This is a genomic window from Roseomonas sp. F4 (assembly GCF_053891155.1).
On the sequence record NZ_JBSSHK010000004.1, the window covers coordinates 611892 to 668963 of the forward strand.

The 57072-nt window shown below is 69.6% G+C and carries 47 protein-coding genes and 1 tRNA gene (2 of these 48 running past the window's edge); 23 read left to right on the forward strand and 25 right to left on the reverse strand.

Annotated elements, in window-relative coordinates; all coding sequences use genetic code 11:
- From ACVFYP_RS19355 to ACVFYP_RS19385, 7 genes are all read right to left on the reverse strand, one after another.
- A protein-coding gene (locus ACVFYP_RS19355) for an ABC transporter substrate-binding protein (RefSeq protein WP_499201838.1) crosses the window boundary here: on the reverse strand, nucleotides 1-1371 show its 5' portion. Its footprint begins 162 nt before the window's first position; 1371 of the gene's 1533 nt are visible here — the first part of the coding sequence; the start codon lies at nucleotides 1369-1371; the stop codon falls past the left edge of the window.
- A gap of 83 nt (nucleotides 1372-1454) precedes the next feature.
- Nucleotides 1455-2510 (reverse strand): ABC transporter ATP-binding protein, encoded by a 1056-nt coding sequence (locus tag ACVFYP_RS19360; RefSeq protein ID WP_499201839.1) that lies wholly within the window; start codon nucleotides 2508-2510, stop codon nucleotides 1455-1457.
- Nucleotides 2507-3307, reverse strand: coding sequence for an ABC transporter permease (locus ACVFYP_RS19365; RefSeq protein ID WP_499201840.1), 801 nt, complete (start codon nucleotides 3305-3307; stop codon nucleotides 2507-2509). The genes ACVFYP_RS19360 and ACVFYP_RS19365 overlap by 4 nt, the downstream gene beginning before the upstream one ends.
- On the reverse strand, nucleotides 3307-4482 hold the full coding sequence (locus ACVFYP_RS19370; RefSeq protein ID WP_499201841.1) for an ABC transporter permease: 1176 nt from the start codon (nucleotides 4480-4482) through the stop codon (nucleotides 3307-3309). Before ACVFYP_RS19370 ends, ACVFYP_RS19365 begins: the two co-directional genes overlap by 1 nt.
- A complete protein-coding gene (locus ACVFYP_RS19375) occupies nucleotides 4479-5498 on the reverse strand; it encodes an extracellular solute-binding protein (protein ID WP_499201842.1) in 1020 nt (339 codons plus the stop codon). Before ACVFYP_RS19375 ends, ACVFYP_RS19370 begins: the two co-directional genes overlap by 4 nt.
- Before the next feature lie 17 nt (nucleotides 5499-5515).
- Nucleotides 5516-6466, reverse strand: a complete 951-nt coding sequence (locus ACVFYP_RS19380; protein ID WP_499201843.1) for an aminotransferase class IV — start codon at nucleotides 6464-6466, stop codon at nucleotides 5516-5518.
- A 47-nt stretch (nucleotides 6467-6513) separates the two neighbouring features.
- Nucleotides 6514-7221 (reverse strand): hypothetical protein, encoded by a 708-nt coding sequence (locus ACVFYP_RS19385; protein WP_499201844.1) that lies wholly within the window; start codon nucleotides 7219-7221, stop codon nucleotides 6514-6516.
- A gap of 109 nt (nucleotides 7222-7330) precedes the next feature.
- On the opposite strand from ACVFYP_RS19385, the gene ACVFYP_RS19390 reads away from it, so the two are divergent.
- Nucleotides 7331-8308, forward strand: coding sequence for a Bug family tripartite tricarboxylate transporter substrate binding protein (locus tag ACVFYP_RS19390; protein WP_499201845.1), 978 nt, complete (start codon nucleotides 7331-7333; stop codon nucleotides 8306-8308).
- Between the two features lie 57 nt (nucleotides 8309-8365).
- Here the strand turns inward: ACVFYP_RS19390 and ACVFYP_RS19395 are convergent, their stop codons facing one another.
- The 3 genes from ACVFYP_RS19395 to ACVFYP_RS19405 all read right to left on the reverse strand — a co-directional run bounded on the left by ACVFYP_RS19395 (nucleotide 8366) and on the right by ACVFYP_RS19405 (nucleotide 12317).
- Complete coding sequence (locus tag ACVFYP_RS19395; RefSeq protein WP_499201846.1) at nucleotides 8366-10132, reverse strand: DEAD/DEAH box helicase; 1767 nt, start codon at nucleotides 10130-10132, stop codon at nucleotides 8366-8368.
- A gap of 92 nt (nucleotides 10133-10224) precedes the next feature.
- Nucleotides 10225-11061: an HpcH/HpaI aldolase/citrate lyase family protein gene (locus ACVFYP_RS19400; protein ID WP_499201847.1), complete on the reverse strand. Its 837-nt coding sequence runs from the start codon at nucleotides 11059-11061 to the stop codon at nucleotides 10225-10227.
- A gap of 5 nt (nucleotides 11062-11066) precedes the next feature.
- A complete protein-coding gene (locus tag ACVFYP_RS19405) occupies nucleotides 11067-12317 on the reverse strand; it encodes a CaiB/BaiF CoA transferase family protein (RefSeq protein ID WP_499201848.1) in 1251 nt (416 codons plus the stop codon).
- Nucleotides 12318-12490: 173 nt separating this feature from the next.
- Between ACVFYP_RS19405 and ACVFYP_RS19410 the strand changes: the two genes are divergently transcribed.
- Complete coding sequence (locus ACVFYP_RS19410; protein WP_499201849.1) at nucleotides 12491-13429, forward strand: LysR substrate-binding domain-containing protein; 939 nt, start codon at nucleotides 12491-12493, stop codon at nucleotides 13427-13429.
- A gap of 132 nt (nucleotides 13430-13561) precedes the next feature.
- Here the strand turns inward: ACVFYP_RS19410 and ACVFYP_RS19415 are convergent, their stop codons facing one another.
- Nucleotides 13562-14542, reverse strand: a complete 981-nt coding sequence (locus ACVFYP_RS19415) for a Bug family tripartite tricarboxylate transporter substrate binding protein (RefSeq protein ID WP_499201850.1) — start codon at nucleotides 14540-14542, stop codon at nucleotides 13562-13564.
- 148 nt (nucleotides 14543-14690) lie between these two features.
- On the opposite strand from ACVFYP_RS19415, the gene ACVFYP_RS19420 reads away from it, so the two are divergent.
- Nucleotides 14691-15791, forward strand: a complete 1101-nt coding sequence (locus ACVFYP_RS19420; RefSeq protein WP_499201851.1) for a 4-oxalomesaconate tautomerase — start codon at nucleotides 14691-14693, stop codon at nucleotides 15789-15791.
- Between the two features lie 34 nt (nucleotides 15792-15825).
- On the opposite strand, the gene ACVFYP_RS19425 is transcribed toward ACVFYP_RS19420, so the two are convergent.
- The gene (locus tag ACVFYP_RS19425; protein WP_499201852.1) at nucleotides 15826-16671 is read right to left on the reverse strand and encodes a sulfurtransferase; all 846 of its coding nucleotides are present in this window, start codon (nucleotides 16669-16671) and stop codon (nucleotides 15826-15828) included.
- A gap of 52 nt (nucleotides 16672-16723) precedes the next feature.
- On the opposite strand from ACVFYP_RS19425, the gene ACVFYP_RS19430 reads away from it, so the two are divergent.
- Nucleotides 16724-18028 (forward strand): MFS transporter, encoded by a 1305-nt coding sequence (locus ACVFYP_RS19430; protein ID WP_499201853.1) that lies wholly within the window; start codon nucleotides 16724-16726, stop codon nucleotides 18026-18028.
- Nucleotides 18029-18127: 99 nt separating this feature from the next.
- A complete protein-coding gene (locus tag ACVFYP_RS19435) occupies nucleotides 18128-22198 on the forward strand; it encodes a PAS domain S-box protein (RefSeq protein WP_499201854.1) in 4071 nt (1356 codons plus the stop codon).
- Here ACVFYP_RS19435 and ACVFYP_RS19440 read toward each other — a convergent pair.
- Nucleotides 22125-24281: an ATP-binding protein gene (locus ACVFYP_RS19440; protein ID WP_499201855.1), complete on the reverse strand. Its 2157-nt coding sequence runs from the start codon at nucleotides 24279-24281 to the stop codon at nucleotides 22125-22127. The genes ACVFYP_RS19435 and ACVFYP_RS19440 overlap by 74 nt on opposite strands.
- A 300-nt stretch (nucleotides 24282-24581) precedes the next feature.
- Between ACVFYP_RS19440 and ACVFYP_RS19445 the strand changes: the two genes are divergently transcribed.
- Nucleotides 24582-25412, forward strand: a complete 831-nt coding sequence (locus ACVFYP_RS19445; RefSeq protein ID WP_499201856.1) for a response regulator transcription factor — start codon at nucleotides 24582-24584, stop codon at nucleotides 25410-25412.
- 16 nt (nucleotides 25413-25428) lie between these two features.
- Nucleotides 25429-26673, forward strand: a complete 1245-nt coding sequence (locus ACVFYP_RS19450) for a sensor histidine kinase (RefSeq protein WP_499201857.1) — start codon at nucleotides 25429-25431, stop codon at nucleotides 26671-26673.
- Between the two features lie 72 nt (nucleotides 26674-26745).
- Here ACVFYP_RS19450 and ACVFYP_RS19455 read toward each other — a convergent pair whose 3' ends face one another.
- Nucleotides 26746-28263, reverse strand: a complete 1518-nt coding sequence (locus ACVFYP_RS19455) for a tripartite tricarboxylate transporter permease (protein WP_499201858.1) — start codon at nucleotides 28261-28263, stop codon at nucleotides 26746-26748.
- Nucleotides 28263-28727: a tripartite tricarboxylate transporter TctB family protein gene (locus ACVFYP_RS19460; RefSeq protein WP_499201859.1), complete on the reverse strand. Its 465-nt coding sequence runs from the start codon at nucleotides 28725-28727 to the stop codon at nucleotides 28263-28265. The genes ACVFYP_RS19455 and ACVFYP_RS19460 overlap by 1 nt, the downstream gene beginning before the upstream one ends.
- 359 nt (nucleotides 28728-29086) lie before the next feature.
- On the opposite strand from ACVFYP_RS19460, the gene ACVFYP_RS19465 reads away from it, so the two are divergent.
- The 5 genes from ACVFYP_RS19465 (at nucleotide 29087) to ACVFYP_RS19485 (ending at nucleotide 34913) form a co-directional block, all read left to right on the forward strand.
- Entirely contained in the window at nucleotides 29087-29767 is a 681-nt protein-coding gene (locus tag ACVFYP_RS19465) for a response regulator (RefSeq protein WP_499201860.1), read from the forward strand.
- Entirely contained in the window at nucleotides 29764-31140 is a 1377-nt protein-coding gene (locus ACVFYP_RS19470) for a sensor histidine kinase (protein WP_499201861.1), read from the forward strand. The genes ACVFYP_RS19465 and ACVFYP_RS19470 overlap by 4 nt, the downstream gene beginning before the upstream one ends.
- 80 nt (nucleotides 31141-31220) lie before the next feature.
- Nucleotides 31221-33584: a xanthine dehydrogenase family protein molybdopterin-binding subunit gene (locus tag ACVFYP_RS19475; RefSeq protein WP_499201862.1), complete on the forward strand. Its 2364-nt coding sequence runs from the start codon at nucleotides 31221-31223 to the stop codon at nucleotides 33582-33584.
- Complete coding sequence (locus ACVFYP_RS19480; RefSeq protein WP_499201863.1) at nucleotides 33581-34423, forward strand: FAD binding domain-containing protein; 843 nt, start codon at nucleotides 33581-33583, stop codon at nucleotides 34421-34423. The genes ACVFYP_RS19475 and ACVFYP_RS19480 overlap by 4 nt, the downstream gene beginning before the upstream one ends.
- A complete protein-coding gene (locus ACVFYP_RS19485) occupies nucleotides 34410-34913 on the forward strand; it encodes a (2Fe-2S)-binding protein (protein WP_499201864.1) in 504 nt (167 codons plus the stop codon). The genes ACVFYP_RS19480 and ACVFYP_RS19485 overlap by 14 nt, the downstream gene beginning before the upstream one ends.
- On the opposite strand, the gene ACVFYP_RS19490 is transcribed toward ACVFYP_RS19485, so the two are convergent.
- From ACVFYP_RS19490 to cnbZ, 5 genes are all read right to left on the reverse strand, one after another.
- Nucleotides 34875-36305 (reverse strand): amidohydrolase family protein, encoded by a 1431-nt coding sequence (locus ACVFYP_RS19490; protein ID WP_499201865.1) that lies wholly within the window; start codon nucleotides 36303-36305, stop codon nucleotides 34875-34877. The genes ACVFYP_RS19485 and ACVFYP_RS19490 overlap by 39 nt on opposite strands.
- Nucleotides 36295-37569, reverse strand: a complete 1275-nt coding sequence (locus ACVFYP_RS19495; protein ID WP_499201866.1) for a TRAP transporter large permease — start codon at nucleotides 37567-37569, stop codon at nucleotides 36295-36297. Before ACVFYP_RS19495 ends, ACVFYP_RS19490 begins: the two co-directional genes overlap by 11 nt.
- On the reverse strand, nucleotides 37566-38036 hold the full coding sequence (locus tag ACVFYP_RS19500) for a TRAP transporter small permease (RefSeq protein WP_499201867.1): 471 nt from the start codon (nucleotides 38034-38036) through the stop codon (nucleotides 37566-37568). Before ACVFYP_RS19500 ends, ACVFYP_RS19495 begins: the two co-directional genes overlap by 4 nt.
- Nucleotides 38033-39010 carry a TRAP transporter substrate-binding protein gene (locus tag ACVFYP_RS19505; protein ID WP_499201868.1) on the reverse strand — a complete coding sequence of 326 codons (978 nt, stop codon included), beginning with the start codon at nucleotides 39008-39010 and terminating at the stop codon, nucleotides 38033-38035. Before ACVFYP_RS19505 ends, ACVFYP_RS19500 begins: the two co-directional genes overlap by 4 nt.
- A 145-nt stretch (nucleotides 39011-39155) precedes the next feature.
- Entirely contained in the window at nucleotides 39156-39911 is a 756-nt protein-coding gene (gene cnbZ / locus ACVFYP_RS19510) for a 2-amino-5-chloromuconate deaminase CnbZ (protein WP_499201869.1), read from the reverse strand.
- Nucleotides 39912-40081: 170 nt separating this feature from the next.
- On the opposite strand from cnbZ, the gene ACVFYP_RS19515 reads away from it, so the two are divergent.
- Genes ACVFYP_RS19515 through ACVFYP_RS19525 form a run of 3 tightly spaced genes read left to right on the forward strand, consistent with a single transcriptional unit; the run spans nucleotide 40082 to nucleotide 43955 of the window.
- On the forward strand, nucleotides 40082-41062 hold the full coding sequence (locus ACVFYP_RS19515) for a substrate-binding domain-containing protein (RefSeq protein WP_499201870.1): 981 nt from the start codon (nucleotides 40082-40084) through the stop codon (nucleotides 41060-41062).
- 11 nt (nucleotides 41063-41073) lie between these two features.
- Nucleotides 41074-42063: a TAXI family TRAP transporter solute-binding subunit gene (locus ACVFYP_RS19520; protein WP_499201871.1), complete on the forward strand. Its 990-nt coding sequence runs from the start codon at nucleotides 41074-41076 to the stop codon at nucleotides 42061-42063.
- Entirely contained in the window at nucleotides 42060-43955 is a 1896-nt protein-coding gene (locus ACVFYP_RS19525) for a TRAP transporter permease (protein ID WP_499201872.1), read from the forward strand. The genes ACVFYP_RS19520 and ACVFYP_RS19525 overlap by 4 nt, the downstream gene beginning before the upstream one ends.
- Here the strand turns inward: ACVFYP_RS19525 and ACVFYP_RS19530 are convergent.
- A complete protein-coding gene (locus ACVFYP_RS19530; protein ID WP_499201873.1) occupies nucleotides 43943-44800 on the reverse strand; it encodes an amidohydrolase family protein in 858 nt (285 codons plus the stop codon). The two genes, ACVFYP_RS19525 and ACVFYP_RS19530, sit on opposite strands and share 13 nt — an antisense overlap.
- Before the next feature lie 110 nt (nucleotides 44801-44910).
- On the opposite strand from ACVFYP_RS19530, the gene ACVFYP_RS19535 reads away from it, so the two are divergent.
- The 3 genes from ACVFYP_RS19535 (at nucleotide 44911) to ACVFYP_RS19545 (ending at nucleotide 47766) form a co-directional block, all read left to right on the forward strand.
- Entirely contained in the window at nucleotides 44911-45816 is a 906-nt protein-coding gene (locus tag ACVFYP_RS19535) for a LysR family transcriptional regulator (RefSeq protein ID WP_499201874.1), read from the forward strand.
- Nucleotides 45817-45908: 92 nt separating this feature from the next.
- On the forward strand, nucleotides 45909-46712 hold the full coding sequence (locus ACVFYP_RS19540; protein WP_499201875.1) for a class II aldolase/adducin family protein: 804 nt from the start codon (nucleotides 45909-45911) through the stop codon (nucleotides 46710-46712).
- Nucleotides 46713-46776: 64 nt separating this feature from the next.
- Complete coding sequence (locus tag ACVFYP_RS19545) at nucleotides 46777-47766, forward strand: Bug family tripartite tricarboxylate transporter substrate binding protein (protein WP_499201876.1); 990 nt, start codon at nucleotides 46777-46779, stop codon at nucleotides 47764-47766.
- 167 nt (nucleotides 47767-47933) lie between these two features.
- Here ACVFYP_RS19545 and ACVFYP_RS19550 read toward each other — a convergent pair whose 3' ends face one another.
- Entirely contained in the window at nucleotides 47934-48272 is a 339-nt protein-coding gene (locus ACVFYP_RS19550; RefSeq protein ID WP_499201877.1) for a TfoX/Sxy family protein, read from the reverse strand.
- 3 nt (nucleotides 48273-48275) lie between these two features.
- Nucleotides 48276-48716, reverse strand: a complete 441-nt coding sequence (locus ACVFYP_RS19555; protein WP_499201878.1) for a GFA family protein — start codon at nucleotides 48714-48716, stop codon at nucleotides 48276-48278.
- Nucleotides 48717-48787: 71 nt separating this feature from the next.
- Here ACVFYP_RS19555 and ACVFYP_RS19560 point away from each other — a divergent pair, with 71 nt between their 5' ends.
- Entirely contained in the window at nucleotides 48788-49135 is a 348-nt protein-coding gene (locus tag ACVFYP_RS19560; RefSeq protein ID WP_499201879.1) for a winged helix-turn-helix transcriptional regulator, read from the forward strand.
- A gap of 71 nt (nucleotides 49136-49206) precedes the next feature.
- Here ACVFYP_RS19560 and ACVFYP_RS19565 read toward each other — a convergent pair.
- A tRNA-Glu gene (locus tag ACVFYP_RS19565) sits at nucleotides 49207-49282 on the reverse strand.
- A 500-nt stretch (nucleotides 49283-49782) separates the two neighbouring features.
- Here ACVFYP_RS19565 and rpoD point away from each other — a divergent pair.
- The 3 genes from rpoD (at nucleotide 49783) to ACVFYP_RS19580 (ending at nucleotide 54470) form a co-directional block, all read left to right on the forward strand.
- Nucleotides 49783-51615 carry an RNA polymerase sigma factor RpoD gene (gene rpoD / locus ACVFYP_RS19570; RefSeq protein WP_499201880.1) on the forward strand — a complete coding sequence of 611 codons (1833 nt, stop codon included), beginning with the start codon at nucleotides 49783-49785 and terminating at the stop codon, nucleotides 51613-51615.
- A gap of 101 nt (nucleotides 51616-51716) precedes the next feature.
- Complete coding sequence (locus ACVFYP_RS19575; protein WP_499201881.1) at nucleotides 51717-53144, forward strand: protein adenylyltransferase SelO; 1428 nt, start codon at nucleotides 51717-51719, stop codon at nucleotides 53142-53144.
- Between the two features lie 39 nt (nucleotides 53145-53183).
- Entirely contained in the window at nucleotides 53184-54470 is a 1287-nt protein-coding gene (locus tag ACVFYP_RS19580) for a DUF2254 domain-containing protein (protein ID WP_499201882.1), read from the forward strand.
- A 6-nt stretch (nucleotides 54471-54476) separates the two neighbouring features.
- On the opposite strand, the gene ACVFYP_RS19585 is transcribed toward ACVFYP_RS19580, so the two are convergent.
- The gene (locus ACVFYP_RS19585; RefSeq protein WP_499201883.1) at nucleotides 54477-55211 is read right to left on the reverse strand and encodes a cytochrome c oxidase assembly protein; all 735 of its coding nucleotides are present in this window, start codon (nucleotides 55209-55211) and stop codon (nucleotides 54477-54479) included.
- A 468-nt stretch (nucleotides 55212-55679) separates the two neighbouring features.
- Here ACVFYP_RS19585 and ACVFYP_RS19590 point away from each other — a divergent pair, with 468 nt between their 5' ends.
- A protein-coding gene (locus tag ACVFYP_RS19590) for a hybrid sensor histidine kinase/response regulator (RefSeq protein ID WP_499201884.1) crosses the window boundary here: on the forward strand, nucleotides 55680-57072 show its 5' portion. The gene runs 275 nt beyond the window's last position; the window shows 1393 of its 1668 coding nt (coding positions 1-1393); the start codon lies at nucleotides 55680-55682; its stop codon lies off the right edge, out of view.

Genomic DNA, 57072 nt, shown 5'->3' on the forward strand with positions numbered 1-57072 from the left:
GTAGATCTCGATGCGCTTCGCCGTGTCGAACTCCGCGCGCCCCTTGCCGAGCAGCTCCACCGTGCGCGGCGTGGACAGGCGGAAGGACCGGCCATGCGCGTCAGATAGCGAGGTGTCGAGCACCACGGTCAGCCCATCCGGATCGTTGAAATCGGCGGAGACGCCATGGACGGCGATATCATACTGCCCGCGAATGCCGGCGGAGACGCGGGTGGACCAGTCGGTCAACCGCAGCTCCGCCTGGATGCCGATGGCCGCCAGGTATTGCTGCGTGATCTCCGCGCTGTCCTTGTGCATGCCGAACTGCGACGTCGCCAGCAGCGTGGTAGAGAAGCCATTCGGGAAGCCGGCCTGCGTCAGCAGCGCCTTGGCGCGTTCCGGATTATAGGCGTGGCCCTTGGCGAGTTCCGCGTCGTACCAGGGCGTTCCCTCGACGATCGGCATGCCCTCGATCGGCTTGCCGCGGCCAGAGAAGGCCACACGCACGATATCCTCGCGCTTCACCGCATGGGCCACGGCGCGACGGACCAGCGGGTTGTTGAAGGGCGGGCGCGTGCCGTTGAACAGGATGTCCATGAAGGGGCCCATCTGGGCATCCAGCTTCAGCCGCGCATCATTCTCCACCGCCGCCATGCCGGCCCAGGGCACATACTCGATCATATCCACATCGCCCGACTGCAGCGCGGCGAGGCGCAGGTTCTCATCGGCATAGATGGTCATGCGGATGGTGTTGGTGCGCGGCAGGCCGGGCACCCAGTAGTTGTTCGCCTTCTCCAGCTGGATCCAGGACCCGCGTTCCTGCGAGGCGACGCGATAGGGGCCGCAGCCGATGGCGGCATTCATGTCGCGGGTGGCGCGGGAGATGATCGGCATGTTGTAATTGGCGAACCACAGCGGCACCGTCGCCGTCGGTTCCTTCATCACCAGCCGCACCGTCTGCGCATCCGGCGTCTCGACCCGCGCGATCTGCTGCATCTGGGCGCGATAATAGGCGGTGGAGCGTTCACCGGCGATCTGCTCGATGCACCACTTCACATCCTCGGCGGTGACCTTCTCGCCATTGTGGAACACGGCTTCAGGCCGCAGCTTGAAGATCCAGGCGCCCTCGGCATCCAGCGCGAATTCCCGCGCAAGCTCGCCCTGCAAATCCCCCTTCGCGTCGAAGCGCGTCAGACGCCGGTGGATCAGCATCTTCACCGTGCCGGCGGAGGCGCCGGTGGAGGGCCAGGGTTGCAGGTTCGGCGGCCAGGCCGACAGACCCATGCGGATGACGCCGGGTCGCTGCTGCGCACGGGCTGGGTTGGCGACCAGCGGCGCGGCGCCGAGGCTCGCGGCGGCACCCAGCAGATGACGACGGGTCAGGTTGAGCATGGTCTTCCCTCCAAAGGGCGTGCCACAGCAAATTTCACCCCGATGCCACGCGGGACAGCGCCTCCTGTCAAGCGCAAACCGTGTCAGTCGGTGGGAAAGACCGTGACGGCGTCGGCGGGGATACCGATGGTGATCCGCGTGCCAGGCGCGGGCACCGCCATCGCATCCTGGCGGGGCAGTTTGGCGATGAAATCCGCACGGCCTGCATGCGCCAGGCGCAGACGGCAATGGTCGCCGAGATAGACCACCTCCTCCACCACGGCGTTGCCTGGACCCTGTATGCTGATAGCGACACGCTCCGGCCGAATCGAAACCAGCGCACCGGCGCCGGGCGGCAGGGCATGCGGCAAGGTGTCGAGGATCGTGCCGTCCGCCAGCCGCAGTCGCGTCGCATCCACCACCTGAGCCGTCAGGCGGTTGCTCTCTCCGATGAAGCCGGCGACGAAGGGATTGGCGGGGCGCTCATACACCGCCTCGGGCGTGTCGATCTGCTGGATGCGGCCTTCGTGGAAGATGGCGATGCGATCCGACAGCGTCAGCGCCTCCGCCTGGTCATGCGTGACATAGACCATGGTGACGCCGAGGCGCGCATGGATGTGGCGGATCTCGGCCTGCAACTCCTCGCGCAACTGCTTGTCGAGCGCGCCGAGCGGTTCGTCCAGCAGCACCAGCTTCGGTTCGAAGATCAAGGCACGGGCCAACGCCACGCGCTGCTGCTGGCCACCGGAAAGCTGAGCGGGCTTGCGGTCGCCAAAGGCCGGCAGACGTACCATGTCCAGCGCGCGGGCGATGCGGGTGGCGATCTCGGCCTTGGGCATGCGGCGGATGGAGAGCGGGAAGGCCAGGTTCTGCGCGACCGTCATATGCGGGAACAGCGCGTAGTTCTGGAACACCACGCCGATGCCGCGCTGATGCGGCGGCACCGTGTCGATGCGCGTGCCGTCCAGCGCGATGCGGCCAGAAGATGGGTCCTCGAACCCCGCCAGCATCATCAACGTGGTGGTCTTGCCGGAGCCGGAGGGGCCGAGCAGCGTCAGGAACTCGCCGCGACGCACATCAAGATTCAGCGCGGCGACAACCGGCACGCGGCCGTCATAGCTTTTCGTCACGTCACGGAAGTTGACGAGAATATCGCTCATGCCCGCACCTTCCGCGCGGCGCGCAATCGCAAGACCTCGCTGACCAGAAGGAACAGCAGGGAACAGAGGAACAGCAGCGTGGCGGCGGCGAGGATGGTCGGCGTCAGCGATTCACGCACCGATGCATACATCTGGCGCGGCAGGGTGAACTGGCCGGGGCCGGCCATGAACAGGGTGATGACGAATTCATCCAGCGAGGTGGCGAAGGCGAAGACCGCGCCGGCGGCGATGCCCGGCCAGATATTCGGCACCATCACCCGCAGCAGAGCCAGCATCGGCGGCGCACCCAACGACGCGGCGGCGCGCAGCAAGGTGGCGTCAAACGTCTGCAAGGTGGCCAGCACCGCCACCACCACAAAGGGCACCGCCACCACCGTATGCGCCAGCACCAACCCCAGCAGCGATCCCGTCAGCCCGATGATGGCATAGGCGAAGAACATCGCGGCGGCGGTCACGATATAGGGCGTGACCATCGGCAGCGTCAGCAGCGTGACCAGCACCGCCTTACCGCGAAAGCGCCCGAGCTGAAGGCCAATGGCCGCCATGGTGCCCAGCAGCGTCGCCAGCAGCGTGGTCGCGATGGCGACGACAAAGCTGTTGCGCGTGGCCAGCACCCAGCGCCCGGCCGTGAGAAAATCCTCGTACCAGCGCAGTGAAAAGCCGCGCGGCGGCAGCACCATCAGCTCGGTCGGCGAGAAGGACAGCACCACCACCGCCACCATCGGCGCCAGAAGAAACAGCAGCACCAGCGCCGTGGCGCCGCGCAGCAGGATGCGGGCGAGCGGGTGTTCGCGCATCAGCCCCGCGCCCCCACCAGCCCACCGGTCACGATGCGCGCCAGGGCGACGATGGCGCCCGTCATCGCCAGCAGATAGGCGGAGAGTGCGGCCGCCATGCCCCAGTTCACGTCGCGATTGAGGAAATTGGCAATGAACCAGGCCACCATCTGATCCCGATCCCCGCCCACCAGCGCCGGGGCCGTGTACATGCCGACCGCCAGCAGGAAGACCATGGCGCCGCCCGCCAGCACGCCGGGCAGGCTCAGCGGCAGCCAGACGCGCAGAAAGCGCTGCATCCCGTTGGCGCCCAGCGAGGCCGCGGCGCGCAGATAGGTGGCGTCCAGCCGTGTCATCACGCTGTGCATCGGCAGGATGGCGAAGGGCAGCAGCACATGCACCAGCGCCAGCACCACGGCGATGCGCGTGCCGATGATCTGCGCCGGCGCGTCCAGCAGCCCCATCCCCAGCAGCGCCGCATTCACCGGCCCCTCCCGTTGCAGCAGCACGAACCAGGCGGTGGTGCGCACCAGCACGGAGGACCAGAAGGGAATCAGCACCAGCGTCAGCGCGATGGAGGACCAGGGCGCGCGCAGCCGGGCAATGGTATAGGCCACCGGATAGGCCAGCAGCACACAGAGCGCCGTGACCAGCAGGCTGATGCCGAAGGTCCGCAGGAACAGCGTGCGGTACAGTCGTTCATCCGCCGGCACCTGCACCACGCCGCCATCCGGCATCTGCGTAAAATCCATCGCCCGCAGCAGGTACAGCGAGGTCAGGGGACCGCCGGCACTGCGCAGCAGCAGCCAGGTCTCCGCCTGCCCCCAACGCGCATCCAGCGCCACCAGGGAGGCCGCATAGGGCGCGCGCAGCCGGTCCGCCGCGCGGGCGGTGCGCAGCAGGGTGCTGCGCATACCGGTCTCGGCGAAGTTCATGCGCTGCGCCACATCGCCGATGCGCCGCGCCTCCAGCGCCGCGCCCAGCTCCCGCGCCACCGCGGCGAAGGCGGCCTCCGGTGGCAGCCCCTGCCCGTCCCAGCTCGCCAGAATTGCGCTGGTCTCCGGCAGCGCCTGCGCCACCTCCCGGTCCTGCACCGCCCGACACAGCGTCAGGCCGACGGGCACAAGAAAGCTGCCAAGGATCAACAGCAGCAGCGGCGCGATCAGCAGCGCCGCCAGCCAGTTGGTACGCCTCAACGATTCAGCCAGGCGGCGAAGCGCTGTTCCAGGTCCGGGCCATGCTCCAGCCAGAACTCGGTGTCGATCTCCAGCCCGCCGGCCTGGTGGTTGGTCATCATCAGCGGGTTCCGCGCGCGCACATCAGGGTCATCCGCCACCGCCTGGTTCACCGGGTTGATCGGCCAGAGCCGCGTCAGCGCCAGCAGCGGCTCGGCATTGGTGATGTGCTCGATCAGCCGCATGCCCGCCGCCGCATTGGCCGAGCCGCGCACCACCGCCCAGCTGTCATAGGCGTAGAGCAGGGTCGGCCAGCGCAGGGCGTAGCGCTGCCCGGCGCGGATGCCATTGGCGACACGGCCGACGAAGGCGACGGCATAGGCGACCTCCCCGCTGTTCACCAGCTCGATCGGCTGTTGCCCGCCGGTCCAGAAGGTCAGGTTCGGGCGCAGCCGGTCGAGCGCCGCGAAGGCGCGCTGCTGGCCGGCGGGCGTCGCCAGCACCTTGTAGACCTCGGCCGCCGGCACGCCGTCCCCCATCAGCGCGATCTCCAGCGTCATCCGCGCGCCACGGCGCAGGCTGCGGCGGCCGGGGAAGCGCTGGGTGTCCCAGAACTCGACAAAGTTGGCGGGGCCGGTCGGGTGCCGGGCCTCGTCGTAGAAGACCGAAACGCCCCAGCCGATGGCGCCCGCGCCGCAGGTGGTGGCGCCGCCCGGCATGAACTTGTCGCGGTTCACCACGGACCAGTCGATGCGCTCGAAGATGCCGTCCTCGCAGCCGCGCACCAGGTCCGGCGCTTCCACCATCACCACATCCCAGGTGACGTTGCGCGCCTGCACCATCGCCCGGATCGGGCCGACATTGTAGTCATAGGCCGTGTCCACCACCGGCCCGTTGGCGAAGGTGGAGAACAGCGTGGCGCGCATATGGTCCTGCAACGCGCCGCCACCGGCGACGATGGTCAGGTCCCGCGCCACCGCGGGCAGCGCGGCCAGACCCAGGGCAAGGGCCACAAGGGAAGCGAGCAGGCGCCGCATCGGCAGTCTCCTGGGTGTCAGGGTGGCGGAATGGCATCCACCGGCGTGATGAGCCAGCCGGCATTCTTCCGGGCGTAGTAGGTGTTGAGCAAGCGCGTCGTGATCGGCCCCGGCACACCGGCCCCGATCGGTGCGCCATCCAGCCGCGTCAGCGGGAACAGGCCGCAGGAGGTGGCGGTCAGGAAGGCCTCCTGCGCCGCCGCCAGGGCCTCCGGCATCAGGCGGCCGTAGCGGGCGGGAATGCCGAGATCGGCCGCGATCTCGAACATGCTGCGGCAGGAAATGCCTTCCAGCACCCCGGCCTCCGGCGCCAGCAGCCCGCCATCGATCACGGCCACCACATTGAAGCCCGGCGCCTCCGCCACGGCGCCATCCGTGGCGCAGAGGATCGGCACATCGCAGCCGGCATCCTTGGCCAGGAAGGCGGCGCGGATGAAGTCGCCCCAATGGGTGTTCTTCCACAGCGGGTTCACCGCCGCCGCCGGAATGCGCGCCACGTCGCGCACCAGCATGGCGTTCTGGCCACGCTGCATCTCCTCCGGCTGGCCACGCAGGACCAGTGGCGTGACGGTGGCGAAGAAGCGGTTGGTGGACAGGGTCGGGTCGCGCGATCCCGGCACCGCCATGCCGCGGGTGCAGGCGAAATAGACCAGCGCATCCGGCAGGCCGCTGCGGCGCACCAGATCGGCCAGCACGCGTCGCATCGCGTCCCGGTCCATCCCCGCATCCAGCCGTAGCCCAGTGAGGGAGGCGAAGAAGCGGTCGAGGTGATCCTCCAGCCGAAAGAAGCCGCCCTGCCAGACATGCACGACATCATAGGTCATGTCGGCATACATCAGGCCGAGGTCACGAACCGGGATCTTCGCTTCAGCCAGCGGCACCACCGCGCCGTCGATGAAGCCCAGCGCACGGCTGAAATCCGCATTCGCCACGGTCAGATGCGTGGGAACCTGCAACGCCTCGACCATCGGGGACTCCTCAGCCGCGGCAGGATAGGAAGGCGGCGCGGCGGCCGTCAAACGGGTGGCGGCACGAAGGCCCCCTGCCCCGCCACCTCCGCCCAGGCGCGAAAGGCCGGAGAAGGCGTGACGCGCCCGGATTGCAGCAGTTCCAGCCACACCGCCGTCGCCTTGACGAAGCGGTTCACGCCGCGCGGCCAGATGGCAAGGCTCATCGCCTCCGCCATGCGCGCCTCATCGAGGCCCAGCGCATAAGCCGAGTCCAGCACCACGCGCAGGCCCCACAACTCCTCCTCCGCCGTATGCACGCCGATCAAGGCAAGCCGCGCCAAGCCGGGCGACAGTGGCGTGCCGGCGATCAGCGCATCAAGGCCCTGCTGATATTCGCGCGCCGCCGGCAGTGCGGGAAATTGCGCCTGCCAATGCGCGCCGAGGCAGGCGTAACGCCGTGCGCCGGCGGCGAAGCTCACAAGCCGGAACACCGCGGCGGCCAGGGCATCGCTGCCGCCGGCCTGCTTGAATTTGTGGACATGATGCGTGCCCACCGGCTCCTCGCAGGCGGCGAGGATCGCCAGCCACGTTACCTCCTTCTCCAATGGCTCCAGATGGCGCTGTTCCAGCGTCAACGCGCGATACATCGCCTCATAGGTTGCGTGCAGTTCCGGCAGAGCGGCGGCCATGGCGCCGTGATGGGGCAGCACGAAGCCGCGCGCGGCGCGGATGGCTTCGAGGGCGGCGCGGACGTCATCGGGATGGCGGGTCATGCGGCGATCCTCGGCAGCCCGCGCCATCGGGTCAACCGGCCTGGGGTGGCGCAATCGGTGCGGTTCGGGTCAGTATTGTCCTGTCAAACAGGAAAACAGGATCCTCCCCATGCTTCCTCGCCGCCATGCATTGTCCCTGCTCGCCGCGCCCTTCCTGCTGCCGCGTGGCGCCCGGGCCCAGGCCGCCTGGGCGCCGACGCGCCCGATCAGCCTGGTGGTGCCCTTCCCGCCCGGCGGCCCGACGGACCTCGCCGCGCGCGTCATCCAGCAGGGCATGTCCTCGGCGCTCGGCCAGCCGGTGGTGGTGGAAAACCGTCCGGGCGCCACCGGGGCCATCGGGTCCCGCTACGTCGCGCAGCAGCCGGCGGATGGCCACACGCTGCTGGTCGCGGCCAGCGGCACGCTGACCATCAACCCCGTGGTGATGCGCAGCCCGGGCTATGATGTGGAGAAGGACTTCACGCCGGTCACGCTGGTGATGACGGCGCCGAACATGCTGGTGGTGAATCCCGCCATCCCCGCGACCAACGTGGCGGAGCTGGTGGCCTGGATGAAGACGATCCGGGGCGGGCCGGCCTATGCCTCCTCCGGCGTCGGCTCCTCCGAACAGCTTGGCATGGAGCTGTTCAAGCTGCTGACCAATACCGAAGCCCTGGCCGTGCCCTTCGCCGGCGGCCCGGCGGCGGCCACCGCCGTCATCCAGAACACCGCCCCCTTCGCGGTGCTGAACGCCGCGACGGTTGGCGTGCATGTGCGGGAAGGCCGGCTGCGCGGCATCGCCATCTGCGGCCCGACCCGCTTCCCGATGCTGCCCGATGTGCCGACCATGGCCGAGCAGGGCCTGCCGGACCATGTCTCCGGCTCCTGGACCGCCATCGTCGCCCCGGCGGCGACCCCGGCGCCGGTGCTGGAACGGCTGAACGAGGTGATCGTCGCCGCGCTGAAGACGCCGGATGTGACGGAGCGCCTGGCCCGGGTCGGCTTCGCCGTCGACGCCACATCGCGCGAGGCCCTGGGCAAGCTGATTGCCGAGGACCTGGCCCGCTGGCGCCGGGTGGTGCGCGAAGCGCGGATCGAGGTGAACTGAAGGGGGGTCGCGAAGCCCCCACCCAACCCTCCCCCCCCAAGCGGGGGAGGGCTTAAGTCACGGCTGCGGGCGGCGCTTCGGGCCAGCATAAGGCGCGCGGGGCTTGTCGCCGCGCGGCGGCCCGGCATTGGCCCCACGCGGAGCCCCGCGATACTCGCGCGGCGGGCCTGCCGGCCGCTCCGGCCGCGGCGGCGCCGGGCGGTCGCGCTGCGGCTCGCGCGGCGGGGCGCGGCTGGGGGCCGGGGCATGGGCCATCGGCTCGATGCGGATGCGGTCATCGTCATCGCCCGACACCCGCTGGGCGGAGGCGGCGAAGCGCGCGGCGGCCCAGGGGGCGATCTCCACGCGGGTTTCGCGGTCCATCACCTCGATCCGGCCCACCTCCTTCCGCGTCAGGTCGCCCTTGCGGCAGATGAAGGGCAGGATCCAGCGCGGATCGGCCTGGTCGTGCCGGCCGATGGACAGGCGGAACCAGACGCCCTCCCCACCCTGTTCGCGCGGGGCGCGGGGGGCGGGCGGCGGCAGGGCCGAAAGCTCCTCCGGCGCCGGCAGGGAAGATCGCAGCGCCTGGAACAGCGCGGCCGCCACCTGTTCCGGCGTCTTATCCGTCAGCAAAGCGCGGGCGAGTTCGATGTCATCCTCATCCGCCACCGCATCCACGGCGATGCGCGCCTGGGCAGCCAGGCGTTCCCGGTCCTTGGCGCGGACATCCTCGGCGGTGGGCGGGCCGGACCATTCGGCCTGGATGCGGGCGTTGGACAGCAGGCGCTCCGCCAGCCGCCGGCGGGTGTGGGACACCATCAGCACCGCGACGCCCTTGCGCCCGGCCCGGCCGGTGCGGCCGGAACGGTGCTGCAGCGTTTCCTTGTCGCGCGGCAATTCGGCATGGATCACCAGGCCCAGATCCGGCAGGTCGATGCCGCGCGCGGCGACATCGGTCGCCACGCAGACCCGGGCGCGACGGTCGCGCAGGGCCTGGAGCGCGCGGTTGCGCTCCGCCTGGGTCAGTTCGCCGGACAGGGCCACGGCGGAAAAGCCGCGCTCCGACAGCGTGCCATGCAGCCGGTTCACCTGTTCCCGCGTGTTGCAGAAGACCAGCGCCGCGCCGGCCTCATACCAACGGAGCGCATTGACCACGGCGGCCTCGACCTCCCGCGGCCCGACCAGCATGGCGCGATAGGCGATGTCGCCATGGCGCTCACCCTCCACCGTCGCCGCGATCCGCAGCGCGCCGCGCTGGTAGGAAGCGGCGAGCGCCACGATCTCCCGCGGCACGGTCGCCGAGAACAACAGCGTGCGGCGGGACTCCGGCGCGCCTTCGAGAATGGCTTCCAGGTCGTCCCGGAACCCCATGTCCAGCATCTCATCCGCCTCATCGAGCACGGCGGCGCGGAGCTGGGACAGGTCCATATTGGCGCGGTCGAGATGGTCCCGGAGGCGCCCCGGGGTGCCGACCACGATCTCGGCGCCCATCGATAGTGCCCGGCGATCGGCCCGCACATCGGTGCCGCCGACGCAGGCAATCACCCGCACCGCGGTGCCGGAATAGAGCCAGGCCAGCTCGTCCCGCACCTGCATCGCCAATTCACGGGTCGGGGCGATGACCAGGGCCAACGGCACCTGGCTGCGGCCGCCGGACAGCACCTGCTCGGCGATGGCGAGGCCGAAGGCCACCGTCTTGCCGGAGCCGGTCTGGGCGGAGACCAGCAGGTCCCGACCGGCGGTTGCGGGATCCAGCACGGCGGCCTGGACGGGGGTGGGTTCGGCGTAGCCGCGCTCGGCCAGGGCCTGGGCGAGACGTTCGGGGAGATCGGGAAAGGGCATTGTGGGCGCTGTCTAGCGCAGACTGCCCGCCACCGCACCAACTCCCGCCGCGAAGGGCAGCATGGCTGCCCCGCGCGCCAGGGTGCCGGCGGCTACCGGGCCTGGGACAGGATGCGCCGGGCGCGGATCAGAACCGGCTCGTCCACCATCATCCCGTCCACGGTGAAGGAGCCCCGCCCGGCCTTCGCCGCTTCCTCCGCCGCCGCCACATGGCGCTGGGCCAGCGCGACCTCCGCCTCGCTGGGGGAGAATCCGGCATTCAGGATCGGCACCAGCGCCGGATGGATGCAGGTGGCGCCCACCAGGCCGGTGCGGCGGGACCGCGCCACCAAGTCCCGAATCCGCTCCGCATCCCGGAAATCCGCCACCGTCCCGAGCGTGCCCAACGGCGCCACCCCGGCCGCGATGGCGGCGATCACCATGCGGCGCTTGGCCAGCACGATCAGCTCGTCATCCGGCTGGGCGCCACATTCGGCGGCCAGATCCTCGGCCCCCACCAGCAGGCCGGTCACCAGCGGATGGGCCGCGGCGACCGCCTCGATCTTCAGCAGGGCGGCGGCGGTCTCCACCACCGGCACGATGACCATGCGGCGCGGCGCCTCCGCCAGCAGCTCCGCGGCCAGCACGACATGCTCCGGCCCCAGCACCTTGGTCAGCAGGATGCCATCGGCCCCGGCCGCGATCGCCGCCTCGATATCCGGCAGCGCCAGCCGCAGCGGGCGGTTGACCCGCACCAGCACGTCACTGCCGCCCGCCCGCACCGCCGGCACCGCCTCGGCCAGCGCCGCCCGGGCCTCCGTCTTGCGGTCGGTGGGAACGCTGTCCTCCAGATCCAGGATCACCGCATCCGCCCCGGCCCCCGGCGCCTTGGCGACGAAACGCGGCACATTGGCCGGGACATAGAGCATGGAACGCCAGGCGCGGGTCATTCTCGTCATTCTCCGTGCAGCACGATGCCCGCCGCACGCAGGCGGGCCAGTTCCTCGGCACCCAACAGGGGTGCCAGCAGCGCGTCATTGTCCGCGCCCAGCTTCGGCGCGGGGTTGCGCAGGATGCCGGGGGTCACCGACAGGCGCGGCACCTGCCCATGCATGGGCAGCCACCCATCCGGCATCTCGTCATCCGGCACCTCGATCAGCGCCTCCCGCTCGGCGATATAGGCATCTCTATCCAGTTCCGAGACATCCATGATCGGGCCGATGGTCACCCCATCCCGGTCGAACTTCAGCAACGCCTCGGCCCGGTCCATGCCGGCAATGGCATCGCGGATCACGCCGTCGATGACCTCGATATGCGCCAGGCGATCGGGATTGGTCCGGAAGCGCGGATCTTCGACCAGCTCCGGCCGGCCGATGCTGTGCATCAGCCGCACGAAGACCGCCTGGGTGCTGGTGGACAGGCTCAGCCAGCCGCCATCCTTCGTGCGGTAGGCATTGCGCGGCGCGGTATTGGTGCTGCGGCTGCCGGTGCGCGGCTTCACTTTGCCGCTGACCCGCCAATTGGCCATTTGCGGCTCCAGCACCGCGAAAATCGGCTCGAACAGCGACAGGTCCACCACCTGCCCCTGTCCCGTCGCCTTCGCGTGCCACAGCGCGATCATGGCGGCAGAGGCGCCGTACAGACCCGCATAGGCATCCGCCATGAACATCGGCGGCAGCACCGGCTCCCGGTCCGCGAAGCCGTTCAAGGCTGCGAAGCCCGCATAGCCCTCAACCAATGTGCCAAAGCCCGGCTTGTGCCGGAACGGCCCGGTCTGGCCCCAGCCGGAAACCCGCACGATCACCAAGGCCGGGTTGATCGCCAGCAGCTCCTCCGGCCCCAGCCCCATCTCCTCCAGCACCCCTGGCCGGAAGCTTTCGACGAACATCGCCGCATCCGCGACCAGGCGCTTCACCACGGCCACCGCCTCGGCCTTGCGCAAATCCAGGCAGATGCTGCGCTTGTTGCGGCACCAGGTCTTCCAGGCGGTTTCGATGCCCGAAACCTTCCAGGCGCGCAGGCTGTCGCCCGCCGGCGGCTCCACCTTCACCACCTCCGCCCCATGATCGGCAAGCACCTTGGTGAGCATGTTGCCCGCGACGAGTCGCGACAGGTCCACCACCCGAACCCCGTCCAGCGCACCCTTCGCCGCCGCGTCGAAGGCCCGCCGCCGCTTCGGCTGGCGCGGCGCCCCGCCCGTTCGCATGGAGCCTGTCTCCACCACCCCGTCTCCCCTCTGCCCCCAACGCCTAGGCGCGGCTCATCGAGGGGTCAATCCGCGCACCCTGGACCAGCGGGGCGCAGAGCGCGTATCTGATGCCACTGCGCATCAAACGGCCGCCGCCGCAGGCCGCTCCGAATACCGCAAGGGACCTCCCCATGACTCTCGCCGGCCTGTCACTGCGTGACCTGGAATACCTTCTGGCCGTCGCGGAACATCTCAGCTTCGGCCGCGCAGCCCAGGCCTGCGCCGTCAGCCAGCCCACCCTCTCCGCCCAGATCCGCAAGCTGGAAGAACTGCTGCAGGTCGAATGCTTCGAACGCGCGCCCCGCGGCGTGCTCATCACCCCCCGCGGCGCCGAACTGATCGCCCAGGCACGGCTGATCGTCGCCGAAGCCCGCCGCATGTTCGAAATCGCGGCCGCCGGCGCCGCCCCCCTGGAAGGCACCTTCCGCCTCGGCGTCATTTCCACCCTCGGCCCCTACCTCGTGCCCTTCCTGCTCAAGCCCCTCCGCGCCCGCTTCCCGCATCTGCGCCTGCTGCTCTCCGAAGGCCTCACCCGCCACCTGGCCCGCCAGGTGGAAGACGGCGAACTCGACGCCATCCTCGCCGCCTCCCCCCTGCCGGGCCCCGACCTGACCGAACTCAAACTCTTCCGGGAGGAATTCGTCCTCGTCGTGCCGCGCGACCACCCCCTGGCCCGCGTCGAACAGGTCAGCCGCACCGACATCCCCGTGGCCGAACTCATCCTGCTCAGCGAAGGCCACTGCCTGCGCGACCACGCCCTGGCCTACTGCCCCACCCGCCTGCAAATCGACCGCCCCGAACTCCAGGCCGCCAGCCTGGAAACCCTGCGTCAAATGGTCGCCGCCGGCGTCGGCTGCTCCTTCATGCCGCAACTCGCCGTACAAGTCGGCGCCCTGCTGGACGACATGGTCGCCTACCGCCGCATCGGCGACGGCACCATGGCCCGCGACGTCGCCCTGTTCCACCGCCCCGGCTTCAGCCGCATCCGCGACGTCCGCCTGCTCCGCCAAGCCATCCGCGACATCCTCGCGGAGCAAAGCGCCGTCAAAGTCGCGGCAACGCTGGCATAGCCGGGGGCGGCACTGAGTGGTTTGCAAGGAGGGCTCCGCCCTCCCTGCACCCTCCCCGCCAAGGGGCAGTGGCCCCTTGGCGGGGAGGGTGCGGGAGGGGCAGTGCCCCTCCCGCCAACAACCAGTGCGCCCTCAGCTATCGCTACCGATACCCGCCTTTTGGATGACGTCGCGCCAGCGCGGGATTTCGGCGGTGAGTTGGGCGGTCAGGGCGGCGGGGCCGTCCATGCGGATGATGGCGGCGGCGGGGCTGAGGCGGGCGTTCAGGACTTCGTCGTCGCGCATGGCGGTCAGTTCGCTGATCAGGCGGTCCATCAGGGCTTGTGGCATGCCTTTGGGGGCGAACATGGCAAACCAGTTGGGGGCGGAGTAGCCGGGGACGAGTTCGGCGATGGCGGGGACATCCGGCACGGCGGGCACGCGCTGGGGCATGGTCATGCCGAGCAGGCGGGCCCGGCCCTGGCGGTGGTGGGACAGGACTTCGACGCTGCTGCCGAAGACGAAGTCGATTTCGCCGGTGTAGATCGCGTTCACCGCCTGGCTGACGCCGCGATAGGGCACGTGGACGGTTTCGACACCTGCCAGGGCCGCGAATTGCGCGCCGGCGAGATGGTTGGCGGAGCCGACGCCGCCGGAGCCGTAGGTCAGCTTGCCGGGATTGGCCTTGGCTTCGGCGATCAGGCTGGCGAGGTCGGTGAAGCGGCTGTCGGCGCGCACCATCATGCCGGCGGGCACGTCGCATACAACGGTCAGCGGGGCCAGGTCGCGCAGCGGGTCGAAGTTCAGCTGGCGTTGCAGGGTCGGCAGGATGGAGATGGAGGAGGAGATGAACAGCAGCGTCGCCCCGTCGGGCGGCGAATTGGCGACCATTTGCGCGCCGAGGCCACCGCCGACGCCGGGGCGGTTGTCGATGATGAAGGTGGCGCCGAGGGTGCGGCTCAGCCGGTCGGCGATGATGCGGGCGGGGACGTCCTGGGGGCCGCCGGCGGCGAAGGGGATCACGATGCGCACCTGGCGGATTGGCCAGGATTCCTGCGCCCGGGCCAGGAAGGGTGTGGCCAGGGTGGTCAGCAGGGTGCCACCGGCCAGGCGCAGGGTGTTGCGTCGGTTCATCATGTCGTTCCTCCAGCTCGGCCCGTCTGGCGTGCCGTTATCCCGCCATTCTGGACTTCGTGGAGGCATTCGTCACCCCACCCTGTCTTCCCGCGGGCCCGGTTGCGGGAGTATTCGACCTGACATTCGCGCCTTGAAGGACCAGCCCATGACTCTCCAGACCCCGATCCCCTGCACCTTCATGCGCGGCGGCACCAGCCGCGGCCCTTACTTCCACCGCGGCGACCTGCCAGAGAGCCGGGAGGAGGCGGGGAAGGTGCTGCTGGCGGTGATGGGCTCGCCTGATGCGCGGCAGATCAACGGGCTTGGCGGCTCCACCACGCTGACCAGCAAGACGGTGATGGTCAGCAAGGCCGCGCCGGGGGAGAAGCAGCAGGTCGACTACCTGTTCGCCCAGGTCTCGGTGGACAAGGATTTCGTCGATTGGGGTCCCACCTGCGGCAATATGCTGGCGGGCATCGGCCCCTTCGCCATCGAGGAAGGGCTGGTGCCGGCGCAGGACGGGGAGACGAAGGTGCTGATCCGCGCCGTCAATACCGGCGCGCTGATCGAGGCGGTGGTGCAGACCCCGGGCGGCCGCGTGACCTATGATGGCGATGCCGCCATCGCCGGCGTGCCCGGCACCGCCGCGCCCATCGTGCTGAACTTCGCGGATGCCGTGGGCGGCGCGACGGGCAAGCTGATGCCGACGGGCCATGCGCTGGATCACATCGAGGGGGTGGACGTGACCTGCCTCGACGTCGCCATGCCGGTGGTGATCGCCCGCGCGAAGGACCTCGGCAAGACGGCGCGCGAATCGGCGAAGGAGCTGGACGCAGACAAGGACTTCATGGCGCGGATCGAGCGCATCCGCCGCGCCGCCGGCCTCGCCATGGGCATGGGCGATGTGGCGGGCAAGGTGATGCCGAAATTCGCCATGGTGGGCGAGCCCGCCGGCGGCCAGGGCGTCGCGGCGCGCTACTTCACGCCGCTCGCGACGCATGAGGCGATGGCGGTGACGGGCGGCATCTGCATCGCCAGCGCCTGCAAGCTGCCCGGCACGGTGGCGCAGGGTGTCGCCGTGGTGAATGACGAGGCGCGGGAGATGGTGACGCTGGAGCACCCGACCGGCGTGATGGAGGCGGTCATCACCACCGGCACCGCGGAAGACGGCAGCGCCACCATCCTCGGCGGCGGCACGCTGCGCACGGCGCGGCGGATCATGAAGGGCGAGGTCTATATCCCGGCCAAGGTCTGGGCCGGAAAGTAAGACCAGCCGATCCGCGACGGCGGGCGCCTGGGGTTCAGGGCCGCCCGCCGATCGCCACCGGGCGCGCCGGATCGGCGGCCCAGGCGGACCAGGAACCGGGATACATCGCCGCCTCGATGCCGATGGAGGCCAGCGCCGCCACCGCATGGGCGGCGGAGATGCCCGCCCCGCAGCTCACCCCCACCGGCCCACCATCGTCGAGGCCGTGCGCCGCGTAGAGGTGGCGCAGCGTCGCCGCATCGGTGAAGCCACCCGCCTCGGTCAGGTTGTCGATGGCGGGGGCGCTGAGCGAGCCGGGGATATGGCCGCGCCGGGCCTCCCCCGGCGCGGTGATGCCTCCGATGTAATTGGCACGGATGCGGGTATCGATCAGCCGCCCGCGCGCCGCCAGCGCCGCCGCCTGGTCGGCATCCAGCACCTTCAGCCCGCCGCCGGTCAGGGTGATGTCGCCGGGGCTGCGCAGGCCGGGCTCCGTCGCCATCGGCAGGCCGGCGGTTTGCCAGGCGGCGAATCCACCATCCAGCAGCCGCACCTGAGCCACACCGGCCCAGCGCAGCACCCACCAGCCCCGCGCCGCCTGCAAGCCGCGATCATGGTCATAGACCACCACGAAACTGTCGGCGGACAGGCCCCAACGCCGCGCATAGGCCTGCAGATCGGCGAGTTCCGGCAACGGCCGGCTGCCGCGCGTGCCGCCGCCCGGCCCGGCCAACTCGCTGGGCAGGTCCACATCCAGCGCGCCCGGGATGCGTGGCAGGGCGGCATCCGCCGCGACGCGCGGATTGCGCACCGCCAGCACCACCACGCCGGGCCGCTCGCGCAGCAGCCGGGCCAGCGCCGTGGCGGTGATCAGAACCTGGTCGCGAGGGTCGGACGGCATCTTGGCTCCAAGCGGCGGTGAGGCCCGCGCAGCATGCCGGGCTGGATGGCGGATGGCGAGGCTGGACGGCGCCGCCGCGCGCGTGTCCCCTGTCCGGATGCAAGATGCCGCACCCGACGCCACAAGCCTGCTGCGGCAACGCCCTTTCGCGCTGTTCCTCGGCTCCCGCATCCTGTCGGCCGCGGCCTTGCAGATCCAGGTGGTCGCTGTCGGCTGGCAGGTCTACGACCTGACCGACAGCGCACTGGCGCTGGGCCTGGTCGGGCTGGCGCAGTTCCTGCCGATGCTGCTGCTGACACTGGTGGTGGGCCAGGTGGCGGACCGGGTGGACCGGCGTCGGCTGGTCGGGCTGTGCCGGCTGACCACGGCGCTCGGTGGGGCGGGCCTGGCCTGGGGCAGCCTGGCGGGCTGGCTGGACCGCGATGCCATCTTCGCCTTCGTGGTGCTGTTCGGCACCGCCCGCGCCTTCGAGATGCCGGCCCAGCAGGCGCTGCTGGCGGGGGTGGTGACGGGGCGCGACCTGCCGCGCGGTACCGCCATGTCGACCTCCGCCAACCAGGTCGCCACCATCTGCGGGCCGGCGCTGGGCGGGTTCCTCTACGCGCTGGGCGGTGCCAGCGCGGCCTATGGGCTGGCGGCGCTGGCCTTCCTTCTGGCGGGGCTGATGGTGCTGGCCATCCGCATTCCGTCCCGCACGCTGATGCGCGGCAAGGTGACGCTGGAAAACCTGTTCTCCGGCCTGACCTTCATCTGGTCGCGGCCGGCGCTGCTGGGCGCGGTTTCGCTGGACATGATGGCGGTGCTGCTGGGCGGCGCGGTCGCGCTGTTTCCGATCTATGCCAAGGACATCCTGCACACCGGCCCCTGGGGCCTCGGCATGCTCCGCGCTTCGCCCGCCATCGGCGCGCTGGCCATGTCGCTGCTGCTCGCCTGGCGGCCCATCGGCGGCAAGGCCGGCCAGCGCATGTTCCTGGCGGTGATCCTGTTCGGCCTCGCCACGGTGGTCTTCGGCCTGTCCCGCTCCCTGATCCTGTCCAGCGCGGCGCTGGTGGTGCTGGGCGCGGCGGATGTGGTCAGCGTGGTGGTGCGGCAGTCGCTGGTGCAGCTTTCGACGCCGGATGAAATGCGCGGCCGGGTGGCGGCGGTGAATGCGCTGTTCATCGGCACCTCCAACCAGCTTGGCGAATTCGAATCCGGCGTCGCTGCGGCCCTGCTCGGCCCGGTCGTGGCGGTGGTGCTGGGGGGCGTGGGCACAGTGGCGGTGGCGCTGGTCTGGATGCGCCGCTTTCCGGCCCTGCTGGCGATCGACCGGCTGGAGGATGTCGCCCCGGCGGCGCGCCCACCGCCCCGTGATTGACTTGCCTTGGCATCGCGATATTATTAGCGGTTAACCGGGCAGGAATGGTGTTTACCATGGCTGCGGCCTTGATGGCTCGGTCCACCCGGAGACCCTTCCTTGACGCTTGCGCCGGACAATCCTGTCTCGCCATCGGCGGAAGCCGAGCGTCTCTCGGCCCTGCACCGCTATGCGGTGCTCGACACCCTTCCGGAAGACGCCTTCGACCGCGTCGCGCGCCTCGCCACGCAGTTGCTGGATGCGCCCGTCGCGCTGATTTCCTTCCTCGATGCTGATCGCCAATGGTTCAAGGCGCGGCTGGGCACCTCCGTGCGCGAGTTGCCACGCGAGCTCGGCATGGGCGACAGGATCGCGGAGCGGGGGGAGCCGTGGGTGGTGCCGGATCTGTTGCTGCATCCGGATTACGTCGCGCATCCGCTGGTAGCGGGCGGACCCGGCTACCGCTTCTATGCCGGCGCGCCGATCATCACGCCGGATGGCCATGTCATCGGCACGCTCTGCGTGATGGATACCCGCCCGCATGCGCCGCTGGAGGCATCGCGCCTTCAATCCCTGACCGATCTGGCGGCAGCGGTGATGGCGCAGTTGGAGTTGCGACGACAGCTCGCGGCGCGGGAGGCGGAGGCAACGCATGCCGCGCTGCGGGAGAAGCTGCTGCGCAGCGTGGCCGAGACCCCGACTTTCGGCGCCGCCATCGCGGCCGCGCTGGAGGCGCTGAGCCAGGATACCGACAGCGTGCTCTGCCTCTTCTTCCGCCTGGCACAGGATGGCCGGCGGTTGCAGATCATCGGCAGCAAGGGTGCAGGCGCGCTGGCGGAACCTGAGCATCTGGCGCGGCTGCGCGCCATGGAGCTGACCGTCGAACACACCGCCGCGGGCGCCGCGATGCGGGAGGAACGGCAGATCATCCTCACCGATCTGGGTCCCGAGATGCAGCTTCGGTATCCGGGCGCGGCCCTGTCGGTGAATCTCGGCATGGCCGCGCTGATCGTCACCCCGGCCACGATCGGGGCGGATCGCTACTGCATCGCGGTGGGCTTTCGCGCCGGTCGGCGCGACCTGCAAGCGGTCGCTGCACGGCTGCGCGATGCCGCCAGCACGCTGCTGCCCCTGCTCCGCCGCCGCCAGGATACCGAGGAGGCGGAGCTGTTCCGCCGGGTGGTCGATGCCAGCGATGCCCCGGTGGTCATCACCAATGCCGAGGCCGCCTCACCGGAAGGCCCCACCATCCGCTACGTCAACGCAGCCTTTGAACGGCTGACCGGCTACGCGGCGGCGGAGGTGATCGGCAAATCACCCCGCCTGCTGCGACACCCGGATGCGCAGCCCGCCGCGCGCGAGGCTGTCCGGCGGGCGCTGGAGGCAGGCCAGCCGGTCCGCCAGGACATCCTCAACCGCCGGCGGGATGGCAGCAGCTATTGGGTGGAGCTGAACATCTCGCCGGTGGTGGACGAGACCGGCTGGCGCAGCCATTGGGTGGCGGTCCAGCGCGACATCACCGAGCAGCGCGCCAGGACCGAGGCGCTGAGCGCCAGCGAAGCGGCGTTCCGCGATCTGTTCCAGCAGCATCCCGCGCCGATGTGGGCCTATGACAAGCAGACCCTGGCCTTCCTGGAGGTGAACGAGGCGGCCGTCGCCGCCTATGGCTGGACGCGGGCGGAATTCCTGCGGATGACGCTGCGCGACCTGCGGCGGCCAGAGGACCGCGAGGAAACCCGGGCGGCGCTGGAGGACCATCCCGGGCTGCGCATCACCGGCCCCTGGCACCATCAGACCAAGGCCGGGGAATTGCGGCAGGTGCAGGTGCTGTCCCGCGCCATCGATTTCCGCGGCCGCCGCGCCGGTCTGGTCGTGATCTGGGACGTGACCGAGCGTCTGCGGGCGGAGAATGCGGCGCGCGCCCTGGCAACGGAGCTGGATACGACCCTGGAGAGCATCTCCGACGGGCTGTGCTCGCTCGACCATGACTGGCGCCTGACCCGAATCAACCGCCATGCGGAGCGACTGCTGCGGCGCGACGCCAGCAGCCTGCTGGGCCGCGTGGTCTGGGAGGCGTTTCCGGAAATTCTCGGCACCGCGCTGGAAGACGGCGCCCGCAGGACGGCCGAGGATCGGGAGATGCGGCGCTTCGAGCGCCACATGCCGTCCCTCGGGGCTTGGCTCGACATCACCGTCTATCCCGCGCCAACCGGGCTGACCGTCTATTTCCGCGACATCACAGTGCAGCACCAGCGCGACGAGAAGCTGCGGTTGTTGGAGGTGGCGGCCAGCAAGCTGAACGACATCATCACCATCACGGAGGGCGATCCGGTGGGGCCGGCCGAGATCGCCGGCGTTGATCCGACGCTGCCAGGCGGCCGCCGCACCGTCTTCGTCAATCCGGCTTTCGAAAGGCTGACGGGCTTCCGGCCGGAGGACCTGTTGGGCCGCTCCCTCAGCATCCTCCAGGGCGCGAAGACGGACCGCGCGGAGCTCGACCGGATTCGCGACGCGGTGGCGGCCAAGCGGCCGATCCGCGCCGAGCTCCTGAACTACCGCAAGGACGGTGACGAAATCTGGCTGGAGCTGGACATGGTGCCGGTGTCCAATGATGACGGCCATGTCAGCCACTGGGTCACCGTGGCCCGCGACATCACCGAACGCGAGCAGGCGGTCTCACGCCTGGCGCGGCAGGCGGCACTGCTGGACCAGGCGCGCGACGCCATCCTGGTGCGCGGCACAGACCACCGCGTGGAATACTGGAATCGCAGCGCCGAGCGCATGTATGGCTGGACCGCCGAGGAAGCCATCGGCCGCCCGATCACCGAACTGCTGTATTCAGAGACCGCCGAGTTCCGCCGCGCCACATCGCACGTGCTGGCGCAGGGCGAATGGCGTGGCCAGATCACGCAGCGTCGCAAGGATGGCTCGGAACTGGTGGTGGATGGCGTCTGGTCGCTGCTGCGCGACCCGGATGGCGTGCCGCGCGCCGTGCTCGCCGTGAATACCGACATCACTGAGCGGCTGGAGCTGGAGCAGAAGCTGCGGCAGTCGCAGCGGCTGGAAGCGATCGGCCAGCTCACCGGCGGGGTGGCGCACGACTTCAACAACCTGCTGACCGTGATCCTCGGCAATTCCGAGATCCTGTCGGAATGCCTGCGTTCGGATCCGGAGCTGCGCCAGATGGCGGAGATGAACATGGCGGCGGCGGAGCGCGGCGCAGCGCTGACCAGCCGCTTGCTCGCCTTCTCTCGCCGCCAGGCGCTCGATCCCAAGATCATCGACGTCAATGCGCTGCTGGCCGGGTTGCACCAGATGTTGCAGCGGACATTGGGCGCCCATATCGAGATCGGCATCGTCGCGGCGCCGGGCCTTTGGCAGGCCCTGATCGATCCGCCGCAGCTGGAGAACGCGGTGGTGAACCTGTGCATCAATGCGCGGGACGCCATGCCCGCCGGCGGTCGGCTGGTGGTCGAGACCGCGAATGTGCAGCTCGATGCCACCTATGCGCGACAGGAGGGTGAGGTCCAGCCGGGCGCCTATGTCTGCATCACCGTCTCCGATACCGGCACCGGCATGACGCCGGAGGTGGTGACGCGGGCCTTCGAGCCCTTCTTCACCACCAAGGAAGTGGGCCAGGGCAGCGGTCTCGGCCTCAGCATGGTCTTCGGCTTCATGAAGCAGTCCGGCGGGCATGTGAAAATCTACTCGGAGCCCGGACACGGCACCGCCGTGAAGATGTACATCCCCCGCGCCGCCCTTCAGCGGGCCGATGACGGCCGCGGATCGGAAGCGGAGATGCTGCTGGGCGGCCGGGAAAGGCTGCTGGTGGTGGAGGATGACCCGCTGGTGCGCGACCATGTGGCGGCCCAGCTGCGCGACCTGGGCTATGAGGTCGCCGTCGCGGAAAGCGCCTTCGAGGCCCTGGCGATACTGCAACGCGGCCCCGCATTCGACCTGCTGTTCACCGATGTGGTGATGCCCGGCGGCATGCACGGCCCCGCTCTGGCGGAGGCCGCGCGCCGTGACCGCCCTGGCCTGCGGGTGCTGTTCACCTCCGGCTATACGGAGAACGGCATCGTGCATCAGGGCCGGTTGGATGCGGGCGTGCTGCTGCTCAACAAGCCCTATCGGCGGCGGGATCTCGCGCAGAAGGTGCGCGATGCGCTGGATGCGCCACCCGCGCGCTGACCGCCGCCAGCAAGGCCTGCCGGGCGAAGGGCTTCCGCAGGAAGCCATCCTCCGCGCCTCCCAGCGCGGCGACATCCGGTGCGCAGCCGGACATCAGCAGCACCGGAAGGTCGGGCCATCCGGCGCCGATCCGGGCGGCGAGGTCCAGGCCATCCAGATCGTCCGGCATCAGCACATCCGACAGGACCAGATCGAAACTCTCCCCGGCTTTCAGCCGCGCCAGGGCTTCCGCCCCGCCGCCGACGGCGGCGACCCGGTAACCAGCCATGGTGAGCATGCGGGTGATCATCGCCCGAATTTCCGGCTGGTCGTCGACCACCAGGATATGGGCGCCCGCCGGCGCCTCCGCCGCACCGGCCGAAGGGTCGGCCGAAAGGATGGACGGCGGAGCGGGTCGCACCGGGGCCGAAACGGGCCCGGCCGCCGCGGTCTGGCCGGTGGCGAGGCGCAGATACAGGGTGACGGTGGTGCCCTTCCCCACCTCGCTTTGCAGCGCCACCTGGCCGCCGAGCTGGGTGACCACCCCATAGACCTGCGACAGGCCCAGCCCCGACCCGGCCCCGGCCGGCTTGGTGGTGAAGAAGGGGTCGAAGGCATGCGCCAGCACCTCCGCCGGCATGCCGCCGCCACTGTCCTCCACCGACAGGGCGATGCGCTCGCCCTCCGCCAACGCGGCGCGGCGGATGGCGATGGAGATTCGGCCCGGCAGGCGCGCCTGGCCCTTGCCGTGCAGGATGGCGTCGCGGGCATTGCTGACCAGATTGCCAACCGCCGCCTGAAGCTGCGCCGGATCGGCAAGGCAGGCCGGAAGGCCGGGATCCGCTTCCAGCCGCAGGACGATGGCAGGGGTGGCGAGGTCGCCCAGCACCGGCAGCAGGCTGTTCAGCAAGGTCGAAAGATCGACCGGCTCCACCCGCAACACCTGAGTCCGGGCATAGGCCATCAGACTGGCCGCGAGCTGGGCACTGGCCTCGGCGGCCCCGAGGGTGCGCCGGGCCACGCCGCGCAGCGCCGGATCGGTGACCGATTCCTCCAGCGTTTCCAGATTGCCTATGACGACGGTCAGCAGGTTATTGACGTCATGCGCCACGCCGCGCGCCATGCGGCCCAGCGCCTCCATCGCCCGCGCCTCCTGCAACTTCGCCTCGGCCGCATGCCGCCGCTCGGCCTCCCGCTTCAGTTCCGCCAGCGCCCGGGCCCGGCCGCTGGCGCCGCACCAGGTCATCCAGGCGGCGCCGGACAGGACGAGGATGACCAGCAGCGTCAACGCCGCCAGCCAGGTCGTCTCGCGCTGCCACATCTCAAGTCGCGCGGGCAGGTCCACGCCATAGGCGACCCGCAGTGGAAACGGCGCCACATCGCGCCAGGCATACAGGCGCATCGCGCCATCCAGGCTCGACTCGCCCCACACCAGCCCGCCATTCCGGGTCCGTAGCAGCGGGCTGTCCGGGCCAAGCCATTCCGCCTCGATCTGCGGCTCCCGCGCCAGCAGCGCGCCATCCTCCCGCAGTAGCACCGCGGCGCCGCCCAACTGCGCCATGGCCGTGCGGAAGATCTCGCGCACGGCCATGGGGCTGATCGCGACATGGATGGTGCCGATGAACGGCCCATCGGGCGGGCCGCGCCGCCGGCTGAGGGCGAAGGAAAGCTGGCCGCTCAGCCGGCCGACATAGGGTCGGCTGATGACATAGGGCAGCGGAGACTCCCGCCGGGCGATGAAGTGCTCCATGTCGGAGATGTCGAGGCCTGGCGGCTGCGGCGTGCTGGAGGCGAGAACCCGACCCTGTGCATCCGCCACCACCAGCGACACCGTCTGGTCCAGACGGGCGACGAGGGCGGTCAGGCGCTCGCCGCTGGGCCCGGCGGAGATCTCCGCATCGCTCAGGCCGCGAATCTTGTCCTCGGCCAGGTCGAGCAGCAGTTCCTGCGTCTCCAGCAGCGTCTGCACATGCCGGTGGATGACGGCGAGGGTGCCCTCCGTATCGCGCTGAGCCTCGCGCCAGATCTGCGCGCGACGCTCCGTCGCGACCCCTGCCAACGTCATCAGGGGCAGCAGCACCGTGAGGGCCAATAGCAGCAGCATCGCGCGGCCAGGACGAAGCGGGCCCTCCGCCCCATGCGCCTCGGCGGAAGATCCGGCGGCGGGCCGGACCAAGATCGTGGAGGGATGGCTTATCATGCAGGGACGACTTCGGTCATAGGGCGTTTCGCCGTCCCGGTGAGGCTGGCCTCGCGCCGCGCCGACGCCCGCGATGCGGGGGGGGGTGCGCTTAGCGCCAGGAAGACTTAGCATGCGCAGTCGCCTGAAGCTTGTCGACACGCCACCACGAGCCCCATAAACTTTACCCGCGCCGGATGACGGCCGCCCAGATGGGGAGCGTCCATGGCCGACCACGCGACACCCGCATCATTGCTTCCATCGGGGCTGCCACCGAAATTGCCGGCGGAACTGCCATCTGGCCGGGCCGCCGGCAATAAGCGCCCGGTTCTGGTTCTGGAGGATGATGCGGCGGTGGCGGAGGCCATCTGCGCGGCGCTGCTGCGCGATGGCTGGGAAACGGTCCTGGCAACCACGCTGGCCGAGGCCCGCCTGCGCCTGCTGCAGGACCGGCCGCGCCTGGTCATCGCCGATCTCGGCCTGCCCGACGGCAATGGCATCGCCTTTGTCCGCGAAGCCGCCACCTGCGCCGATCTTGGCATCATCGTCGTCAGCGGCAGGTCGGAGGAGGTGGACCGCGTGGTGGGGCTGGAGGTCGGGGCGGACGACTACCTCGCCAAGCCCTTCTCACTGCGGGAGATGATCGCCCGCGTGCGGGCGCTGAACCGCCGGCTGGACAGCCAGGCCTCCCGCTCCCTGCCCGCCGAGCCCCAGGCGGCGGCGAAGCCGGATAGAAATTCGACGGTCGAGCCGGGCTCCTGGATGGTCGCCGGGCTGGTCCTGCAACCCGCACGGCAGCGGATGCTGGCCGCCGATGGGACAGAGACGCGGCTGACCGGCGCCGAAGCCGGGATGCTGCGCCTGCTGCTGACGGAGCCCGAGCATCTGGCCGGGCGGGAAGCGATCTCGGAACAGATCCTGGGCCGCAAGCTGCTGCCGCAACAGCGCAGCGTGGATCAATTAGCCTCCAACCTGCGCCAGAAAATGCTGGCCGCCTCCTCCGGCCTTGTCACCATCGCCGCCCAGCGTGGCCGAGGGTACCGGCTGATCTGGTGAGATTATGACCGAATCCTTGACTGACCAACCGGCGATTTCGGCTCTGACCGTCCTGGTGGTGGATGATGAGTGCGCCATTGTTGACCTGCTGCTGCGGGCCCTGACCCAGCGTGGCCTCAGCGTTGTGGGCGTGTACGATGCGGAGGCCGCGAAGGCGCGGGTTCGCGCGGATTCCAGCATCGGCGTTGTTCTTTCGGATGTGCGGATGCCGGGGCAGACCGGCCTGGCGCTGGCCGAGGAATTGCTGCGCGACCGCGCGGAGACGGAGGCGCTGGAGGTGGTGCTGCTGACCGGCGGCGCCACCGCCGATGTCGCGCTGGGCGCGCTCCGCGCCCGCACCTTCGACCTGGTGCAGAAGCCGCTGCGTCTGGGGGAGGTTGCGGCGGTTGTGGAGCGGGCGCTCGCCAGCAGCCGCGCCCGCCGCGCCCGTGCCCGCCGCGATGCGGAGGTGGAGGAACGCATCCGTGCCGCGGAGGCGGAACGCGCCCGCCTGTCCCAGGTGCTGGATGCCTCCGCCGCCCGGCTGGACAATGCGGAAAGCGCCCTGGCGGCCAGCCACCGCATGCGCAATGACCTCCTCGCGGTGATCTCGCATGAGATGCGCACGCCCTTGATCCCGATCATCGGATTCTCGGAGATCCTGGCCAGCGGCGCGAGCCTGCCGCCGGCGGCGGTGCGCGACTACGGACGGCTGATCCATGAGGGGGCCGAATCGCTGCTGGCATTGATCAGCAGCGCACTCGACATCGTGGCCCTGCAGCATGGTGGCGGCGTAACCCAGGGCCTGCCGGAGCCGCCGGAACGGCTGCTGGGCCGGGTGCTGTCGCGGCAACAGCCCAAGGCGGCCGCGCGTGGCGTGCTGCTGAACCTGGCGCATGTGCCGGACTGCATGCTGGGCGGCGACAAACGGCTGCTGGAGGCCGCGCTGGGCCATCTGCTGGACAATGCCATCAAGGCGTCGCCGGGCGGCACCACGGTGACGCTGGGTTGTGACGGACTGCCGCAGGGCGGCGCGGTGCTCTGGGTGCGGGATCGCGGGCCGGGCCTGCCGGCGGGGCTGCTGGAGCAGGTCGGCACCCCCTTTCTCCAGGCGGACATGTCACTGACCCGCGTCTGGCCCGGCGCCGGGCTCGGCCTCGCTTTGGCCCAGCGCGTTGCCGTCGCCCATGGCGGTCGGCTGGTGCTCGGTGCGGCGGAAGGCGGCGGTACCGAAGCGCGGATCGAGCTGCCGGGTGTCGTCGGGCCTCCGGCAACGCCGTGAGGCGACGCCGGCCTGTTCTCCGCCTTCGAACGGCGCTGCCGCAGCCTTCGCTAAGACAGCGCCGCAGGGGTATTACGGCAACGGCAGCGCCGCCTTCGCGGCCGGCTTCGGCTTCAGCGCGGACCAGGCGACCCAGAGCAGCAAGCTGACCGAGGCGGCGATGAAGACCGCGCTGATCGGACGCTCAAGGAACACCATCGCATCGCCGCGCGACAGCAGCATGGCGCGGCGCAGATGCTCCTCCATCAGCGGGCCCAGCACATAGCCCAGCAGGAGCGGTGCCGGCTCAAAGCCCAGCAGCACCATCAGATAGCCCATCACGCCGAAGCTCAGCGCAAGCCCGACATCGAAGAGCGAGTTGTTGATGCTGTAGACGCCGACGCAGATGAAGAACAGGATCGCCGGATACATCAGACGGTACGGAATCATCAGCATCCGCACCCACAGCCCGATCAGCGGGATGTTCAGCGCCACCAGCAGCGCATTGCCGATCCAGAAGCTGGCGATCAGGCTCCAGAAGATGTCCGGGTGCTCGACCGGAAAGCGCGGCCCGGGCTGAATACCGAAGATGATCAGCGCGCCCAGCATCAGCGCCATCACCGCGTCACCCGGAATGCCCAGGGTCAGAGTCGGGATGAAGGCGGTTTGCGCCGCTGCGTTGTTCGAGGATTCCGGCGCGGCGACGCCCTCGATCGCGCCCTTGCCGAAGCGCTCCGGCGTCTTCGAGATGCGCTTCTCGAAGGCATAGGACATGAAGGAGGCGATGGTGCCGCCGGTGCCGGGCAGGATGCCGAAGAACGACCCGATGGCGCTGCCACGCAGGATCGGCCTGGTCATGCCGCGCATTTCCGCGCCGGTCGGCAGCATGGAGCGCATCGTCATCCGCTTGCCGCGCTCGATCACCGAGCCCTGACTGCCATTGATATTGGCCAGGATGTCGGCGATGCCGAAAAGGCCGGTGGCGACGGCGACGATGGTGATGCCATCCGACAGTTCCGGGAAATCGAAGGTGTAGCGCTGCATGCCGGTCTGCACATCGGTGCCGACCATGCCGATCAACAGGCCAACGATGACCATGGCGATGCTCTTCAGCGCCGAACCCTGCGCGAGGGTGGAGGCTGCGATCAGGCCGAGCGCCATCATGGCGAAGTATTCGGCCGGGCCAAACAGCAACGCCATCCGCACCATCAGCGGCGAGAAGAACATCATGATGAGGATGCCGATGCAGGCGCCGATGAAGGACGAATACATCGAGGTGAAGATCGCCACCCCCGCCCTGCCCTGCCGCGCCAGCGGATAGCCGTCGAGGCAGGTCACGGCGTGGGAGGCGACGCCCGGGATGTTCAGCAGGATCGAGGTGGTGGCACCACCATACTGCGCACCGTAGTAGATGCCGGCGAGCATGATCAGCGCGCCGGTCGGCTCCATGCCGAAGGTGATCGGCAGCAGCATGGAGATGGCGGCCAGCGGGCCGATACCCGGCAGCACGCCGATGACATTGCCGCAGATCACGCCGAGCAGCGAATAGCCCAGGTTCTGAAATGTCAGCGCGATGCTGAACCCGGCGATGAGGTTGTTGACGCTATCCATCAGTGGAAGCCCTGCAGCAGCGTGAAGCGGATTTCGAGCACATAGGTGAAGAAGCTGACGCCCACGGCGGTGATGGCGATGGCGCTGATGATCGCCGTGCGGAGGCTGTTGCGGTGGTCCGCCAGCGCCGAGATCAGGATCAGCAGCAGTGTCGCCGGGATGAAGCCCAACCGGTCACCCGTCAGCACGAAGGCGAGGACGGCGCCGCAGACATGCAGGATGGCGCGCATCGAGGGCGGCCGCAGCGTGCCGTCCTCCCACCAGTTCCGCACAAAGCCCTTGGCGACGATGGCCGCACCGATCAGGCAGAGCAGCCCGCCGAGCACCACGGGGAAGAAGCCAGGGCCCATGCGCCGCAGATTGCCGAAGGTGTAGTCCGCGGCGATCGCCATGGCGGTGATGCCGAGCAATATCAGCGCGACGCCTCCTATGACGTCGCGAAGGTCGTAATCCAGTTTCCTCATCCGGGGCTTTCCTGTGGGGTCGGTTCTGTCTGTTGCGGGTCGGACGCGGATGGATCAGGCGGCGATAATCATGACAATTTGGACATATCGAAGCAGAACAGGATTCGGCGGCCAGGACGTTGCCTGTGCCGCAAATCCCGGGCTGGCTTGGCGGGTGAGGCGCAGGGCAAATATTTCCCATTGTCCATCTTTCCCGGACGCCTTGCTGTCATGGGGTGTCAGGCCTGCCTCCGCTCTGGTGCGCCGGCGCGCAATTCGCGAAAGCTACCCCTCCAAGCTGTCACCGGCCTGACATGTGGCGGCGGGCTGGCGCCCCCCGATACCGGTCGGGCCACCGCGTCGTCCGAGGCTGAAATCTCATGCGCCTGCTCCTGGTCGAGGATGATCCGCATCTGGCGGAGCTGCTGATGCAGGGCCTGCGGCGTGCCGGCTGGGCGGTGGACCTGACCACCTGCCTGCGCGATGCGGAGGCGGCGCTGGCCACGATCAGCTACCAGACCATGGCGCTAGACCTCGGCCTGCCGGATGGCGATGGGCTGGAATGGCTGCGCGGCCTGCGCCGCGCCGGCACGGCGCTGCCGGTGCTGGTGCTGACGGCACGCGGCCGTATTGCCGAGCGGGTGATGGGCCTCGATGCCGGGGCAGACGACTACCTCGTGAAGCCCTTTGCCTTGCAGGAACTGGTGGCGCGCATCACCGCGGTGCTGCGCCGGGCTGCCACGCCACCGCGCATGCGCCACAGCCTCGGCAATCTGGAATTCGACCCGGCCGCGCATGAGGCGACCGTCGCCGGCGCCCCCGTGCCGATGCCGCGACGGGAAGTGATGGTGCTGGAAACGCTGATCCGCGCCGCGCCGCGCCTGGTGGCGAAGCCGGCGATCGAGACCGCGCTGGGCAGCTTCGACCGCGATATCGGCGCCAATGCGGTGGAGGTCTATGTTGGCCGGCTGCGCAAGCGGCTGGCGCTGGCCGGGGCCGATGTGGTGATCCGCACCGACCGGGGCCTGGGCTACCGCCTTATGCTGGACGCGGCGGGATGACGGTTCGCACGCCATCCCTCCTACTGGCCTTCGGGCGCAGCGTCATCCTGGCCGTCGCCGTCACCAGCCTGGCGCTGCTGCTGCTGCTGTCCGTGCGCAACAGCCAGATCATCGACCGGATCGAGAACCGCGCCTTGCAGGGCCGTGCGGAGATGATCGCGCAGCATCTGCGGCGGGACACGGAGGGCAACTGGGTGCTCGACCTGCCCGCCGATGTCGCCGCGGCCTTCTCCATCGTCTATGGCCGCGCCGCCTATGCGGTGGTCGATGCCACGGGCGCGATGCTGCTGGGTGCCGGCACCGCCACGCCGCTGGCGCCATCCACACAGCGGGTCGTGCCGGCGCCTTTCGAACTCGAACGCGGCGGCCGCATCTTCAACGGCATGTCCGTGCCGGCGCTGGTCGAGGGTGTGCCGCTGACCATCCAGGTGGCGGAGGATCAGGACCATCCCGATGTGCTGCTGGACGATGCCCGCAGCGGCTTTCCGATCCATGTCGCCTGGGTGGTGCTGCTGCCGGTTCTGATCGCCTTCGGCGCCGCCGAGGTGGCGGTGCTGCATCGGCTGACCCGGCCGATCCGCCTGCTGTCGCGACGGGTCGAGCGCCTGTCCCCGCATCGCCCGGAGCAGCGCCTGCCGGAACAGGGCCTGCCCAGGGAGGTGCTGCCCCTGGCGCATGCGGTGAATGGCGCCCTGGCCCGGTTGCAGGCTGCGCGAGAAGCGCAGCGCGCCTTCACCGCCCATGCCGCCCATGAATTCCGCACCCCGCTCGCCGTGCTGCGCGCCCGGCTGGAATTGCTGGCCGATCCGCGCACCGCGCAGATCTTGGGGGACGATCTGGCGGTGTTCGAACGCCTGGTGGCGCAGATGCTGGCCATTGCGGAGGTCGATGACGCCAATGCCTTGCCCGATGTCGCGCTCGATCTGCGGCACCTGATCGAGAGCGTGATGCGCTTCGTCGGCACCCTGGCCGCGCCGAAGGGCATCACCCTGCGGGCCGAATTGCCGGAGGCGCCGGTCTGGCTGCGGGCGCATGAGGAAGCCTTGTCCCAGGCGGTGATGAACCTGCTGGAGAATGCCATCGGCCATGCGCCGGAAGGCAGCAGCGTGCGCATCAGCCTGTCGCCCACCGGCGCGCTCGACGTGGCCGATTCGGGCCCCGGCGTGCCGGAGCATGAGCGGGAAGCCGTGTTCCGCCGCTTCTGGCGTTCCAACCGCCGTATCGCCAGCGACCGCCGCGGCGCCGGCCTCGGCCTCGCCATCGTGCAGCGCGCGGCGGAGATTCATGGCGGCCGGGTGGAGATCGGCACCGCGCCGGAAGGCGGCGCGCTGTTTCGGCTGCGGCTGCCGACCCTGTCCGGGGCGCCGGGCTGACCGGATCATCCCGCTGGGATGCAAGGTTGCGGTGCCTGCGCCACTCGGCTTGACTGCGCCTTCGCCAGAAGGATCCCGCCTTGCCCGACCAGCTTCTGTCCCGCGCCGGCGCGGTCGGCCAATCCATGCCCCGCTCGGCCACACGCCGGCTGGTGGCGGGCGGCGGGCGCTATCTGGACGACCAGGCCTCGCGCGGCGAATGGCACGCCGCCTTCCTGCGCAGCCCCCTGCCCCACGCCCGCTTCACGCTAGACTGCGCCGCCGCGCGCGCCCTGCCCGGCGTCGGCGCCGTGTTCACCGCCGTTGATCTGGCGGCGGCCTGCCGGCCCTGGCAGACCGCCTCCGCCAGCTTTCCCGGCCTTGTCTCTCCGCCGCAGGGACCGCTGGCGGAGGGGCGTGCCACCTGGCAGGGGGAGCCGGTGGCGATCATCCTCGCCGCCTCCCGCGCCATTGCCGAGGATGCGGCGGAAGCCATCGTCGCCACATGGGACGAACTGCCCGCCGTGACCCGGCTGGAGGCCGCGCTGGAGGCGGGCGCGGCGCGCACGCATCCCGACCTTGCCGACAACCGCGCCTGGTCGATGGAGCTGCGCCACGGCGATCCGGAAGCGGCCTTCGCCGGCGCCGCGCTGGTGGTGGAGGAAAAGCTGACCTTCACCCGCCACACCGGCGTGGCGCTGGAACCGCGCGGCGCGATCGCCGGCTGGGATCAGGATGAGGTGACGGTGCGCCTGTCGCACCAGATGCCGCATCAGATGCGCCTGCATATCGCCGAGCAGTTCGGCGTGCCCACCAGCCGCGTGCGCGTCATCTGCGGCGATGTCGGCGGCGGCTTCGGCATCAAGATGCATGTCTACCAGGACGAGATGGCCGTCATCGCCGCCGCGCGGCTGGCGCGTCGCCAGGTGCGCTGGGTCGCCGACCGGATGGAAAGCCTGCTGGCAGATATCCACGCGCGGGAACACATCGTCACCGCGCGCATGGCGGTGGATGCGGCGGGGCATATTCTCGGTTTCGATGTGCGGGACCTTCAGGGCCTCGGCGCCGTCTCGGTCTATCCGCGCAGCAGCACGGTGGAGGCGATCAGCGTGCTGCGGGTGATCGGCGCGCCCTATCGCTTCGCCCATGCCAAGGCGCGTATCGACTGCGTCTTGCAGAACAAGGTGCCGACCGGCCAGTACCGCGCCGTCGGCGCCCCGGTGGGCTGCGCCGTGACGGAATGGCTGGTAGAGAAGGCCGCTCGGGCACGTGGCGAGGATGGCTTCGCCTTCCGCGCCCGCAACCTGATGCGGGAGGACGAGATGCCCTGCACCAACCCGCTCGGCGCCGGCTTGCATGGCATGCGCCATGAGTCGGTGGTGGCGGAGATGCGGGCGCTGATGGACCTGCCGGCGCTCCAGACCGAGATCGCGGAGGGGCGCGCCGCTGGCCGGCTGCTGGGGCTGGGGCTCGCCATGACGGTGGAATTCACCGCTTCCGGCCCCGTGGTTTATGGCGCGGCGCGTGTAAATGTCGCGGCGACGGATACGGTGGTGGTGACGCTGGAACCGGATGGCGTGGTCAGCGCCCAGGCCAGCATCACGGAAATCGGCCAGGGCATTACCCAGGGCCTGGCCCAGGTGCTGGCCGATGCCATCGGCGTGCCGGTCGATTCCGTGCGCGTGCAGGCCGGGGACACCCAGGCCGCGCCACATGGCGGCGGCGCCTGGGCCAGCCGCGGCGCCGCTATCGGCGGCGAGGCCGCCTGGGGCGCCGGCCGGGCGCTGCGGGCGCAGTTGCTGCAAGGCGCCGGCGCGCTGTTGCAGGCGGCGCCGGAGACGCTGGATATCCGCGACGGCCAAGTGGTGGACGCCGCCGGCACGCCGCGCATGGCGCTGTCCGATCTGGCGCATACCCTGCTGTTCCGCGGCCACGAAATGCCCGGCGGCGTGACCCCCGGCCTGACCGCCTCCCATCACTATCGGCGGGAAGCCGATGCGACGCTGGCCAATAACGGCATGCAGGCGGCGCTGGTGGAGCTGGACGGCACCACCGGCCTGGTGCGCGTGCTGCGCTACTGGATGGTCGGTGATTGCGGCCGGCTGCTGAACCCTCTGCTGGTCGATGGCCAGTATCGCGGCGGCATCGCCACCGGCATCGGCGAATCCCTTCTGGAGGCCTGCCGTTACGATGCGGAGAACGGCCAGTTCCAGTCCGGCACGCTGGCCGACTACCTGCTGCCGATGGCGATGGACATTCCCGACATCGCGCTCGGCCATGTCGAGACGCCCTATGCCGGCAGCGTGCTCGGCGCCAAGGGCGCGGGCGAATCCGGCACCGGTGGCGTGCCGGCGGCGATCCTCAATGCGGTGAATGACGCGCTGGCGGCAGCCGGCGGCGAGATGGTGACCGAGATGCCGATCCAGCCCATGGCCGTGCTGCGCGCTTTGGGGCGGATGGCATGACGCCCAACCGCTTCGACTACGCCCGCCCCACCACCTTAGCGGAAGCGCTTTCCCTGCTCGCCCGGCATGGTGAGGACGCAGCGCCATTGGCCGGCGGCCAGAGCCTGATGCCCATGCTGGCGATGCGCGTGGCGCGCCCGGCCCTGCTGATCGACCTGAACCGGCTGCCGGGGCTGGATGGCATCGTGCTGGAAGGCGCGACGCTGCATATCGGCGCCCTCGCCCGCCACGCGGCGGTGCTGGCGCATCCGCTGGTGGCGGCGGAGGCCCCGCTGCTGCATCTGGCACTGCGCCACGTCGCCCACCCCGCCATCCGCAATCGCGGCACGCTGGGTGGCAGCCTGGTACTGGCAGATCCGGCGGCGGAAATGCCCGCCTGCATGGTGGCGCTGGAAGCGACCTTGGTGCTGGCCTCCGACGCCGGGGAACGCCGCGTGGTGGCCGCGGATTTCTTCCAGGGCCTCTACGCCACCGCCCGGCGCGCGGATGAGATTCTGCTGGGCGTGGAGATACCACGCGCCCTCGGCTGGCAGCCCTGGTTTGCCGAGGTCGCGCGGCGGCATGGCGACTACGCCATGGCCGGCCTCGCCATGATGGCGCGGCGGGAGGCGGGGCGCATCGCCGAGGCGCGCTGCGCCTTCTTCGGGGTGGAGGCCGCGCCGCGCCGCCTGCCGGCCCTGGAGGCGGCGTTGCGGGACGGCACCGATGCCGCCGCGCTGCTGCCGGGGCTGCTCGACCCGCTGGCCTCGCCGGAGGCCACCGCCCCCTACCGCCTGCACCTGGCCCAGGCGCTGCTGCGCCGCGCCGCCGAGGGAGCGCCCTTTCATGCTGCCGCCTGACGAGCCCACCGCCCCCCTCGCCTGCACCGTGAACGGCCGCGCCGTTTCCGGCCGCGCACCGTTGCGCCAGACCCTGGTGGAATGGCTGCGCGCCGATCTCGGCCTGACCGGCAGCCATGTCGGCTGCGCCCATGGTGTCTGCGGCGCCTGCCATGTGCGGCTGGACGGCGCCGTGGTGCGCGGCTGCCTGGTTCTGGCGGTGCAGGCCGATGGTTCGGTGGTGGAGACCATCGAGGCCGCGACCGGCCCGGAAATCACAGCGCTTCAGGCCGAATTCGTCCGCCACGCCGCGCTGCAATGCGGCTTCTGCACGCCGGGGATGCTGTTGCAGGCGGCCGAGCTGCTGCGCGAGGACCCCAACCCCTCCCGCGCCGCGATCCGGGAGGCGCTGTCCGGCAACTACTGCCGCTGCACAGGCTATCAGCCGATTGTCGATGCCGTGCGAGCGGCCTCAGCCGCGTTGCAGGCCGACGGCGTAGAAGGCGCGTAGCCCTTCGGCGTAGCGCTGGGAGACCGCGCGCCAGCCGGCGGCCTCTGCGCTGCCGGCGCGCGCCTGCGCATCCAACTCCGCTTGCGCCGCGTCGAGGTCGAGGCCGGTCAGTCGACCCTCCACCACCACATCCCGCCCCGCCACCACAAGGCGCCGCACATGGCCGCGCGTGGCGCGCTGGGCCAGCAAGGCGGGCTCGTCGGCGGGCAGCAGCAGGTCGTCAGCGTCGCGGCGCAGCACCAACAGGTCGGCGGCGGCGCCGGGCGCCAGCGGCACGGCATCCCGGCCGCCGCCCAAAACCTCCCGCCCCGCGACGGTGCTGGCTTCCAGAATGGCGGGCAGAGGCCAGCCCTCGGTCAGGCCGGAACCGCGATGCAGCATCCAGTTCAGCCGCATCTCGCGCAACGCGTCGTCATCATCGTCCACGCTGAAGCCATCGAGCCCCGTCACCAGCCGCAGCCCGGCGCGATGCATCGCCGCCGCCGGCGCCAGGCCGTTGCGCAGGTTGAGGTTGGAGGAGGTGTCGATGCTGACGGCCACGCCGCGCTCGGCCAGCAGCGCGATTTCCTCGCCGCGCAGATGCACGCCATGGGCAAGGGACAGGCGCGGCGTCAGCAGCCCGATCTCGTCCAGGAAACGCAGCGGCCCGTACGGCCAGGCGGCGTCAAGATAGGCGCGCTGGATCGGGCTTTCCAGCAGATGCATATGCACGCGTCGCCCGGTCAGCGCACTGCGTTCCGCCACCAGCCGCAATAGTTCCGGCGAGCACCATTCCAACCCGTAGGGGCCATACTGGACGTCGATCAGCGGATCATCCAGCTCGGCAGCCAGATCCTCGACCAGCCGGATCTGATCGGCCGGCGAGGCGGGCGCGCGCAGCAGGCGGGCGCGCACGGCCTGCGCCACCTCCGCCGGCAGCGCCGCCAGCACGGCTTCATCCGGCGCGTAGCCCAGTGCGTTGATGTCGCGCAGCGCGACGGCGATGGCGACGCGCACGCCGATGGTGCGCGCAGCGCGCGCCACCTCCCGCAATTCCGCCGCGACACGGGAAGGGTCCTGCGGGCGGGTGTAGTGGACCATGATGGCGCCGCAGCCGGACAGCGCCTGCCGGCCCAGCGCATTCGCCACCACCAGCCAGGGATCGGCCACGGGCGATCCCGTCATCACCGCCAGCCACATCTCCAACGGAAGGTCGAAGGCGGCCAGCGAGGTCGGGCGCACCCCGCGCGCATGGTCATGCGCATTGGCGAGCGGTGGCATGATCCATTGGCCGGTCTCCGCCGCCGGCGCATCCTGCGTCACGCCGCTGGCGGTAAAACCCAGGCGGCGGGGCCCGCAGCACAGGCAGCCGCCGCCGGGGCGGATCAGGATGCCGCTGGTCTCAGCCGTCATAGAGGCCCATCAGCCGCGGCACGACCAGCACCAGATCCGGCCAGAGCGCCACCAGCAGGGCCACAGCCGACATGGTCAGCAGATAGGGCGCCAGCGCGCGGGACAGTGCCGGCAGGCTGGCGCCGCTCAGCCCGAGCACGATGTACAGCCCGACACCGAGCGGCGGCAGGAACAGCGCGATGCCCATCACCGTGGTCATCACCAGCCCATAATGCAGCGGATCGATGCCGAGTTCGCGCGCGATCGGCACGAAGACCGGGATGATCATCAGCATGCCGGGCACGCCATCCAGCAGCGCGAACAACAGCAGGAAGACCACCAGGCTGAAGACCAGGAAGCCGATGCGCCCGCCGCCGATCTCCGCGATCACGCCCGCCAGCACCTGCGGCACCTGTTCCACCGTCAGAAGCCAGGCGAGGATATTGGCGCCGGCGATCATCAGCATCACCGCCCCGGTCGCGATGCCGGACCGCACCACGGCCGCCCAGAAAAACTGAAAGCTGAGTTCCCGGTGCAGCATGCCGGCCAGCACCGCATAGGCCACCGCGACCACGGCCGCTTCCGTCGGCGTGAAGGCGCCGCCCAAAATGCCGCCGAAGATGATGACTGGCAGGCCCAGTGCCAGCAGCGCGCCACGCAGCGCCCGCCAGCGCAGCGCCGCCCCCTGGCGCGGCTCCGGCGGCGGGCCCGCACCTTCCAGGCGAATGTGCAGCATCAGCGCCGCCGCCATCACAGCCGCCGGCAACAGCCCCGCAGCGAAGAGCGCGGCGATGGAGGTGTTGGTGACGGAGCCATAGACCACCATGGTCAGGCAGGGGGGCACCAGGATGCCCATGCCGGCGGAGGCCGCCACCACGGCGCCGGCCCGCGCCGGGCCCCAGCCCTTCTCCTTCATGCTCGGCAGCATCACCGATCCCACCGCCGCCGCATCGGCGCTGGTGCTGCCGCTGACGCCGGAGAACAACACCATCGCCACCACAGTGACATTGGCAAGCCCGCCCTTCACATGGCCAACCAGCGCATTCGCCAGGGTGATGAGGCGGCGGGAGATGCCGCCGGTTTCCATCAACTCACCCGCCAGGATGAAGAAGGGAATTGCCAGGAAGGTGAAGCTGTCGATGGCCCCAAAGGTGCGGCTGGCGACGATGTCGAGCGGCACGCCATCCATCAGCCACAGCCCGATCGCCGCAGCCGCGCCGAGCGCGAAGGCGATCGGCACGCTGAGCGCGACGAAGGCGGCGAAAGCAATCAGCGCGCCGGTCATGGTGTCGGCTCTGGCCCCACTCGCAGTGCCAGCAGCACCAGATGCAGCAGCATCAGCGCCGCGCCGACCGGAATCGCCGCATAGGGCAGCGACATGCGGAAGGGCAGCGTCGCCGCATCCTGCATATGCGCCTGCATCGTCTCATTCACACCGGTCACCAGCAGCACCAGAAGGAAGCCCGCACCCACCACCATGGCGAGGCCACGCGCAAGCCGCGCCAATGCGGGCGGCACGCGCTCCACCAGCGCCGTCAGCGTGTAGTGCCCGCCATGGCGCATCGCCAGCGCGGCGCCGATCATGGAGACCCAGACGAACAGGTAGCGTGCGGCTTCCTCCGACCAGATCAACGGCGCGTTGAAGACGTAGCGCGCGATGACCTGCGCCAGGGTCGCGCCCGTCATCGCCAACACCAGCAGGCCAAGCGCCACCGCCTCGGCCTGCGCCAGCCCCCGTTCGAAACGCTTCATCCGCGCGCGGCGTCGGCGAAGCGCGCAACCAGTTCCTTGCCGAGACGCTCCTCGCTCTGCTCATAGGTGCGGCGGCCGGCGGCGATGAAGGGCGCGAGGTCGGGGCGCGTGATGGTGACTCCGGCGGCAGTGATGGCAGCGAGTGCGCCGGCCTCGCGCGATTCACGCTCCGCCGTCACCGCGGCGCGGCCATCGAGCGAAGCGGTGGCGATCCAGCCGCGTTGTTCGGCGGACAGCCGCGCATGCTGGCGCTCGCTCATGACGAAGGTGTTCACCAGCATCATGTGGTTGGTGATGGCCAGATTGCGCGCGACCTCCGCGTGGCGGGAGGAGAGGTAGGTGACGTTGTCATTCTCCGCCCCGTCGATCACGCCCTGCTGCAAGGCCGTGTAGATCTCGCCAAAGGCCATCGGCGTCGGCGCCGCGCCAAGCGCGCGGAACAGCGCGATGAAGGAGGGGTTCGGGATGACGCGAATCTTCTGGCCGCCAAGGTCGCCGATCGCATTCACCGGGCGGCGCGTATAGATGTTGCGGAAGGTCACTTCCCAGAAATGCACCACGCGGAAGCCGGCGCGCGCGGCGGGTGCCACCAGTTCCGCTTCCGCCACCGGACCATCCAGCAGGCGAAAGGCGCTGGCGCTGTCCGGCACGAGATAAGGCAGGTCCAGCACGCCGAAGGGCCGCACGAAATTCACCATATTGGCGGAGGCGTCGATCACGCCGTCCAGCACGCCGGCCTGCACGTTCTGCCACATCTCCCGCTGCGCCCCGAGCTGGGAGGAGGGGAAGATCGCGGCCTTGAGCCGGCCGCCTGACAATTCCTCCAGCCGTTCCGCCATGCGGCGCGCGCCGATGATGATGGGATGCTGCGGGTCCAGCGCGCTGCCGATGCGCAGCGTCCGGGCTTCCTGGGCGCGCGCCAGGCTGGGCAGTGCGAGGGTGGCGAGGGGCAGAAGGGCGCGTCGCGTGAACATGGGGAAACGTCCGGACTATTCACTTGTATGGAAGCTGTCGCGGCCGGCGCTTTCAAGTCGCCAAAGTCGATCTTCCACCCGCCCGGGACGCCATCCGCCGCATCCCGCGGCAGTGCTGCCGCAGGATTGGGCAAAGTCGGTGACGTCAGGCCGATAGAACCCTTTCCGTCACAAGGCCGCGGCAATCCATTTCGTAATCGAGCCCCTCCACCGGCGGCCGGCAGAACTGCCAGGTGGCCCCATGCCGCACCGCGCCACGCGCCGCCAGTTCCGACGCCAGGAAGGGGTGGATGTCATAGACGGTATAGACCTGCGTTGCGGTGGTCTGCGCCCAGGTGAAACCCATGGCGGCCATGCGGCGCTCCATCTCCCCCAGCACCCAGCGCGCCTTCTTCAGCAGGCCTTCGGGCGAGGTGTCACCCAGGGCGACGATATGGTCACGATAATTGCCCTTGCCTTCCGCCGCCTCACCGCTGCCGGCGACGACGAAGGACGGCGCGGCATCGGCATCCGGGATCGTATAGCTGAAGGCATGGAAGCCGGGCTCGGCGGGCGGCGACAGCTCCGGGCAGACATTGCTGCGGGCAACGGGGTTCTGGCCGTCCTGCAACACGTCCCATTCGGCCAGCACCGCGGCATAGTCGCGGTTGAAGGACAGGAAGCCATCCTCGGTAAAGGGGGCCGGGGAGCGCAGCTCGCAGGCGCAGAAGGCGTTGCGCGGGCGGCCGATGCCGTCGAGATATGCCGCGATGCGACGCCACCCTTCCGCCATCGGCAAGGGTTCTGAAAAACGCACACGCTCGATGCGAAAACCAGGCAGCGCGGCAACACCGCAGGAATACTGGAACACGCCAGGCACGAAGCGAAATCCCGCCTTCGTCACATCGATTGTCGCAGACATGCTCGGCAAGCTCCTCAAATTGGCAAGTGGTGATTGAAGCCGATGCATCGGCGTCGGGCAATCGCATCCGTTGCGCGAGCGACCCCTTGCGGGGCTTTGCAAAGACCGGGACACTACTTCCATGGCAAGGCGCAACGGCACCGCCAGGCACGATCCGGGAGAACGAAAATATGCTGCGTCCATCGATCGCCGTCTGGGACTATGACCGCACACGGCCCCTGCTCGATGGCCGCATCAAGGTCGAAGGCTGCGATCCGGTCTGGCTGCACGACATGCCGATCGAGACCATGTTCTCCCGCGCGCTCGGACAGTCTGAATTCGATGTGTCCGAACTGTCCTTCAGCAACTTCATGGCACTGACCGCGCGCGGTGCCTGCGACTATGTCGGCCTGCCGATCTTCCCCAGCCGCAGCTTCCGCCACGGCGCCTGGTTCGTGAACCCCGCCGCCGGAATCACGAAGCCCGAAGATCTGAAGGGCCGCCGCATCGGCGTGCGCGAATATTCAATGACCGCCGCCGTCGTCGCCCGCGGGTTGATCGCCGATGAATACGGCGTGCAGGCGGAGGATGTGACCTGGGTGATGGGCGATGTGGACGAGGTGGAGCGCAGCCACATCCCGCTGCCCAGCCTGCCGCCCGGCATCACCGTGGAACGCGCGCCGGATGGCCGGCTGCTGGCGGAGATGCTGCTGGCCGGGGAGATCGACGCGCTGCTGGCCTACAAGCCGCCCAAGGCCTTCGTGAAGGGCACGCCCGGCATCGTCCGCCTGTTCGAGGATTACGAGGCACGTGAGCGTGACTATGCCCAGCGCACCGGCATCTTCCCGGTGATGCATCTGATGGGCATCCGCCGCAGCCTGGCGGAGGCCGAGCCCTGGCTGCCGATGTCGCTGATGGCCGCCTTCACCGCGGCGAAGGACAGCGCCATCGCCGACCTGTCCATCGTGCAGGCGCTGAAGATCGCGCTGCCCTGGACCGCCGGCGAATTCGCCCGCACCCGCGCCGCCCTGGGCGACGACTACTGGCCCTATGGCATCGCCCGCAACCGCAAGGCGCTGGAGGCCCTGGCCCGCTGGCACCACGCGCAGGGCCTGTCGCCACATCCGTTGAAGGTCGAGGACCTGTTCTTCCGCACCACGCTTGGCACCTGAGGAGACCGCCCATGACCCGCGTCACGCGCCGCCTGCTGCTCGCCTCGCCGCTTCTCGCCACCCCTGCTTTGGCCCAACGCCGCTGGTCGCCGGGGGATCGCTTCACCATCCGCATCGCGGCAAGCCAGCCCGTGCATCCGATCTATGCGATCAGCGTCGGCCACAAGGCGCTGGTCGAACGCGCGGTGCCCGGCGTGCGCGTCGACATCGTGGCGACGCAGGGCGGCATCGAGAATGCCAATCTGATCAAGGCCGGCGACGTGGAAGCGGCCAATGGCAACACTGCCGGCGCCTATTCCATCCATCACGGCCGCTTTGAGGCGGAGGGTCATCCGCCCTATCGCGAGTTGCTGTCCTGGCTGCCGGGCTATGACGCGCCGCAGGGGATCATCGTCAATCCCGGCAGCCCGATCCGCAGCTTCTCCGACCTGCGCGGCAAGCGCATTGCACTCGGCCCGATCGGCTCGGGGGCGGAGGCGGTGATGACGGCGACGATCAAGGGCCTCGGCATGACCGATGCCGATTTCGCCACGGTGCTTCGCACCGATCCGCGCCAGGGCTTCAACGCCCTGGCCACCGGCAATGTCGAGGCGGTGCTGTGGGGCACCGCGCATCCGGCCGGCGCCATCACCGAGCAGGTCTCCACGCGCAACGTCGGCTTCGTCAGCTTCACCGAGGCGGAGCTCGCCGGCATGGTGCGCGATGTTCCCTATTTCAACGCGGCGCGCGTGCCGGCCGGGGTCTATGCGACGCAGACCACCGACATGATCTGGCCGAGCACCGGCGTGCACAACTGGATCGCGGCGCGGGTGCCGGAGGAGCTGGTCTACCGCATGACCAAGGCGATCTGGGAAGGGCGGCAGGACCTTGTCACGCGACATTCCTCGCAGCGCTTCCTGTCGGCGGAGATGGTGAAGACCCAGGCCGGCATGGTGCCCTTCCACCCCGGCGCGGCGCGCTACTTCATCGAGGCCGGCATCCTGACAAGCGCCAGCGCGTGACCCATCGCCGGCAGCTCGCGGGGGCCACGCTCGGACTGTGGCTGGGGCTCGGCTTCCTCGGGCTGCTGATGCAGCTCTGGCTGATCTATCTCAATCCGATCAGCCCGCTGCTGCATGCGATGGGCTTCCTGTCGCTGGTGATGGTGCTGGCCTTCCTGCGCTACGCCGCAAGGCCACTCGCACCCGGCGCCAGTCAGGCGGTGCCCTGGTATGACTGGCTGCTGGCGCTGGCCTGCCTGGCGCTGTTCGTGCATGCCAATCTGGATTACGGCCAGTTCGTGCGCCGTGCGGCGGTGCCAAGACCGGATGATGTGTGGATCAGCATCCTGTTCCTCGTGCTGATGATGGAAGCCGGCCGTCGCACCGTGGGTCCAATCCTGCCGATCATTGGCGTGGTCGCCGTGCTCTATGCACTGTCCGGCCAGATCCTGCCCGAAAGCTGGGAGTTTGGGCCGCTGCTGACACTGCGCCGGGTGATCGGCACGCTGACCATGACGGAGCTCGGCATCTTCAGCGAGCCAACCCAGGTGGCGCTGCGCTGGATCTTCCTGTTCATCGCCTTCGGCCAGGCGCTGTCGCTCATCGGTGGCGATGTCTTCTTCGAGCGCATCTCGGTGCGCTTGGCAGGGCATCTGCGCGGCGGGCCGGCCTATATCTCCGTCGTTTCCTCGGCGCTGTTCGGCACCGTCTCCGGCAGCAACGTCGCCAATGTCATGATGGGCGGGCAGGTCACGATCCCGCTGATGGCCCGCGTCGGCTACGGCTCCACGCGCGCCGCGGCGATCGAGGCCGTGGCCTCCACCGGCGGCGCGCTGACGCCGCCCATCATGGGCGCTGCCGCGCTCATCATGGCGGAATTGGCGAACGTGCCCTATGCGAGCATCGTCGCCTCCGCCACCCTGCCTGCCATTCTGTTCTACGTCGCCGTCAGCGCCTATGTGTACGGCGTGACCGTGCGGCTGGGCATCGGCGCCGGCGACCTGCGGGAAGACACTTCCGCCTGGCGCATCCTGCTGACGAACTGGCCCGTGCTGGCCGGCGTGATCTGGCTGCTATGGCGCATCACCGCCTCCTACCCGCTGGAACATGCGGCGCTGCAAGCCACCGCCATCATCCTGTTGGGCGGGCTGTTCACCGCGCGGGAGGCCTATACGCTGCCGCGGCTGCGCGACGCGCTGGCGGGGCTGATTGACGGCACGCTGGAAATTGGCCTCGCCTGCGCCGTCTCCGGCATCCTGGTCGGCGTGATCCTGGTGACGGGCCTGGGCATCGAATTGTCGAGCTTCGTGGTGGAGCTGGGGCGGCAATCCCTACTGGCGGCGCTGGTGGCGACCATGCTGGTGGTCATGCTGCTGGGCATGGCCGTGCCCGGCATCGCCGCCTATATCATCGCCGCCTCCGTCGCCGCCTCGCCGCTGGCGGAACTCGGCGTGCCGCTGGTCGCGGCGCATATGTTCATCTTCTACTTCTCGCTCTTCGCAGGGCTGACACCGCCCGTGGCGCTGACGGCCTTCGCCGCCGCGGGCATCGCGGGGTCGGACCCCTTCCGCACTGGCTTCCTCTCCATGGTGATCGCGGCACCGGCCTATCTGCTGGCCTATTTCATGGTGCTACAGCCGCAGCTTCTGTTGCTGGGCGGCACGCCACTGGAAATCGGCCTGGCCTTTGTGAGCGCCGCCCTGGGCGTCACCGCCTTTGCCCTTGGCACGGCCGGCGGCTGGTTCGGGCGGCTTGGCGCCCTGCCCCGCCTGGCGCTCGTCGCCGCCGGCGTGTTGCTGGTCGATGCCGGCTGGATCACTGACGTGGTGGGCGTGGCCCTGCTGGTCGCGGTGGGCCTGGCGAACCGGCGAGCGGCGCGCCTGCCCGCAACCCTGCTTCCTCAGAAGTCGTAGAGGCGAGCCGGATTGTCGACCAGGATACGGCGCAGCACCGCCGTATCGCCGGCCCATCCGGCCAGACGCGCCAGGGCGCGCGCATCATCCACCTCGCTGAAGGGATGCACGTCCCCGGCCGCGAAGCCCGGCTTCACGCCGGAATGCGGGAAGTCGGAGCCCCAGACCACACGGTCCGGATTGGCCGCGATCAGCGCCCGGGCGACGGGCGCCATATCCGCGGCGTCCGGCTGGCCAGACAGGCGATGCGCTGCCGAGACCTTCACATGCGCCACGCCCTGCCGCAGCCAGCCACAGAGCGTGGCGAAGCCGGGCTGGTCCATACCGCCCGCCGCCGCGGTGCGGCCGAAATGGTCCACCACCACGCCACAGGGCAGGCCGGGCACCAGATCGGCCAATGCCGCGATCACCGCCAGGTCGGTGTAGATCTGCACATGCCAGCCAAGCGGCGCGACCCGCGCCGCCGTCTCCGCCAGCAAGCGGCCTGCGAGGCCGGCATCGGACCGCCCAGCGGTGTGCAGGTTCAGCCGCACCCCGCGCACCCCGGCGGCGTGCAGCCGATGCAGGCTGGCATCCTCCATCGCCGCATCGATCACCGCGACGCCGCGGGCGCGGGCCGGGCCAAGCTCCGCCAGGGCCTGCTCCATGCCGGAATTGTCGGTGCCATAGGTACTGGGCTGCACCAGCACCACGCGGTCCAGCCCCAGCCCCTGCTGATGCGCCAGAAGCTGGGCCGTGGTCAGCACGCCCGGCGTATAGCTGCTGGCAGGGTCGAGCCAATGGCCCTCGGGGAAGACGTGGGTGTGGCAGTCGCAGGCGCCGGGGGGCGGGGTGATTCTGTCCATGCGCGCAGGCTCGCCGCCCCGCGCCGCGCCGTCCAGATGGGGATTGCGATGGTTTCCATCAATCCGCTTTATGGCCTAGCCTGCGGCAAGGGAGAGCCTTCGCCACCGCCATGAATCTGCGCCAGTTCGAGGTGTTCCACGCCATCATGCGCACCGGCACCGTCACCGGCGCGGCGCGGCTGCTGAACGTCACCCAGCCTTCCGTCAGCACGGTGCTGAAGCATCTGGAGGCGCAGCTGCGCTTCCGCCTGTTCAACCGCATCGGCGGCCGCCTGCAACCGACGCCGGAGGCGCAGGCGCTGCTGCCGGATATCGATGCGGTGTTCAGCCGCCTGGCCGCGGTGCAGCGGCTGACGCAGGACCTGGCGGGCGGCAGGCTCGGCACGCTCTCCGTCGCCGCCGCCTTCCCGATCGCCAATGGCTACCTGGCCCGGGCGGTAGCGAGCTTCCTCACCGGCCGGCCGGGCATGCGGGTGGCGCTGCAATCCCTGACCTCGCCCCAGGTGGTGGACCGCGTGGCGAGCCGGGAGGTGGAGTTGGGCGTGGTGCATGAGCCGGTGGGCAGCACGGAGGTGGACACCGAATTGCTGCTGCACAGCTCGCTCGCCGCCGTGCTGCCGGCCGAGCACCCTCTGGCGCGGCTGGAGCGGATTCCGGTGGCGGCGCTGGCCGAGCATCCCATCGTCACCTACTTGCCGCAGAACCTGTTCCGCTTCCATGTCGACCGCGCCCTGGCCGAGGCCGGCATCGCGCCGCGCATCGTGGCGCAGGTCACCGTATCCCTCACCGGCATCATGCTGGCCCAACACGGTGCGGGCATCGCGCTGGTGGAGCCGCTGATGCTGCGCAGTCTGGATTTTCCGGGGCTGGTGGCACGCCCGCTGGACCCGCCCGTGGCCTTCGAAACGGTGCTGATCCGGCCACGCGGCACGCCCGATTCCACGGTGCTCGCGCGCTTCGTCGGGCATCTGCGCAACGTGCTGCGCAGCGAGGGTCTGCTGCCGGCTGGGCATTGATGCGATCAATACCCCGCCCAAAGCTTCCTATTGGACGCCGGCAGCCCGTTGGAGGAGCATCCGGCCCAATCAACCGTGAGGAAACCCGCGCCATGGATATCGCCGCTCCGCGCTACGACACCAACTGGCCCTCGATCCGCGATCAGGTGAGCGCCACCGAATGGCAGGCACGCTGCGACCTGGCAGCCTGCTACAGGCTGGTCGACGTCTATGGCATGACGGATCTGATCTACAATCACATCACACTGCGCATCCCTGGTACGGACCATCTGCTGATCAACCTCTACGGGCTGCTGTACAAGGAGATCACCGCGACCTCGCTCGTGAAGATCGACGTCGAGGGCAATGTCATCTGGAAGCCGGATACCGACTACGTCATCAACAAATCCGGCTACGTGATCCACGGCGCGATCCATAAGGCGCGGCCGGATGTCGCCGCGGTGCTGCACACGCACACCCGCGCCGGCATGGCCGTGGCGGCGATGAAATGCGGGCTGCTGCCGCTTAGCCAGACCTCCATCCGCTTCGTCGGCCATCTCGGCTACCACGATTATGAAGGCCCCGCCGTCGATCTGTCGGAGCGGGAGCGCATCGTCGCCGATCTCGGCCCGCATGACGCGCTGATCTTCCGCAACCACGGGCTGCTGACCTGCGGCGCCACGCTGCAGCAGGCCTTCAACACCATGTACCAGCTGGAAATGTCCTGCCGCGCCCAGGTGGATGCGATGAATTCCCGCACCGATCTGCTGGTGCCGGATGAGGCGACGCTCGCCAAGACCGCGCATCTGTACCAGCCCGGCGCACGCCGCCCCTATGGCGTGCTGGAATGGCACGCCATGCTGCGGCGCCTGGAAGCCGAGCAGAAGAATTCCGGCTACCCGCCCTACTGGGTCTGATGTTTCGCGCAATCCGCCGCAGAGCGGATCGGTCCGCCGCGGAGCGGATAAGGAGGATACGACAATGACCCCGACCATCGGGCGGCGCCTGCTGCTGGGCGCCACCGCCGCGACTCTGGCCGCGCGCGGCGCTACCGCTCAGGGCAATTGGCCGGATCGGCCGATCCGCTTCGTGGTGCCCTTCGCGGCCGGCGGCAACACCGACGTGCTGGCACGCCTCTATGGCGCGCATATCTCCCCTAAGCTGGGCCAGCCCATCGTGGTGGAGAACCGCAGCGGCGCGGCCGGTGCCATCGGGACGGAGGCCGTGATCCGCGCCCGGCCGGACGGCTACAACCTGCTGATCGGCAGCCCGGGTTCCATCGTCAACAGCCCGCTGCTGATGGCGAACAAGCGCTTCGATCCGATCTCCGAGCTGACCTTCGTCGCCATGTTCGGCCAGGTGCCGATGGTGATCATCGTGCAGCCCTCCCTGCCCGTGCGGACCTTGCCGGAGCTGGTGGCCTATTCGAAGGCACAACGGAATGGCGTCACCATCGGCACCTCCGGCATCGGCGGGGCCAACCACCTGCCGCTGGAGCTGTTCAAGGCGGAAACCGGCGCGAACCTGGTGCATGTGCCCTATCGCGGCGGCGGCGCCACCCTGCCCGACTTCGTGGCCGGCAACGTCGATGGCATCCTGATCGAACTGTCCAGCGTGCTCGACCTGCATCGCGACGGGCGCGGCCGCATCCTGGGCGTGGCCGCGCCCCAGCGCTCGCCGCAGACGCCGGAGGTGCCGACCTTCATCGAGGCTGGCTATCGCGACTTCCTGGCGGCGTCCTTTGTTGGTCTCTTCGCTCCCACGGGCACGCCGGCGCCGGTGATCGGCCGGCTTCAGACGCTGATTGGCGAGGCGGCCAACGACCCGGACATCCGCGCCCGCCTGCTCTCCTTCAGCGTCAACCCGCCCACGCCGGAGGAACTGACCACGGACCACTTGGCGCGCTTCCTGCAGGGCGAGGTCGCCAAGGCCCGGCGCGCCATTGAGATCGCGGGGCTGAAGCCGGAATAGCTTGCGGCGGCTGGGAAAGGCCTACAGGTCCGCAAGACCCGGAACAGCTCGCGCAAGTTGAGCAGTGCGAGGGGGCAATTCGATGGGCCGGCGCCCGAAAAGGCGGTTTCGCGCGCGCCCGTCGATCCATCCGTCGAGGAACGCCATCGTCTCCTGGGTCAAGAGCGTCATTTGGGCGGCAGACTCCTCGCATGAGCCAAGGCGAGATCGCGCCAGCTCCGGAGCAGTTCGTCGTCGCAGCTCTCTCCGTCGACGAAATAGAAGCCTGGCATCGGCCGGTCGCCGAGGACCATCGGAGTGCCCTGGGGCAGGGCGGCGGCCGCCTCATTGCCCTTGCCGACGCGGAACATGAAGCGGCGCTCGCCTTTCTTCGAACGGTCGGCGCCACAAACCATATGGCCGCCCAGGAAGAAGCAGACGCCACCCATCATCGGCTTTTCCGAAATCGCCGGCCCTTCGCCAAGGGCGGCGCGCATGCGCAGCGTCAGGTCCTTGTCAAAGGCCATTCCTCAAAGCCCCGCCACGACCGCCTGAGGACCGCCCTGGGGCATTTCATCGAAGACCGGCTTGCTCCTGTCGAGCGGCGCCCAGGCAGGGGCGCGGCTGGCATAGACGGTCATTTGCGGCTCGACCGCGTCCAGGTCATCGAGGCTGGACACACGAATGAAGGTCATGCCGGGCATCGCCGAATTGCGCGAGAAGATGGCGGAGCCGCATTCCGGGCAGAAGCCGCGGCTGACGATGGCGCCGCTATCCGCGGGCCGGTCGTGCAGTTTGATCACCCCGGTGGCGGAGAAGGCCGCGTCAGGCACCAGCGCATGGGTGCAATGGGTGGTGCCGCTGCTTTTGCGGCAATCCACGCAGTAGCAATTCCCGACCATCAGCGGCTGGGCTGTCACCCTGTACCGCACGGCGCCGCACAGGCAGCCACCCTCCGGAGCTTTGGTCATCGCTGGTCCCCTTGATCCGATCATGGGTGGGGCCGATGGTAACTCTAGAATTGCAAGTTACAAGGGACTATATGACGACGCACCGCTCGCCTTGTCCGATCGCCACCACCCTCGACATCGTCGGCGACCGCTGGACGCTCGTCATCTTGCGCGACCTCATCAACGGCAAGTCGCGCTACTCCCAGTTCCTGACCTCGCCGGAGCGGATCACCACCAACATTCTCGCTGACCGGCTGGAGAAGATGGAAGCGGCAGGCCTGGTCGAACGATCGCCCTACCAGGAGCGACCCGTGCGCCATGCCTATCGCCTGACCGATATGGGGCGCGCGCTCCAGCCAATGCTGCGCGAGATGTGCCGCTGGGCGAATCGCCACGTCCCGGGCACTTGGACTCCGCCCGAAAGCTTCATGCGGGACTAGGTGCCGCCAAGCTTCACCGAGCCGCAGACAGAAGCGCCGGGCTTCGTCGCGGAAGCTTTGTTGGGTGGAGATGGTGCCCCGTACGGGATTCGAACCCGTGTTACAGCCTTGAAAGGGCCGTGTCCTAGGCCTCTAGACGAACGGGACAGGTCTGGGATGGCCGGCGTATGGCGTCCGGGCGGCGCCCGGTCAAGCCCCTGCGAAGAAGGACAATGTGGCACGCGCCCCGCAGCGCCACATCGAGGCGGTAAAATAGCTGCCCGCCAAGACTATAGGGCGCAATTTTAAGGATATATTCACATATCCCGTCCCTGATGCTGCCCCGAATACGGGCCGAGTCCCACCCTGACGCCGGTTGCCCGCCACCGTCCGCGGCAACAGCAACCGGCCAGATGGGATCGAGCTATGCAGAAAAGCCGGGACAAAGTCAGGGTTTCATCCGATAAGGGGTGTTCGTGCGGGCCCGAACTCCCATATGGCCCACTCGCCGTCATGGCGGCGCGTCCCCCTTTCCTTGCCCTCCCCGCCCGCCGGCGAACCCGCGCGGAAGGGAAGGTGTCATCGGTGGTGGGGCGCCATTTGGGTATGGCTTGATGACCAACGGACCTTCGACCGCGGTGGCGGGGCGAAGAGGAGCGAATCGACAGATGGACGGCATGTTCGCACGCAAGGCGACCGATCGGGACGACATGGCCGGGGCCGACGCCCTGCCCTTCGACCACGCCGCCGGCCCGGGCCTGGCGGATCATGACGCCTTCGACACGGAACTCGTCGCCGATCCGTTGCCGATGGACGAGATCGACGACGCAGCCGGCTCTTTGCTGGAAGAATTCGGCCTGGGCAATGCCACGGGTGACGATTCCCGCCGCGACAGCCCCGATGACGAGGAGGCGCTGAGCCCCTCCCTGGCCGCCGATGATTCGAACGAGGCCTCGGACGGCCAGCCCGCCGGGCGCAATATCTCGGCCGCTGCGGCCGCCGCCGCCAGCCGGTCGGACGACCCGGTGGCGCTGTTCCTGCGCGAAATGGGCGTGGCCGAGCCGCTGACGCGGGAGGCGGAGATCGCCATCGCCCAGCGGATCGAGGCCGGGCGCGATGCCATGCTGGCCGCGCTGTGCGAAAGCCCGACCACCGCCGCTGCCCTGACCGCCTGGCGCGACGCCATCGCCGCCGGCCGCATGCCGCTGCGTGACGTGATCGAGCTGGAGGCGACCGCCGCCGCCAATCTGCCGGAGGAGACGCTGCTGGAGCCGGCGGTGGAGGGCGAAGAGCCCGGCGCCGAACTGCCGCACGCGACCATCGACGCCCGGCTGAAGCCGGAGGCCATTGCCGCCATCGAGACGGCGCTGGAAGGCCTCGCCACGCTGCGCGCCGCCGGGCCGAAGGCCGCGGAAGCGCGCCAGACGGCGGTGGAACTGGTCACCGGCCTGCGCCTGCGCCCGGCGCGGATCGAGGAGCTGATCGAGCGGCTGCGCGATGCCAACCGCGCCCTGATGATGCTGGACGGCCGCGCGCTGCGCCTGGCCGAGGCCGCGCGCATCAGCCGTGGTGACTTCCTCAAGCTGTGGAACGGCGCCGCCACCGGTGCCACGGAGCGGCTGGAGGCCGTCGCCAAGGGTGCCGCCCAGCGCGACATGAAGGCCGGTATGGTCGAGGTGCGCGCCGAGCTGGAGCGGATCGAGACGGCCTGCGGCCTGACCGCGCCGCAGCTTCGCCGCCTGCATGCCGAGGCTGCCAGCGCCGAGCGCGACATGCGCCGGGCGCGGGAAGAGCTGACGCGGGCCAATCTGCGGCTGGTCGTCTATATCGCCCGCAAATACCGCAATCGCGGCCTGATGCTGGGCGACCTGATCCAGGAAGGCAGCCTGGGGCTGATGCGCGCGGTCGAGAAGTTCGACTGGCGCCGCGGCTTCAAGTTCGCCACCTACGCCACCTGGTGGATTCGCCAGTCGGTCACCCGCGCCATCGCCGATCAGTCCCGCACCATCCGCGTGCCGGTGCATATGACGGAGACGGTGGGCAAGGTCGTCCGCACCGGCCGCCGCCTGGCCCAGCAGACGGGTCGGGAGCCGACGCCGGAAGAACTGGCGAACCGCCTCGGCATGCCGCTGGAGAAGGTGCGCACGGTGCAGGGCCTGGCGAAGGAGCCGGTGAGCCTGGAGGCCCCGATCGGTGAGGAGGGCGATGCCAAGCTCGGCGACCTGATCGAGGACCGCGACGCCATCCTTCCCTTCGACGCCGCCGCCCGCGCGGGTCTGCGCGACGCCGCGGGCAAGGTGCTGGGCGATCTGACGCCGCGTGAGGAACGCATCCTGCGGATGCGATTCGGCATCGGCATGAACAGCGAGCACACGCTGGAAGAAGTCGGCCGCACTTTTGGCGTGACCCGCGAGCGCATCCGCCAGATCGAGGCGAAGGCGCTCGGCAAGCTGCGCCAATCCTCCCAGGGCCGCGCGCTGCGCAGCTTCCTCGAGGTGTGACGCGCGGCGGGGCGCCGCTTCACGGCGCCCCGCGACTTCCGCACCACGAAGGCCCCTCACCCGACCCCGTCATCCGTTGGGGACGGGGCAGGAGGCGCCGCATGATCCCCTTCGACAATTCCTACGCCCGCCTGCCGGACCGCTTTTATGCCCGGCATAGGCCCGTGCCGGTCGCGGCACCGCGGCTGATCCGCCTGAACCATGCCTTGGCAGAACAGCTCGGCCTGGACCCGGCGCTGCTGACCGCCGATGTGCTGGCGGGCAACAGCGTGCCTGACGGGGCGGAGCCCATTGCCCAGGCCTATGCCGGGCACCAGTTCGGCCATTTTACCCCCCAGCTTGGCGACGGCCGCGCGATCCTGCTGGGCGAGGTGCTGCGGCGCGACGGGCAGCGGCGCGACATCCAGTTGAAGGGCGCTGGCCGCACCCCCTTTTCGCGCGGCGGGGATGGGCGGGCGGCGCTCGGCCCTGTGCTGCGCGAATACATCGTGAGCGAGGCCATGGCGGCGCTCGGCGTGCCCACCACCCGGGCGCTGGCCGCCGTGACCACGGGCGAGGATGTGATGCGGGAGGTGCCGCTGCCCGGCGCGGTGCTGACCCGCATCGCCGCCAGCCATATCCGCGTCGGCACCTTCCAGTTCTTCGCCGCGCGTGGCGATGTGGAGGCGGTGCAGATCCTGCTGGACCACGCCATCGCCCGGCATGATCCGGCGGCGGCGGACGCCCCCCGCCCGGCACTGGCCTTCCTGCGCGGCGTCGCTGGGCGGCAGGCGCGTTTGGTGGCGCAGTGGATGGGCCTCGGCTTCATCCATGGCGTGATGAACACCGACAACATGACGGTCTCCGGCGAGACCATCGACTACGGCCCCTGCGCCTTCATGGAGACCTATGACCCGGCGGCGGTTTTCAGCGCCATCGACCATGCCGGGCGCTATGCCTATGCCAACCAGCCGCGCATCGCGCAATGGAACCTGGCCCGGCTGGCGGAAGCGCTGCTGCCCCTGTTGGCGGAGGAGGAGGAAGCGGCGGTGCAGGCGGCAACCGCCGTGCTGACGGACTATGGCCAGGCCTTCCAGGCCGCCTGGCTCGATATCTTCCGGGCCAAGACCGGCCTCGCCGGGGCCGAGGAGGGCGATGCGGCGCTGATCCAGGACCTGCTGACCCGCATGGCGGAGGCGGAGGCGGATTTCACCCTGACCTTCCGTGCCCTGGCGGAGGGGCCGGACGCCGCGCGGCTGCACTTTCCCGACCCCACAGGCTTTGATGCCTGGGCCGAGGCCTGGTCCGCCCGGCGCGCGCGCGGGGCGCTGGAAGCCGCGGCGATGCGCGCGGCGAATCCCGCCTTCATCCCGCGCAACCATCTGGTGGAGGAGGCGATCGCCGCCGCCGTCTCCCGCGACGACTTTGGGCCCTTCGAGACTCTGGTGACGGTGCTTGCCCACCCCTACGAAGACCAGCCGGACTACGCCCGCCTCGCACTGCCGGCCCAGCCCGAGGAGCGGGTGTTGCAGACCTTCTGCGGCACCTGACAGAAGGTAGCCGCCCATGAATACGCCGGATCATCGTTCATGAAGGCCGCGCGGCTTCGGCAGATGCTGGCCGATCTGCGCGCCTCCTTCTGGGTTCGCCCGGCGGCCATGACGCTGGGCGCCATCCTGCTGGCCGAGACCCTGGTGCGGATGGATGGCGTCATCGGCCTGCCCGACATGCTGGATGACTGGATCTATGCGGGCGGTGTCGGCGGTGCGCGGGATGTGCTCGGCACCATTGCCAGTGCGACCATTGGCGTCGCCGGCACCACCTTCTCCATCACCGTGGCGGCGCTGACGCTCGCCTCCAATCAGATGGGGCCGCGACTGCTGCGGAACTTCACCAGCGATGCCGGCAATCAATACGCATTGGGCGCGCTGGTCGCGACCTTCGCCTATGCGCTGGTGGCGTTGCGCTCGATTCATGAATCGGAGGACGTCGCCTTCGTGCCGCAGCTCGCCGTCTCGGTCGGGCTGCTTTTCGCCTTTGGCTGCGTGGGGGTGCTGATCTGGTTCCTGCATCATGTCGCCAGCTCGATCAGTGTCGATCCGGTGGTGGCCCAGGTGCAGCAGGAACTGACAGCGGCGCTGGCGGCGGTGACGATCGACAATCCGGCGGAGGAGCCGGCGGAGCTGTCGCTCCCCGCGAATGCCGCGCCCTTGCGGGCGCCTGGCTCCGGCTATCTGCGGGTGCTGGATGACGCGACCCTGGTGGACTGGGCGGTGGAACACGACGCGCTGCTGCAACTGGATATCCGGCCAGGCGGCTTCGTCTTCCCCGGCAGCGTCGTGGGATGCGTCCGGCCCGAGGGCTTGCAGGGGGAGGCCCAGCAGCTTCTCGCCAAGGCCCTGGTGCTCGGCGACAGCCGCAGCGTGGAACAGGATTTGGAATATGCGGTGCGCCAGCTCGTGGAGATCGCGCTGCGCGCCCTTTCCTCCGGCATCAACGACCCCTTCACCGCCATCGGGGTGCTGGACCGGCTGGGGGCCGCGCTCTGCGGTCTCGCCGGGCGTGGCCTGCCGACAGGGCGCGTCTGGCGCGACGAACGCCTGCGCCTCATCTACCCAACCTCCGATTATGAGGGGCTGGTGGACGCCATGTTCCACATGCTGCGCCAGTCCGGCGCGTCCCAGCCCGCGGTGATGATCCGGCTGCTGGAGGTGCTCGCGGTGGTGGCGCAGGTGGAGACTGCCCCGCAGCGCCGCGCCACGCTGCGCCGGCACATCACCCTGGCCACGGCCGCCGCGCTGGAAGGGACAGGCGATGCGGCGGCGCGTGATGCCATCGAGGCCCGCCAGCGGGCGGCACTGGCCGCCGCCGCCTGAGAGTCCTCAGGCGCGCAGGGCGCCCGGCCGCAAGGCCCGCGCCAGGCCCAGACCGAGCACCAGCACGAAGATCAGCCCGCCCGGCACCCACATCAACAACCCGCCCAGCTGCTGGTCGGCCAGAGGTGTGAAGCCCCAGGGCAGCGTCACATCCGGCGCATGAACTGCGTAGAGCGGCCGCGGCGCGAAGGTCAGCAGCGCACCCAGCGCGCCCATCTGGATGGCGGTGGCCAACGCGCCGATCACGGCCGCCAGCGGACGTGCCGGGCCGTGCCGCAGCAGCGCGGCCCAGAACCATGTGGCGGCGAAGGCCAGCGACGCATGCATCAGCCAATAGGCCACGCCATCCGCCGCGAAGGTGGCAGCGTAGGGGCCGGGCACATGCCACAGCCACAGCAGCACGGCGAAACAGGCGGTGGGCAGCGCGACACCGGACAAAGCGACGCTGCGCAGGCGCACCGCCGCCATGGCCAGCAGCGGTGCGGCGCCCAGCACCACCACCAGATGCTGCGTCACCCGAACGCTGAACAGCGCCACCGAGAGGCTGCACAGGGGGGATACCAGCGCCAAAGCCAGCATCGCCCAGCCCGCCATCGGCCAGCCCGCCGCCCTGCCCTGCCGCCGTTCCGTCCAGGCCAGGGCGGCGGCGCCGAACAGCAGGCCCGCGAGCAGGATGGGATGCGTATTCCAAACGGCCCCGCCCGGCAGGGGCGGCGGGCCGCAGAATGGAATGGCGATCATGGCGAAGTCCCCGCGAATCCTGGATCCATGCGCGGCACGCGCATCGTCTCAGCGTGAACGAGGCAGACCGCAACGGGTTGCGGAGTCAGCCCGACTTGGCCACCCGGGACGGCAACTGCTGACCAGGGGATGACGACTAGGGCGTGACATCGGCGCGGCGCGGATAAGACCCAACGCTGCATCACGCCGAAGATTTGTGACGTCAGCGCGAGCCGGTCCCGACGCTGCTGACCGATCGGCGTCCCCAAACCGGCGCCGGAGTGCGCGGGACCTGTCCGACTGAGGAGGCGGTCAAGAAGATTGGTGCCCCCCCGGCGCGCCGTCCTTCCGCAGCGGAAAGTCCTGACGGACGGGCTGAAAGCTCTCCGTAGTGGCCGCCAGGTTCGCGAAGTGTTGAATCAGCCAGGCCGGGGCCTTAATACAACGCCTCGCGCGACCGCGCGGAATCATTCCCCGAATGAGGCTGCATTGGCCCTGATATCCAGTTCCTGGTGGCGTTCCCGTCGCGTCGCCGGCACTGGCACAGCAGGCGGCTATCTTCTCGGCATCGGTCTTTTTGCAGCGGCCCTGGCGGGCCGCTTTGCCCTCGTGTCGATCCTGCCGCCGCTCGGATTTCCGTTCCTGACGTTCTTCCCCGCGGTGCTGCTGGCCACCTATTTCGCTGGATTGGGCCCAGGCCTGCTGACGGGGGTGCTGAGCATCCTGGCTGCCTGGTACTTCTTCATCGAGCCCTATGCTTCCTTCGCGCTCGGCACCACGTCCGATAAAATCGCCCTCATCTTCTTCGTCGCGATCATTCTTGTCGACATCCTGGTCATCCACCGCATGAACTCCGCCGTGGCCCGGTTGGCGGAGGAGCAGCAGCGCAGCGCGCGTCTTGCGGAAGAATTGCAGCGGTTGAACACCTCGCTCGAGGAGCGGGTCCGCATTGAGATCGCGGCGCGAGAAGCGGCGCATATGAAGCTGGCGCAGGATCAGCGGCTGCGGGCCCTTGGACAGCTCGCCGGCGGCGTGGCGCATGATTTCAATAACATCATGCAGGCGGTGCAGAGCGGGGCCAGCCTGATGCGCCGCCGTGCGGACAGCCCTGATGCCGTGCGGCATCTGGCGCAGATGGTTGAGCAGGCGACGCAGCGCGGCGCTTCAATCACCCGACGGCTTCTCTCCTTCGCACGACGGGGCGAGATGCATCTGGAACCTGTCGATCCCGCCAGCCTGGTGCATGGATTGCGGGAGATCTTCTGGCACACCCTGGGCACGCATATGGAGATCAGGATCGACGTCGATCCTGATCTGCCCAGGCTCCTCACCGACCCAGGTCAGCTTGAGACGGTCCTGGTCAACCTGGCGACGAATGCGCGCGACGCGATGCCGGGAGGCGGTATTCTGACACTCAGCGTGACCGAGGAAGACCTGTCGCCGGAGAGCGCGGGCGCATTGGGATTGGAAAGCGGCCGCTACGTGAAGTTCACCGTGCTGGACACCGGAGAGGGAATGACCCCGGACGTTCTCATGCGGGCCGGTGAGCCCTTCTTCTCCACCAAAGTTGTCGGATCGGGCACAGGGCTCGGCCTGGCGATGGCACGAGGCTTTGTCGAGCAATCGGCCGGGGCGCTCATGATCGAAAGTGCTCTCGGCATGGGCACCGCGGTCACAATCAGGCTCCCCGCCGCCCCGCCAACCGAAGGGGGCGAGCAGCCGCGATGCCTGCCCGATGTGGCACTGCCGCGGCGCCGCATCCTGTTGGTCGAAGACGACACGCTGGTACGCGATTTCCTCGCCGAGAGCCTGGGCGAACAGGGCTTTCCCGTGGTGCGGGCCAGCAGTGGCGCTGGCGCGCTGGCTTTGCTGGCGGCCGGTG

Coding starts and splice junctions, on each gene's coding strand:
- ACVFYP_RS19390 (WP_499201845.1), top strand. CDS start 7,331: ATGCTTCCTCGCCGCCATGCATTGTCCCTGCTCGCCGCGCCCTTCCTG.
- ACVFYP_RS19360 (WP_499201839.1), bottom strand. CDS start 2,510: ATGAGCGATATTCTCGTCAACTTCCGTGACGTGACGAAAAGCTATGAC.
- ACVFYP_RS19530 (WP_499201873.1), bottom strand. CDS start 44,800: ATGGACAGAATCACCCCGCCCCCCGGCGCCTGCGACTGCCACACCCAC.
- ACVFYP_RS19515 (WP_499201870.1), top strand. CDS start 40,082: ATGCTGCGTCCATCGATCGCCGTCTGGGACTATGACCGCACACGGCCC.
- ACVFYP_RS19465 (WP_499201860.1), top strand. CDS start 29,087: ATGCGCCTGCTCCTGGTCGAGGATGATCCGCATCTGGCGGAGCTGCTG.
- ACVFYP_RS19575 (WP_499201881.1), top strand. CDS start 51,717: ATGATCCCCTTCGACAATTCCTACGCCCGCCTGCCGGACCGCTTTTAT.
- ACVFYP_RS19410 (WP_499201849.1), top strand. CDS start 12,491: ATGACTCTCGCCGGCCTGTCACTGCGTGACCTGGAATACCTTCTGGCC.
- ACVFYP_RS19535 (WP_499201874.1), top strand. CDS start 44,911: ATGAATCTGCGCCAGTTCGAGGTGTTCCACGCCATCATGCGCACCGGC.
- ACVFYP_RS19540 (WP_499201875.1), top strand. CDS start 45,909: ATGGATATCGCCGCTCCGCGCTACGACACCAACTGGCCCTCGATCCGC.
- ACVFYP_RS19480 (WP_499201863.1), top strand. CDS start 33,581: ATGACGCCCAACCGCTTCGACTACGCCCGCCCCACCACCTTAGCGGAA.
- ACVFYP_RS19555 (WP_499201878.1), bottom strand. CDS start 48,716: ATGACCAAAGCTCCGGAGGGTGGCTGCCTGTGCGGCGCCGTGCGGTAC.
- ACVFYP_RS19490 (WP_499201865.1), bottom strand. CDS start 36,305: ATGACGGCTGAGACCAGCGGCATCCTGATCCGCCCCGGCGGCGGCTGC.
- ACVFYP_RS19405 (WP_499201848.1), bottom strand. CDS start 12,317: ATGCGAACGGGCGGGGCGCCGCGCCAGCCGAAGCGGCGGCGGGCCTTC.
- ACVFYP_RS19505 (WP_499201868.1), bottom strand. CDS start 39,010: ATGTTCACGCGACGCGCCCTTCTGCCCCTCGCCACCCTCGCACTGCCC.
- ACVFYP_RS19455 (WP_499201858.1), bottom strand. CDS start 28,263: ATGGATAGCGTCAACAACCTCATCGCCGGGTTCAGCATCGCGCTGACA.
- ACVFYP_RS19400 (WP_499201847.1), bottom strand. CDS start 11,061: ATGACCCGCGCCTGGCGTTCCATGCTCTATGTCCCGGCCAATGTGCCG.
- ACVFYP_RS19445 (WP_499201856.1), top strand. CDS start 24,582: ATGGCCGACCACGCGACACCCGCATCATTGCTTCCATCGGGGCTGCCA.
- ACVFYP_RS19420 (WP_499201851.1), top strand. CDS start 14,691: ATGACTCTCCAGACCCCGATCCCCTGCACCTTCATGCGCGGCGGCACC.
- ACVFYP_RS19580 (WP_499201882.1), top strand. CDS start 53,184: ATGAAGGCCGCGCGGCTTCGGCAGATGCTGGCCGATCTGCGCGCCTCC.
- ACVFYP_RS19380 (WP_499201843.1), bottom strand. CDS start 6,466: ATGGTCGAGGCGTTGCAGGTTCCCACGCATCTGACCGTGGCGAATGCG.
- ACVFYP_RS19470 (WP_499201861.1), top strand. CDS start 29,764: ATGACGGTTCGCACGCCATCCCTCCTACTGGCCTTCGGGCGCAGCGTC.
- ACVFYP_RS19385 (WP_499201844.1), bottom strand. CDS start 7,221: ATGACCCGCCATCCCGATGACGTCCGCGCCGCCCTCGAAGCCATCCGC.
- ACVFYP_RS19425 (WP_499201852.1), bottom strand. CDS start 16,671: ATGCCGTCCGACCCTCGCGACCAGGTTCTGATCACCGCCACGGCGCTG.
- ACVFYP_RS19520 (WP_499201871.1), top strand. CDS start 41,074: ATGACCCGCGTCACGCGCCGCCTGCTGCTCGCCTCGCCGCTTCTCGCC.
- ACVFYP_RS19365 (WP_499201840.1), bottom strand. CDS start 3,307: ATGCGCGAACACCCGCTCGCCCGCATCCTGCTGCGCGGCGCCACGGCG.
- ACVFYP_RS19545 (WP_499201876.1), top strand. CDS start 46,777: ATGACCCCGACCATCGGGCGGCGCCTGCTGCTGGGCGCCACCGCCGCG.
- ACVFYP_RS19550 (WP_499201877.1), bottom strand. CDS start 48,272: ATGGCCTTTGACAAGGACCTGACGCTGCGCATGCGCGCCGCCCTTGGC.
- ACVFYP_RS19460 (WP_499201859.1), bottom strand. CDS start 28,727: ATGAGGAAACTGGATTACGACCTTCGCGACGTCATAGGAGGCGTCGCG.
- ACVFYP_RS19415 (WP_499201850.1), bottom strand. CDS start 14,542: ATGAACCGACGCAACACCCTGCGCCTGGCCGGTGGCACCCTGCTGACC.
- ACVFYP_RS19375 (WP_499201842.1), bottom strand. CDS start 5,498: ATGCGGCGCCTGCTCGCTTCCCTTGTGGCCCTTGCCCTGGGTCTGGCC.
- ACVFYP_RS19495 (WP_499201866.1), bottom strand. CDS start 37,569: ATGACCGGCGCGCTGATTGCTTTCGCCGCCTTCGTCGCGCTCAGCGTG.
- cnbZ (WP_499201869.1), bottom strand. CDS start 39,911: ATGTCTGCGACAATCGATGTGACGAAGGCGGGATTTCGCTTCGTGCCT.
- ACVFYP_RS19395 (WP_499201846.1), bottom strand. CDS start 10,132: ATGCCCTTTCCCGATCTCCCCGAACGTCTCGCCCAGGCCCTGGCCGAG.
- rpoD (WP_499201880.1), top strand. CDS start 49,783: ATGGACGGCATGTTCGCACGCAAGGCGACCGATCGGGACGACATGGCC.
- ACVFYP_RS19430 (WP_499201853.1), top strand. CDS start 16,724: ATGGCGAGGCTGGACGGCGCCGCCGCGCGCGTGTCCCCTGTCCGGATG.
- ACVFYP_RS19500 (WP_499201867.1), bottom strand. CDS start 38,036: ATGAAGCGTTTCGAACGGGGGCTGGCGCAGGCCGAGGCGGTGGCGCTT.
- ACVFYP_RS19560 (WP_499201879.1), top strand. CDS start 48,788: ATGACGACGCACCGCTCGCCTTGTCCGATCGCCACCACCCTCGACATC.
- ACVFYP_RS19440 (WP_499201855.1), bottom strand. CDS start 24,281: ATGCTGCTGCTATTGGCCCTCACGGTGCTGCTGCCCCTGATGACGTTG.
- ACVFYP_RS19485 (WP_499201864.1), top strand. CDS start 34,410: ATGCTGCCGCCTGACGAGCCCACCGCCCCCCTCGCCTGCACCGTGAAC.
- ACVFYP_RS19585 (WP_499201883.1), bottom strand. CDS start 55,211: ATGATCGCCATTCCATTCTGCGGCCCGCCGCCCCTGCCGGGCGGGGCC.